We start from the raw sequence: 55962 nt of genomic DNA, 5'->3' as shown, positions 1-55962 counted from the left end.
GGCGGCGTTGGCTTACCGTTCGGGGCAGTACCCGATGGCGGCGAGCCTGCTGAAAAACGCCGGCGACAGCGGCCTGGCGTGGTGGCTGCGCGCGAAAATGGCGCTGCGCGACGGCGACGTGAAAGCCGCCACTGCCGCCTACGCCAAGGCGGCAAGCGCGTTCCCCGCCGACGAAAGCTGGGGTGAACAACGCAACGCCGACTTCGTCGCAGAAACCATCGTGCCCGAGTGCCGGGTGGCCGGCGAACAGGCCATCCTGGCGCTGAACCGCGGCGACTATCTGCAGGCGATGGACCTGCTGTATCGCGGCAAAGCGCTCTACTGGGCCGACGTGGCCGACGTGGCGGAGCGGGTGCTGACCGTCGATGAGTTGAAAGGCTTTGTCGATAAGCACGCCCCGGCGCCGACGACGCCGCTCAAGCCGGTTAATCCGGACGACTACGGCGGCCAGCAGATCACGCCGGAAGTGCAGCTGCGCGAACTGCTGGCGCGGCGGCTGATGCGCGTCGGACGAGCGCCGGAAGCGCTGGCCTATTTCGATATCCCCAACTACCGGCAAGCGGCGCAGCAGTTCGCCGACGAACTGAAGGCCGCCAAGGACAAATCCGCCGCGCCGCTGACGCGCGCGCAGGCTTACTATCGCGCCGCCAACCTGCTGCGCGCCCAGGGGCTGGAGTTTACCGGGTATGAGATGACGCCGGATTACGCCATCTATGGCGCCGGCTATTCCTATCTGGGGGATGCGTTCGATACTCGCGAGCTGAAGCATAAAAGCTGGATCGACAGCGCAGAAGCGGCGCGCGCCAAGGCGGCGCTACCGGAGGAAGACAACCGTTTCCTGCACTATCGCTGGCAGGCGGTGGGGCTGGCGCAACAGGCGGCCGATCTGCTGCCGCCGAAGAGCCAGGCCTATGCCGCCGTGTTGTGTAACGCTGCCAGCTGGGTTATCAAGCGTGATGCCAAAACCGGCCGTGCGCTTTATCAGCGCTATATCAACACCGGCACCCGTTATCCGTGGGCGGCTAAATTCGGCTACGACTGCCCGGCGCCGGACTTCACCGCCGTGGCGCCATAACGCCGAATTTCAGGCACTAAAAAGCCCGGCAAGCCGGGCTTTTTTTATCGAATCTCGCATCGACTCAGGCTTCGATCGCCATTTTGAGTTTCTTCATGGCGTTCTTTTCCAGCTGACGCACGCGTTCGGCGGAAACGCCGTACTGATCGGCCAGCTCCTGCAGCGTCGATTTGTTGTCATCATCCAGCCAACGGGCGCGGATGATATGCTGGCTGCGCTCGTCCAGACCTTCCAGCGCATAGGCCAGTTTGTCTGCGGCGTTGCTTTCCCAGTTATCTTCCTCGATGCCTTCGGCGAAGTCCGAGCTTTTGTCCTGCAGGTACAGCACCGGCGCCATCGACTGGCCATCGCGGGCCTCGTCGTCCGGAGTCGGATCGAACGTCATGTCCTGCGCCGCCATGCGAGATTCCATCTCGCGCACGTCTTTGCTGGTTACGCCCAGCTCGCGGGCCACCAGTTCCACTTCGTCCTGGTTGAACCAGCCCAAACGCTGTTTGGTTTTGCGCAGGTTAAAGAACAGCTTGCGCTGCGCTTTGGTGGTCGCCACTTTCACGATGCGCCAGTTGCGCAATACGTACTCGTGGATTTCCGCCTTAATCCAATGCACCGCAAAGGAAACCAGACGCACGCCGACTTCAGGGTTGAAGCGGCGAACGGCTTTCATCAGGCCGATATTGCCTTCCTGAATCAGATCCGCCTGCGGCAGACCATAGCCTGAATAGTTGCGGGCAATATGAGCGACAAAGCGCAGGTGAGACAGGATGAGCTGCTTAGCGGCATCCAGATCGCCCTGATAATGCAGCCGTTCAGCCAGCTCCCGCTCTTCCTCTGCCGTCAGCATCGGATAGGCGTTGGCTGCCCGGATATAGGCTTCCAAGCTACCTTGGGGTACTAAGGCTAAAGTTTGCATTTCTTTGGTCATTCAAACCCTCTCTATGAGAATACAAAATCATGCAGGTGATTATTACAGCGGGGAAATGATTGATTCTACGGCAGTTGCTGAAGCAAAAGCGGTTCCACACGCCGGGCACCTTAACATTTGCTGCAATTTTTGACCGTACTCCGCCCTAAAAGTTCACCCTTTTTTGCAAGCATTGTCGCTGACAATACGTGACGAGGATGAAGGCCGATAGGGAATTTGTGCGCTAAGAAGAGAGGGATGGTGCTGACTTCGCTTGAGGTCACTCTTCTCCCGCAACGCGATCAAAAGCAGCAGGAGAAGAGTATACCAAAAAAATCTTACTGTGGTGTAAATCGGCGTAAATGTTGCACCGTCGCCAGCCAGGCGGCGATCCAGCCGATCATCGCGGAGATGATCAGCAGCAGCAGCGCCTCATCCCAGCCCAGCCCGTGCAGGGTGAAGGTGGTGCCGAATACCTTGGCGACCCCGACGACCACCGACTCCAGCTGCCACACCAGCGCGCCGGAGAGCACCAGCGACAGCAGCGCGCCGGCAAAGCCCAGCATCGCCCCGCCGTTGAGGAACGGCCGCAGAATAAAGCCGTCGGTGGCGCCGATCAGCTTCATCACGTTGATGGTGTCGCGACGGCTGAAGATGCTCAGACGCACGCTGTTGCCGATCACCAGGAACACCGCCACGATCATCAGCACGCCGATGATCGCCGCGATCTGGCCCGCCAGCCCGGTCAGCGCCGCCAGGCGGGCAAACCAGCTGTCATCCATGCGCACTTCTTCCACGCCCTGCACCGCCGCTACGCGATCGCGCAGGGTGTTGAGGGTGTCCGAACTCTGGAAGCTCATCTTCGGCGTGACGATCGCCACCGCCGGCAACGGGTTCTCTTCCAGCATGTCCAGCGCGCCGCCAAAGCCCGACCAGTTACGGAACTCGCCGCGCGCTTCTTCACGCGACAGGTAGTTCACCTTCTCCACGCCGGCTTCCGCCTTGATGGCGTCGAGCACTTTCAGCGCCGCGTCGTCATCGAGCGATTTATCCAGGTAGACCGTCAGTTGCGGCGTCGGGTACCACTGGCTGGCCGCGGTGCTGACGTTTTTCCACACGATGTAGCACACGCTCGGCAGCGTCAGGGAAATGGCGATCACCATCACCGTCAGCAGCGTCGCCAACGGCTGGCGCAGCATGTCTTTGATGGCGTTCATCCAGGCATAACGCCACTGTTCGCGCCAGCCGCCGCGCAGCGCCTTGCTCTTGGCGGTTTTTGCGTTATTGGCCATGGTGAGCGCCCCCTTGCATGCGGCCCTGGCTCAGCGTCAGGATGCGGTAATTGCGACGGGCGATAAGCCCGGTGTCGTGCGTCGCCATCAGTACGGTCACGCCGACGCGGTTGAATTCTTCAAACAGGCGCAGAATGCCTTCCGACAGCGCATCATCCAGGTTACCGGTCGGTTCATCCGCCAGCAGCACCGCCGGCTTGTTCACCACCGCGCGGGCGATGCCCACGCGCTGCTGCTCACCGCCGGACAGCTGAATCGGGAAGTTTTTCGCTTTATCCAGCAAACCGACTTTGTCCAACGCGGCGGAAACGCGGCGGCGGATATCTTCGGTGCTGGCGCCGGCGATGATCAGCGGCATCGCCACGTTGTCATACACCGTGCGATCCAGCAGCAGGTGGTGATCCTGGAAGATCATGCCGATCTGTCGACGCAGGAACGGCACCTCGCGGTTTTTCAAACGGCTGATGTCGTGCCCGCCAAACCAGATGTGGCCGGCGCTGGGCCGTTCGATACCGCAAATCAGTTTCAGCAGGGTACTTTTCCCCGCGCCGGAATGGCCGGTCAGAAACGCCATTTCCGCCGGGCGCAGATGGAAATCAACCCCCTGCAGCGCTTGCCGTCCGCCCAGATAAGCTTTACTGACCTGTTCAAAGCGAATCATCCGTATTAATCCTCTCGGGCAAAAAGTGCCTCAATAAAATCGTCAGCCTTAAACGGCCGCAAATCTTCGATGCCTTCCCCGACGCCGATATAGCGGATCGGGATACCGAACTGATCGGCGATGGCGAAGATCACCCCGCCCTTGGCGGTACCGTCCAGTTTAGTCAGCGTGATGCCGGTTAAGCCCACGGCCTCATTAAATAATTTCGCCTGACTGACCGCATTCTGGCCGGTGCTGGCATCGAGCGTCAGCATAACCTCATGGGGGGCCTGGTCGTCCAGTTTTTTCATGACGCGGACGATCTTCTTCAGCTCTTCCATCAGGTGCGATTTATTCTGCAGACGGCCGGCGGTATCGGCGATCAACACATCGATGCCGCGCGCCTTGGCGGCCTGCACCGCATCGAAGATCACCGAAGCGGAATCCGCGCCGGTATGCTGCGCCACCACCGGAATGCGGTTGCGTTCGCCCCACACCTGCAGCTGCTCCACCGCGGCGGCGCGGAAGGTATCCCCCGCCGCCAGCATCACCGACTTGCCTTCCGCCTGGAACTGACGCGCCAGCTTGCCGATGGTGGTGGTTTTACCCACGCCGTTCACGCCGACCATCAGGATGACATACGGGGTTTTACCGCTGACATCCAGCGGCTGATCGACCTTGGCCAGAATTTCGGACATTTCCTCCTTCAGCTTGCCGTACAGCGCTTCAGCGTCTTTCAGCTGCTTGCGGCTGGCGTGCTGAGTCAGGGAGGTGATGATCTTGCGCGTGGTCTCCACGCCGACGTCGGCGATCAGTAGCTGTTCTTCCAGCTCGTCGAACAGGTCGTCGTCGATCTTTTTACCGCGGAACAGCCCCATAAAGCCGGAACCGAGGTTTTGCTTGGTCTTCAGCAGGCTGCGTTTCAGGCGAGCGAAGAAGCCTTCTTTGGTCGGGCGTTCCTGCTCTTGCGCAGCGGCCGGCACCACAGGTTCAAGCGGCGCTTCTTCCGGCTCCGGTTCAGGTTCGACGATTGGCTCGGGTTCAACGACCGGCTCAGGTTCGACGATTGGCTCGGGTTCAACCACCGGCTCGGGTTCAACGACCGGCTCAGGTTCGACCACCGGCTCGGGTTCAACCACCGGCTCAGGCTCGACCACCGGCTCAGGTTCGACGACCGGCTCGGACTCAACCACCGGCTCAGGCTCAACCACCGGCTCAGGTTCGACGACCGGCTCAGGCTCGACGACCGGCTCAGGTTCGACGACCGGCTCAGGTTCAACCACCGGTTGCTGCTGCGCCACCACTTGCTCGGTGACGCTGACGATCTCTTCAGCCAACGCTTGCGGCGCCGCCGGATGTTCAGCCGCCGCCGGCAGGTTTTCCGCGATTTGCTCGCCGGCCTGACCGTTATCCCACTCCCCCGGGGTGTCGACGGAGGCGGCAGGTTCAGATTCCTGGGCGGGGAGCTTGTCATCCAGCTTGGCGGCGGCCGGTTCAGCCGGCGTCTCCGCGGCCTGAGGTTCCGCCTGCTCTACCGGCTGCTCAGGTTGCTGTTGCTCTTCTTCCTTTTCCTTCTGGCCAAAGCCCAGCCAGGAGAAAAACCCACGTTTCTTATCTTTTGCCATGTTATGACTCTACTCCGTACCGAAGGCTCGCTTACCCTACATACCTGAAGGATATATGCTGACAATAATCCGCCGAGTCTATCACTTTCCCTCGCGCAGCAACACGCATCCGGCATGCTTTCCGGTGTGAAATCAGACAACAACGTTTTACCGTTCCCCCCGACGCCCGTCACCGGTAGAATAGGGACAACTTTTCGTTAACCTCTGCGGCCCCGCGCCGCAAAAGAAATCAAACAACGCTTATGACAAGACTCTCGCCACGGGCCGCGGCCAAAAAGCCGCCCCAGGCCGCAGCCGGACAGATCCGCATCATCGGCGGCCAATGGCGCGGCCGCAAACTCCCGGTGCCAAACAGCCCGGGGCTGCGCCCCACCACCGATCGGGTGCGTGAAACCCTGTTCAACTGGCTGGCGCCGGTGATTCAGGGCGCGCGCTGCCTGGACTGCTTCGCCGGCAGTGGCGCACTAGGGCTGGAAGCGCTATCGCGCTATGCCGGCAGCGCCACGCTGCTGGAATTCGAACGGCCGGTGGCTCAGCAACTGGAAAAAAATCTGGCGCTGCTGCAGGGCAAAGGGGTGGTTATCAACACCAACGCGCTGAGCTGGCTGGCGGGCGACGGTCAACCGTTTGACGTGGTGTTCCTCGATCCGCCGTTTCGCAAAGGCCTGCTGGCGGAGACCGTCTTGTTGCTGGAGCAGCGTGGCTGGCTGGCCGACGAGGCATGGATCTATGTAGAAGCCGAGGCGGAAAGCGCCGCGGCGGACGTGCCTGCCAGCTGGCAGTTGCACCGGGAGAAGGTCGCCGGTCAGGTGGCTTATCGCCTTTATCTTCGTTCGAAAGAGAAAACCGACCATGCTGATTAATCTGGGCCGCCTGCTGATGCTGTGCGTATGGGGCTTCCTGCTCTCTAACCTGTTCCATCCGTTTCCCAAGCCGCTGAAGTATTTCATCGACGTGGCGCTGTTTTTTATGGTGGTGATGCACGGCCTGCAGCTGGTGCTGTTGAAATCCACCCAGCCGAAGGATCAGCCGATCAGCTACTGGCAAGAGGCCAAGATCTTTATCTTTGGCGTGTTTGAGCTGCTGGCCTGGCAAAAGAAACAGCCGCCCATCAAGAAAAAGTGACCGCTACGGCTGAACGGTGAACGAGACGAAGCGCGTGCCCTGCATGTTTAACGTGCCGTGCGCGCCTTTTTCTATCGGGTTGTACTGCCATTGCTTCAGCCGCAGCGTAATGTCTTCACCGCCCTGGTTCGGGCTGAACACCACCTCGTAATACATCGGCTCGTTGACCAACGGCTCGCGCTGCGGCGCACGGGTCTTGGCGACCGGGAAGCTCCGCTTGTCGCTCACCGTCACCTGCAGACTGCGCATCGGCGCACGATCGTTTTCCGCCTCCTGCTGGCGCTGTTTGAAGTAGCGTTGCGTGGCCAGCACGGCGATCAACGCAATGACGGCGACAAAAAATAACGGTGGCTTACTCATCGGTTTCCCATTTCCTTCACGGCCAAATCGGCGTAAACATAGCATTCTCAAGAAAGCATTGTCGATCGTCGGCAGGCTACCTACACTGAAATAAGAAGTGACATGGGTGACATGTTTGGAGCCGGTGGTTGCGGCTCCCTCCTACATAAGGATGACATCAATGAGTTGGCCGTTCCTTGCCGTATTCTTTTCCGGTTGGCTGTTCGTCGACGCCTCTTACCGCGGGCCGCGCTGGCAGCGTTGGGTGTTCAAACCCGTCACGCTGTTGCTGCTGTTGCTGCTTGCCTGGCAGGCGCCGGTGCTCAGCGCGGCGGGTTATCTGATCGTACTCGGCCTGCTGGCGACGCTGATCGGCGATGCGCTGCTCCTGCTGCCGCGCGAGCGAGTGCTGTACGCCATCGGCGCCTTTTTCCTGTCCCACTTGCTGTACACCCTGAGTTTCGCCAGCCAGATGACGTTCAGTCTGTTCTGGCCGCTGCCGCTGGCGCTGCTGGCGATCGGTGCATTGCTGCTAGCCACCCTTTGGACCCGGCTGGAAGAGATGCGCTGGCCGATCGTCACCTACGTGGCGATGACGCTGCTGATGGTCTGGCTGGCAGGCGAGCAATATTTCCTGCGCAGCACCGATTTCGGCTTCTCGCTGCTGGCCGGCACCTCGCTGCTGCTGCTGGCCAACGTGGTTTGGCTGCTCAACCGTTACCGCTTCACCTTCCGCGCGGCGGACGCCATCGTGGCTTTCTGTTACTTTTCCGGCCACTTCCTGATCGTGCGTTCGCTCTACCTGTAGAGACCTGCCGCGGGTTCGGCGCGCCGAACCCGTTTCTTCATCAAGCCAGCGCTTTCAACGTCAGGGCATCACCCGCACCCAGCTGATTGCGGTACAGATCGCCGTCGCGCGAGAAGAACGCCAGCGTGCTGCCATCCGCCTGCAGCAGGGCGATGCCGTCCGGCGCCGGGCGCCAGCCCACCACCTCGGCCGCAAATACGCTTTGCAGACAACGCTGCCGATCCACCAGCTGGTAGCCGTTGGTCTCGCTTTGCTCATTGGCCAGAAACTCGATTTGGCATTGCCTTTCGCTGTCGGCTACCTGCCATTGCCCCGCCAGCGACTGCGCGGTCGGCAGCGCCAGACTGCCGGCCATCACCGCACTCGTCACCATCATGCCTCCCGCCGCCAGGGCGGCGCGCGTTAAAGTACCTTTCATACCGGCTCCCACATCACGCCCGGCCGAGACTGCGCCGGGCGCTCCGTTGCTGCGTTACACGATAAAGTCAGTGGCGACGTCTACCTGACCGACGATTTTCACCAGGAAGTCCGGCGCCTGATGCCCCCCGATGTTCACCGACAAATCGGTCACGTTGTTGGACGCGTTGTAGCTCAGCAGCGCTTCACCGGCCGCGCCGCTGAAGTGATCGACGAAGTGAATGAAGTCGCTGCTCTGCGCCTCTTTGTTGAAGAACGACAGATCAATCTTGTCGAGCCCTTTCTGGAAGTCGCGGATCCAGTCTGAAGCGCCCGGGGCGGAATCGCTGGCGGCAGAGAACACGAAGATGTCTTTACCGGCACCGCCCCACAGCTCATCCGCCCCGCCGCCGCCGAACAGCACGTCGTTACCCGCGCCGCCTTTCAGCACGTTATTGGCCGCGTTGCCGACGATCACGTCGTTGCCGGAACCGCCAATGGCGTTCTCAATGGTCACACCGGCGGCGATCGACACGTTGCCCTTCAGGCCGCCCACGTCGGAGAACGACTTCTCGTTCAGGTTGATGCGTTGGTTAGCGGTGTAACCGGAGAAATCGAAGGTATCGTTGCCGCCCGCATCCCAGGCCGCAAAGATCACTTTTTGCGAGTTGCTGGTGGTGCTGAGGAAGTCACGACCGGTGTTGGAGTTAAAGCCGTACACGGTGTCGCCGGTGCGGGTCGACAGGTTGGCGCCATACAGGTGCTGAATGGCGGCAATGTCATCCAGCAGCGGAGCCGCGGCGTAATGACCGCCGTTGTCGCCACCGGTATTGGTTTCACTCCAGTAGCTCATCAGGCTGAACTGACGAGTATCTTCCGCGTAAGTGACGTCGCGGTAGGTCGGGTTGCCTTCACCGGCGTTGTAATCGCCCGGGTGGCTCAGGCCCAGTGCATGGCCAATTTCATGGGTGAACGTCTGGCGGCCGTAGTCTTCGGTCGCCGGATGCTTGACGTTGGACTGATTGACGTTGTACCAGGTCTGGCCCCCCAGATCCTGGCCCTGCCAAATGGTGTTCGGCAGGAAGGCGTAGGCCTGGGTGCCGTAATCATAGTGGCCGGGGCGATCCTGGCTGTAGTTGCCGAAGGTGATATTGGCCTTTTGTCCGGCCGCCACTTCGGTGAAGGTGATATTGGCGACGTCGGCCCAGGACTGCAGCGACAGCTTAGCCTGCTGCTGCTGTTCCGCGCTGAACTTGCTCAGCCCGGTGTCGCCGGCGACGTTAGTGGAAGAGAACTTATAATCCGGGAAGGAGAAGGTTAATTTGATCGGCTGGCCAAATACCTTGTAACCGTTCCAGGTTTGGTTCTCGCGGGTAATAAACAGCCCAGCTTGCTCGTTAGAAAATGAATCCTTGCCATTAATCTGAATCCCGTTACCCCGCTCATGATAATGCAGCAGGTCGTCTACAGCATCGTAACCGGTTGTGGCGGCCGCGAGGCTGGATTCAGTAATTTCAATTGCCTTTTTAGTAGATTGCATTGGTTCGATTCCACTCATTACCTGATTGATATCAATCAGACAGATAGACATAACCTCCCCGTAAGCCACGGTTAATGAACCTCAAGCTTGCTGGAAGGGGCTTATGCGCCGTTACCGGCAGTGTGTTAGGTAGAATTAATGCATATATATCAGCAAATAAGATCACCATTAAAAATGGTAATCGATTCCAATTATAGGCAGGACCGTAAAACTGCACATAAAATAATCAACCATTTATTATCACAACGAAAGTTTGTTATGCTGCTTTTTAGGCTTCTTTACAAAGCAAACGAAACTTGATGAGGATAAGTTGGCACCAAACTTCAATAGCAACGCGGCCTGCAGACTCAAGCGAATCATGCTGGCTTTACTCAGGGGAAAAGGTAAATTTTGCTAAAGCGTTATAGATTAATAACTCTTTATTATTAGGTCGGGCGATTTTTTAGTTTCTATAGGAATATTATTTTCTTATTTAAACTAACGGCAGCGAGCCTTTTCGCCCAAATAGGGGATAAGAAAAGCCGATATATTTAAATTCGCATTATTCATTATTGAATGAATCCCCCTTTTCTACGCCCGAACGCCGTTAGCAATAATTCTCATCCGGCGCTTGACTCTGGAGTGGACTCCAGGGTGTAGAGTCAGCTGAGCAAACCCGTTTAACAGCCCGAAGGGGGACGTTATGCACAATCAGCAAAACCATAATCATCAGGAACATCACCACGCCGAAGGCGGGTGCGGCTGCAACCACAGCCACAGCAAAACGCAGCATGGCTGCAGCAGCGAGCCGAAAAGCGCAGCCGTACAGGCCGAACACGCCCACCATCATCACGATCATGGCGATAGCGGCTGCTGCACCGCCGCCCCCGACGATCCGGACGAGGAAAGCGACAGGCTGGCCGCCGCTCCCCCTTCCGGCAGCCAACGTTTCAGCTGGAAAGTCACCGGTATGGACTGCCCCAGCTGCGCCAAGAAAATCGAAAATGCCGTCACCGCGCTCCCCGGCGTTGACAGCGCACGCGTATTGTTCGCCACTGAAAAACTGGTGGTCGACGCACAGTCCGATCTCAGCCTGCGGATCCAGGACGCGGTCGCCCAGGCCGGTTTTACCCTGCTCGGCACTCAGACCGCCAAAGATGCCGCGCCAAAAGCCTCGCGCTTCGGCGAATTTGCGCCGCTGCTGTTGTTAACTACCCTGATGGTGGTCAGCTGGGTGCTGGATCGGATTAACCCGGAGCTGGGTCGCATCGCCTTTATCGCCACCACGCTGGTCGGGTTGGCGCCGGTCGCCGCCAAGGCGCTACGTCTGATTCGCTCCGGCACGCCGTTCGCCATCGAAACGTTGATGAGCGTGGCGGCCATCGGCGCGCTGTTTATTGGCGCCACCGCCGAGGCGGCGATGGTGCTGCTGCTGTTTATGGTCGGCGAGCTGCTGGAATCCTACGCCGCCAACCGTGCGCGTCGCGGGGTGAAGGCGCTGATGGAGCTGGTGCCGGAAGATGCGCTGCTGCTGCAAGGCACGGAACGCAAACGCGTGCCGGTCGCCAGCCTGCGCCCTGGCGATGTGATTGAAATCGCGCCCGGCGGGCGCCTGCCGGCCGACGCCGAGCTGCTCAATCCGTTCGCCAGCTTTGACGAAAGCGCCCTGACCGGCGAATCGGTGCCGGTCGAGCGTCAACAAGGGGAAAAAGTGGCCGCCGGCAGCCTGTCCGTCGATCAGGCGGCACAGATGAAGGTGATTTCCGAGCCCGGCAAAAATGCCATCGACCGCATTTTGCAGCTGATTGAAGAGGCCGAAGAACGCCGCGCGCCGATCGAACGCTTCCTCGATCGCTTCAGCCGCTATTACACCCCAGCCATCATGCTTCTGGCCGTCGCGGTGATCCTGGTACCGCCACTGCTGTTCTCGCAGCCGTGGGAGACCTGGATCTATCGCGGCCTGACGCTGCTGCTGATCGGCTGTCCATGCGCGCTGGTGATCTCGACGCCGGCGGCCATCACATCCGGGCTGGCGGCCGCCACGCGGCGCGGCGCGCTGATTAAAGGCGGCGCGGCGCTGGAGCAACTGGGCCAGATTCAAACCATCGCCTTCGATAAAACCGGCACCCTGACCGAAGGCAAGCCGACGGTCACCGACGTGCTGCCCATCGGCGCGCTGACCGAACAACGGCTGTTGCAGCTTGCCGCCGCGGTAGAGGCCGGTTCACATCACCCGCTGGCGCAAGCGATCATCAACCGCGCCGCCGCAAGCGGGGCTGAGCTGCCGCTGGCGCAGGCGCGCCGCGCGCTGGCCGGCGTCGGTGTGGAAGGGATCGTGGACGGCAAGACCGTGCTGATCAGTGCGCCGGGCAAGCTGGCGCCGGGCCTGCTCGCCACACAATGGCAGAGCCAGGTAGACAAGCTGGAAAACGCCGGTAAAACGGCGGTGGTGGTGCTGGAAGACGGCGCGCCCATCGGCTTGCTGGCGCTGCGTGATACGCTACGCAGCGACGCCAAACAGGCGATAGCCGAACTGAACGCGTTGGGTATTCGCGGCGTGATGCTGACCGGGGATAACCCGCGCGCCGCCGCGGCGATCGCCGGCGAGCTGGGCCTCGACTATCGTGCCGGTCTGTTGCCGGAAGATAAGGTCAGCGCGGTCACCGAACTGAGCGAACTGCGCCCGACGGCGATGATCGGCGACGGCATCAACGACGCCCCGGCGATGAAGGCCTCCAACATCGGCATTGCCATGGGCAGCGGCACCGACGTGGCGCTGGAGACCGCCGACGCCGCCCTGACCCACAACCGACTGGTGGGCGTCGCGGAAATGATCCGCATCTCGCGCGCCACCCACGCCAATATCCGGCAAAACATCACCATCGCGTTGGGGTTGAAAGGGGTCTTTCTGATCACCAGCCTGCTGGGGTTAACCGGGCTGTGGCTGGCGGTGCTGGCCGACTCCGGCGCCACCGCGCTGGTCACCGCCAACGCGCTGCGGCTGTTGAGAAAGCGCAGCTAAGCTCTGAAACAAACACGGGCGCGGCATACCGCGCCCGTTGTCATTTGGGGGAAGGAACTTTTAACTCGGCCGCGCCGCCGTTATACGCCTTTACGCAGCAGATAACGGTATGGCGCCTGCTCGGTCTCCTGCGCCACCAGCGTATGCTCCATAAAGCGGCAGAACCCCGGGATATCGCGGGTGGTAGCCGGATCGTCGGCAATAATCAGCAGCGTTTCGCCGTTGTCCATATGGCGCACGGTTTTACGCACCATCATCACCGGTTCTGGGCAACGCAACCCCAGCGCGTCGAGCGTCTGGTCTGCCTGGGCAAATAAGTCAGTCATGCAATTTTTCTCGTTCAAAACGATCGGCGAACGCTCGCCGCATCTCATTAGCGCCTAGTTTACGCCGGTAGTTTTTCTGCGCAAGATGCGTTAACGTTTGCGTTAAATTTAACCATTGCATTGGTTGCGCAAACGCGTATCATGCCGCCGCGCAGCGTTTTTTGCTGTTTTGACAAGACACACTGGGTTCCCTCACCCCACTGCTAAAAAGGCTACAACATGTATTCGTTTACCGCACAGCAGCGCTTCACGGCGTTGGTCTGGCTTTCGCTGTTTCATATCGCCATCATTACCTCCAGCAACTACCTGGTGCAGCTGCCGATCACCGTTTTCGGCTTCCATACCACCTGGGGCGCCTTTACCTTCCCGTTTATCTTCCTGGCGACCGATCTGACCGTGCGCATCTTCGGCGCGCCGCTGGCGCGACGTATTATCCTGGCGGTGATGGTGCCGGCGCTGTTCATCTCTTATGTGATCTCCACCGTCACCTATCAGGGAGAATGGCAGGGCTTCGCGGCGCTGAGCAGTTTTAACCTGTTCGTGGCGCGCATCGCCGTGGCCAGCTTTATGGCCTATGTGCTCGGCCAGATCCTCGACGTACACGTGTTTAACCGTCTGCGCCAACGCAGCGCCTGGTGGGTGGCGCCGGCGGCGGCGATGTTCCTCGGCAACATCAGCGATACGCTGGCGTTCTTCTTCATCGCCTTCTACAAGAGCAGCGATCCGTTCATGGCCAACAACTGGGTGGAGATTGCGCTGGTGGATTACAGCTTCAAGGTGATGATCTGCCTGCTGTTCTTCTTGCCGATGTACGGCGTGTTGCTGAACATGCTGCTCAAACGCATCGCGGCGCGCAGCGGCAGCCTGCAGCCGAGCTGAGCCATGCTATTCTGGGCGGCCCTATTCTTTGGAGGCCGCTCATGATCCCCATCGTCCGCACCGCCACGCTCGAAGAAATCCACCGCCTTTACCAACGCATCCCCGAATTCGGCGGCCTGCATAGCCTGGCCGATCTGCAGCGGCGTATCGGCACCGCCCCCGCCAGCCTGTTGATCGCCGAGATAGACGGGCAGCCGGCCGGTTTCAAACTCGGTTATCAACGGCAGGAAACGGTGTTTTACAGCTGGCTGGGTGGCGTGCTGCCGGCATTCCGTCGCCACGGCGTGGCGCAGGCCTTGTTGGCCGAACAGGAACGCTGGGCTCGGGCGCAGGGCTATCGCCAACTGACGGTCAAAACCCGTAACCGGTTCCGCGCCATGCTGACGATGCTGCTCACCCACCACTATCAGATTGTTCAACTGGAAAAGAAAGGCGAAGTGGCTGATTATCGGCTATTACTGGAAAAAAACTTGTGACAACATCTGCCTTGCATTTCAACCTGGAATAGGTTGCGATACGACAGTAAATCCCTACCGGAAAGGAAGAAGGAAGCCTGATGCGTAAAGTAGCGAAATTGATGGGTATCAGCCTGCTGGCGCTTGGCCTCGCGGCCTGCGACGGCAACACCAAAGACACCAAGGCAGCGCCAGACGGCGCGGCAGCCAGCGCGCCGGCCGGGCAGCAGGTGAGCCTGCTGGACGGTAAACTGGCGTTCACCCTGCCGGTCGGCATGGCGGATCAGAGCGGCAAGCTGGGCAACCAGGCCAACAACATGCATGTTTACGCAGACAGCACCGGCCAGCGCGCGGTGATCGTCATCTTGGGCGACAAGACCGCCGACAGCCTGGAGACCCTGGCCAAGCGCCTGGAGAATACCCAGCGCGCGCGTGACGCCAACCTGCAGGTGATCACCAACAAGGCGCTCGACGTCAACGGCGTGCCGCTGCGTCAGTTGGACAGTATCATCACCAGCGGCGGTGAAAAGGCTTATTCTTCCGTCCTGATCGGCTCGCTGAACAACAACATGCTGACCATTCAGGTGACGCTGCCGGCGGACAATCAGCAGCAGGCGCAGACCGAAGCCGAAGGCATCATCTCCACCCTGAAGCTGAAGCAGTAATCCCACAGAGGGCCGGTTTGCCGGCCCTTTCGTTTTTATACCAGCGCCTGCGCCAGCAGGGTGATCGGATGTTCGCAGCGCTTGCTGGTGGACATTTCTATCTGCCATTTGCAGGTTTCGCAGTCGGTCACCACCAGATCCACCCCGCTCTCTTCTATCTGCCGGAACAGCGGCGCGCCGATGCCTTGCGACGTGGCGTAGTTCTCCGATTTGAACCCGTAGGTGCCGGCGATGCCGCAGCACTGCGAATCCAGCACCACCAGCTCCAGCCCCGGTATCTGCCGCAGCAGCTCCAGGGTGTAGGCGGTCCAGCCCATCTTCTCCATATGGCAAGGCGTGTGATAAGCCACCCGCAGCGGCGTGCGCTTGAGCGGCAGGCTGCGCCCCTGATTGATCAGGCGATAGAGATAGCGCGTCGCCAGCTCCACCCGATCGCGCACCGCAGTGGTGTCTACGTCCAGCAGATGAGGGTATTCGTCACGCAGGGTGAAGGTGCAGCTCGATGAGGTCGCCACCACCGGAATGCCGCGCTCCAGCACCGTTTCCTGCAGCGATTCGGCATTGACCCTGGCCTGCTTTTTAGCCTGCTCGATAAACCCGTTGGCGATCAGCGGCACGCCGCAGCATTTCTCGCGTTTCAGCAGCTGCACGCCGATATCCAGCGCGTTGAACACCCGGATCAAATCCTTGCCCAGCTGCGGATGGTTATAGTTGACGAAGCAGCCGTGGAAAAACGCCACCTGCTCGGCGTAACGCTGCTGAGCCTGCGCCTGTTGCCGGTACCAGCGGCGGAAAGTGCCGAACGAGTATTTCGGCAGTTCACGGCGGTGATCGATCTTCAGCGCCTTGTCCAACAGCTTGCGCACCGGTTTCAGCCCGGTAGCGGCGTTGACGATCGGCGCAAACGGCGTCGACAGCGAGCCCATGATATCGGTGTGGCTGAGGATGGCGTCGCGCAGCGTCGGCTTGCTCTGGGCGAAGTCGGCGCGGGCGCGCTGAATGATGTCGCCGATTTTGACGTCGGACGGGCAGGCCACTTCACAACGCTTGCAGTTGGTGCAGTATTTCAGCGCTTCGTCGTACAGCGCCGGGTCTTTCAACCGCAGCCGCTCGCCGTCCGGCCCCGCCTGTTTCGGCCCCGGATAGAGCGGGTTCACTTTGGCGACCGGGCAGTAGGTGGTACAGACGGTACATTTGATGCAGCTTTCAAAGCTGTGGTCCTGATGCAGGCTCATACGCACTCCTCCGCGGCGATCTGCTGCGCGACGTGCAGCGCACCGATCAATGACACGCCGGCGCCGCAGCCCTGCTGCAGCGGATCGTAGCCGCCGGCGACCGCGCCGATGGCATACAGATTGTCGAACGGCATTCCCTGTTTCATCGCCCGCAGCCTGCCGTCGGTGCGCACGCCAAACTGCAGATAAGGCTGCGGTGCAAACAGCTCGCGCTGGCTCCAGTCGGCGCGATCGGCGCGGCTGTGCACGTCCAGCCCGAAGATCGGCTCGCGTACCCCGTCGAAATCCGCCACCAGCCCATTGCTGAAGAAGCTGCCGCTGGCCAGCACCACCTGCTGCGCTCGCAGCGGAATATCGCCGTGGTTGCGGGTGTACAAACCGGTGATGCGGCCAGCCTCGCTCTCGGCGCGCAGCACGCTGTCGCCGGGCATGAAAATGCCGCCCAGCTGCTGAAAACGCCGCCGCAGCGCCTGATGCAAGCGCATGCCGGGCACCGAAGGCGGCAACGTCGGCAGCAGTCGGATCGGTTTGCCGACCGCATCCTGCAACACCGCCAGCGACGCATCGTCCTCCAGGCCCAGACAGGCCGGCAGGAAGAGCGCCTCGGCCTCGCCCGCCAGCCGCCGCAGCTCTTCGGCCATCGGCGGCAGGCTTTCCATCAAATCCAGTACCCGGGCGATGTTCACCGCGCGGAACTCACTGGGGTTATTGCGCAATCTGTCCAGCGCCGGCATGTGCAGATAGGCCACGTCCGTCTGCACGCCGAGCTCGCGGCTCAGGGAATCGGCGGCCATCTGCGGCTGGAAGTCGAGGAACCCTTCGATGCCGATCACCGCGATGCGCCGCCACGGCAGTTGGCCGGTCAGCGGCAGCGTCGGGATCGCCTGCGGGCTGAGCCAGGTGGCGCGGCGCGTGCCCAGCGGCGTAATGCGCAGATGGTTATTGGTTCCCTCCCCCTGCAGGTTCAACCCGCAGCGCTCCAGCAGCCGCTGTGCGGCAGCGGACAGCGCCGCCACCCGGCCGGGCCCGATCAGGGCATACGGATGCTGCGGCGCCTGCTGCGCCAGCTGCGGCAACGCCGCCAGCGGCATCTCGACCGGCGTGCCGTCCGGCAATCTCGCCAACAGGTCGAGCGAGCCGGAGGAGAAGTAGAGCGCGCTCTGGCCAGAACTGACCACCGCGCAGCGCTTGCCCTGTTCGGCCACGGCAATGGCGCAGCTCAGGCCCGCCAGACCGCCGCCAATCACCACGACGTCAAATCGCATCATCTGCCTCCTGCTCCTGGTCGGCCTGGGCTTCAAGCCCGCATAACCCCTGGTAAACCCAACTGGTAAATTCGCTCTCGCGCAGCGCATCGCCCCAGGCGATCGGCCGTACGCCTTTCCAGCGTTCGTTGAGGAACTGCGACAGCTGCGCGATGGATTGCTGCGGCGTGCTGACGTTAAAGCGCGTCAGCAGCCCGGCGGCGCGGCAGGCGCAGAGTTCGCCCTGGCAGGTGCCCATGCCGACGCGGGTGCGGCGGCGCAGATCCACCAGGTTATTGACGGTCAGCGAATTGACCGCATAACGCACTTCCCCGGCGGTCACCGCCTCGCATTCGCACACCAGGCTGGTGTCGAGCCGATCGGCCGCCGGCACCTGGCTGGCGCGATCGCCGTGGCGGTAAATCGCCGAGCCACGGATGCTGGCGGGCAGTGAAACCACGCTGCGCACCGTTTCCTCCGCCGACTGGCGGGATCCGGGCAACGCGTCCTGCGCGGTGGTGCACGGACGGTTTACGCCAAGCTTTTCGCACACCTTGTCGGTGGCCCACTCCGCCATCAGGCGGTAGGTCATCAGCTTGCCGCCGGTGATGGTGATAAACCCTTCCAGCCCGTCGCGGGCGGCGTGATCGAGCAGCACGATGCCGCGGCTGACGTTGCGCCCGCTGGGATCGTCGTCGCTGGCGACCAGCGGCCGCACCCCGGCATAGGCGCGCAGAATGCGGGTCTGCGCCAGGGTGGGCGCCAACAGTGCCCCCTCGCGGATCAGAATGTCCACCTCCTGCGGGGTCACCAGCATGTTGTCAATTTGGTCGTAGTCGATATGGGTCGAGGTGGTGCCGATCAGCGAGATGGTGTCGCCCGGCACCAGGATGTCGGCGTCCGCCGGTTTGCGGCAGCGGTTGATCACCATGTTGTTGATGCGATGGCCGAGGATCAGCAGCGCTCCCTTGGCCGGGAACATGCGAATGCGTAAATCGGCATATTCGGCAATCTGCTGGCCCCAGATACCGGCGGCGTTGACCACCACAGACGCGTGCAGTTCATAGCGCCGCTGATTCTGATGGTCGTAAACGCGCACGCCCGTTACCCGATCGCCGCTGCGCAACAATCCCACCACCTGGTGGTAGGTCAGGATCTGCGCACCGTGCTCGCGCGCGTCCAACATGTTGGCGGCGGTCAGCCGGAAGGGATCGACGGTGCCGTCCGGTACGCGCACCGCGCCGATCAGCGCCGGGTTAGCCGCCGGCTCCAACCGCAGCGCCAGCTGCGGGTCGATCGCTTCGGCGTCGATGTCGGCCTGGCGACAGGCCGCGATAAACTGCTGCTGATAGTCCAGCGAGTCTTGCGGCAAGGTGATGAACAGCCCGTCGGTGCGCTCGATACAGTGATGCGCGATGCGTTTCAGGATGCGGTTTTCTTCGATGCACTCGCGCGCCGACTCGCCGTCGGTCACCGCATAGCGCGCGCCGCTGTGCAATAAACCGTGGTTGCGGCCGGTGGCGCCGGTAGCGATGTCGTGGCGCTCCAGCAAAATGCATCGCAGGCCGCGCCGCGCACAGTCGCGGGCAATGCCTGCGCCGGTGGCGCCGCCGCCGATGATGATCACATCCGTTTCGCCGCCGTCAAAATAGCTGCTCATGTCGCTCCCTCAGGATCGGTAGTTATGAGCCTATTGAGCCACGGTTATTGGGGTCTTTGTTTGATAAGGAACAATAACGAACATAAAACGAAATAAAAATGACCACAAAAAACCATCAATGTGATCATAATCACGATTTTTGGACGTTTTTCTATTTCATAACGTTAACGAATCGCTCAAAATCCGCCGTGGTTTCATGAAAGTGTAACAATTGCGCCATTCGTCACAGCGACACCAGGCGTATTTGATGACAATGGCGCTCGTTATGGAACACAAAAACACCACATTCGATATCCGCTCAATCATCAAATGAACGTAAAAGGTCATATTGATGTGATAACAGATAAAGCCATCGGAGGCGCTCATGTTGAGTATTTTTAAGCCAGCCGCACACATCGCCCGTGTGCCGAGCGATAAGGTAGATCCGCTCTACCGTAAGCTGCGTTGGCAAATTTTCCTGGGGATCTTCTTCGGTTACGCCGCCTACTATCTGGTGCGTAAGAACTTCACCCTGGCCATGCCTTACCTGATCGAACAAGGCTTCAGCCGCGGCGACCTCGGCTTCGCGCTGTCGGGCATCTCTATCGCCTACGGCTTCTCCAAATTCATCATGGGTTCGGTCTCTGACCGTTCCAACCCGCGAGTATTCCTGCCTGCCGGCCTGATCCTGGCGGCGGCGGTGATGTTGTTCATGGGCTTCGTACCGTGGGCAACTTCCAGCATCGCGGTGATGTTCGTTCTGCTGTTCCTGTGCGGCTGGTTCCAGGGCATGGGTTGGCCGCCGTGCGGCCGCACCATGGTGCACTGGTGGTCGCAGAAAGAACGCGGCGGCATCGTCTCCATCTGGAACTGCGCCCACAACGTGGGTGGCGGCCTGCCGCCGCTGCTGTTCCTGCTGGGCATGGCCTGGTTCAACGACTGGCACGCGGCGCTGTACATGCCGGCCTTCGGCGCCATCCTGGTGGCCCTGATCGCCTTCGCCCTGATGCGCGATACCCCGCAATCCTGCGGCCTGCCGCCGATTGAAGAGTACAAAAACGACTACCCGGACGACTACAGCGAAAAAGACGAAGAAGAGCTGACCGCCAAGCAGATCTTCATGCAGTACATCCTGCCGAACAAGCTGTTGTGGTACATCGCGGTCGCCAACGTGTTCGTCTACCTGCTGCGTTACGGCATTCTGGACTGGTCACCGACCTACCTGAAAGAAGTGAAGCACTTCGCGCTGGACAAGTCTTCCTGGGCCTACTTCCTGTATGAATACGCCGGTATCCCGGGCACCCTGCTGTGCGGCTGGATGTCGGACAAAGTGTTCAAAGGCAACCGCGGCGCCACCGGCGTGTTCTTCATGACGCTGGTGACCATCGCCACCGTGGTGTTCTGGATGAACCCGGCCGGTAACCCGACCGTGGACATGATCTGTATGCTGGTCATCGGCTTCCTGATCTACGGCCCGGTGATGCTGATCGGCCTGCACGCGCTGGAGCTGGCGCCGAAGAAAGCCGCCGGCACCGCCGCGGGCTTCACCGGCCTGTTCGGCTACCTGGGCGGCTCGGTTGCGGCCAGCGCCATCGTCGGTTACACCGTAGACTTCTTCGGTTGGGACGGCGGCTTCATGGTGATGATCGGCGGCGGCGTGCTGGCGGTTATCCTGCTGCTGCTGACCATGCTGAACGAGAAGAAACACCACGCGGAAATCGCTGCCGGCAAGCGCGGCTAACCGTCACACGACTTTTGCATGATTTAAAGGCCGCCCTGCGGCCTTTTTACTACCCTGCCCCCAACAACACGGAGAAAACGGAATGCGGACTCAAGTCAAAGCCCTGCTGACAGGGATCATTCTCGCCACCTCAATGGTCAGCGCCGCCCAGGCGGCGGACAAAGTGGTGATCGCCCACCGCGGCGCCAGCGGCTACCTGCCGGAACACACTCTGCCGGCGAAGGCAATGGCCTACGCGCAGGGCGCCGATTACCTCGAACAAGATCTGGTGATGACCAAAGACAACGAGCTGGTGGTGCTGCACGACCATTACCTCGATCGCGTCACCGACGTCGCCGAACGTTTCCCGAACCGCGCACGCAAAGACGGCCGTTATTACGCCATCGACTTTACGCTGGCGGAGATCAAATCGCTGAAGTTCACCGAAGGCTTTGACATCGAAAACGGCAAGAAGGTACAGGGCTACCCTGGCCGCTTCCCGATGGGCAAATCCGACTTCCGCGTCCACACCTTCCAGGAAGAGATCGAGTTCGTACAGGGTCTGAACCATTCGACCGGCAAAAACATCGGCATCTATCCTGAAATCAAAGCGCCTTGGTTCCACAAGCAGGAAGGCAAAGACATCTCCAGCAAAGTGCTGGCGGTGCTCAAGCAGTACGGTTACACCGGCAAGAACGACAACGTCTACCTGCAGTGCTTCGACGCCAACGAACTCAAACGCATCAAGAACGAGCTGGAGCCGAAGCTGGGCATGGATCTGAAGCTGGTTCAGCTGATCGCCTACAACGACTGGCAGGAAACCTACGAGCAGAAAGCCGACGGCAAGTGGGTGGAATACGACTATGACTGGATGTTCAAACCGGGCGCGATGAAGAAAATCGCTCAGTATGCCGACGGTATCGGGCCGGACTACCACATGCTGGTGGTGGCGGATCAATCCAAGCCGGGCCACATCGTGCTGACCGACATGGTGAAAGAAGCGCACGCCAGCAAGCTGGCGGTGCATCCGTTCACCATCCGCGCCGATGCGCTGCCGAAGTACGTGACCGACGTGAACCAACTGTATGACGTGATTTACAACCAGGCCGGCGTCGACGGCGTGTTCACCGACTTCCCGGACAAGGGCGTGCAGTTCCTGCAGAAGCAGGGCCAGCACAAGTAATGCCAAGGGCGCCGCAAGGCGCCCTTGTTATTTCAGAGAAACGGCCTGGTTATCTCAGAGGAACATCTTGCGCAGGTAGTGCGGCACCGCGTTATCGACATTGGAGCCGATCACTTCCAGCTCCGGCAGCATATCCTTCAGGCGCTGATGCGCGTCGCGCATGATGCAGCCCTTGCCGGCCATCGACAGCATCTCCAGATCGTTCATACCGTCGCCGAAGGCGATGCACTCTTGCAGCGTATAGCCGATGATCTTGGCCACTTCTTCCAGCGCATGCCCTTTCGACACGCCGCCCGCCATCACTTCCAGACAGGTCGGGAACGAGAAGCTGACGTTGACCCGATCGCCCCAGCGCGCGTTGATGGCGTCTTCCACCTGCAGCAACCGCTCATGATCTTCACAGGTAAAGTAAACCTTGCAGACGCCGTCGGTTTCCAGCAGGCCCGGCTCAAACAGCTGATATTTGAATACCGACTCCTGGAAGAACTCTTCCTGCTCCGGGCTTTCGCGGTTGATGAACCAGTCATCGTTACGGTAGACGTTGGTGGTTATCTCCGGATCGTCGTGCAGCATGCCGTACAGATCGCGGGCGATATCCTCGTCCAGGTTGTGGCTGAAGATCAGCTCGCCGGCCGTGTTGTGCACCCGCGCGCCGTTGGAGGTGATCATAAAGGCACTGATCTCCAGACTGTCGCGGATCTGCGCCACGTCGATGTGGTGGCGGCCGGTGGCGAACACGAAATGCACGCCGCGCTGGGTCAGCAACTTCAGCGTTTCTTTGGCGTACGGCGACAGGGTATGGTCGGGAGACAGCAGCGTGCCATCTAAATCGGAAGCGACGACGTGATACATAGCGTTATGTTCTAACCTCTGATGGAGTTGTCGGCGGCAGCGCGCCACCTAAGTGTTGAGCAAAGAAGCGCAGGATTGCGTTCAGTGCTTCGGCGCGCATCGCGTCCCGCTCGAACAGGATCTCATGGCGTGCGCCGTTGATAACCCACGGAAGCCCCCCTTCGCAAGGGCGCCCCGCGTCTGACAGAGCCTGACAAAAAGCCTGGTGCGAACGGTTGTCAACCACCCGTTCCTCACCGGCTTGCAAAAGCAACAGCGGCGTTGTTATCTCCCCGGCCTGCGCGATAATCTGCCGGCCGGCGCGGATGCTCTCCCGCACCCAATGGTAGGTCGGTCCGCCCACCTGCAGCTCGGGGTAATCGGCGTAATAGCGCAGGCTACGCCGGTAGCGTTCGCGGCTGTGGGTCAACACGTTGACCACATAAGGCAGCGGCCGCCACTGGCCGGTGCCCACCGCGTAGTAGTCGCGGATCGCCGGACGGGTCTCCGCCCAGTCGAGGATGCGGTCGGCCAGCCAGCCCGGCATCGGCAACTGGATGCCGAACATCGGCGCGCAAAACGCCGCCGCATCGAACGCCTGCGGCCGGCGTTGCAGGAACTGCGCCAGGATCGCGCCGCCCATCGAATGCGCCAGCGCGAAGCGCTGCCGGTAACCGCGCGACTCGACTTCGCGCTGCCAAAGCTGCTCGAAATCGTCCACGTAGTCGGCGAAGTTTACCACATGACCGCGGTGCGTATCCGCCAGTAAACGCCCGGAACGCCCTTGGCCGCGATGATCGACGATCACCACGTCGTAACCGCAGTGGAACAGATCGTAGGCCACCTCGGGGTATTTCACGTAGCTTTCGATGCGGCCGGGGCTGACCACCACCACGCGCTGATGCCGCGCGGAACTGAAACGCACAAAGCGGATCGGCACGCCGTCCACGCCGCTGAACTCGCCTTCTTCGCGCTGCCGCCAGAAATCCAGCAGCGGCCCGGTGGCGAAGGCAGCGAACTGCGTTTCACGCGTTAACCAGTCATCGGAGCTGAGAGTGAACGAGGTCATCGAGAGCGTTTTCCCTGTGGGGCCGGCGGAAAAATGTGACCGCTGGCACAAGAAATCATACTAGCGTATTGTGATTCAATTCTGACAAAAAACGGCGCCGCCTCGGCGCATTGTGGCACAAAACGACACTTTCAGGGAGCCGAGAACCATGACCTTGGACTGGTGGTTAACCTACCTGCTGACCACGCTTATCCTTAGCCTGTCCCCTGGATCCGGCGCCATCAACACCATGAGCACCGGCATCAGCCACGGCTATCGCGGCGCCGCCGCGTCAATCGCCGGCCTGCAGGTCGGGTTGAGCGCGCACATCGTGCTGGTGGGCATCGGTCTCGGCGCGCTGATATCGCAATCGCTGCTGGCGTTCGAGCTGCTGAAATGGTTGGGCGCCGCCTACCTGGTGTGGCTCGGCATCCAGCAATGGCGCGCCGCCGGCGCGCTGGATCTGCATGCGCTGGCGGGCAGCATGCCGCGCCGCCGTCTGTTCCGCCGCGCGGTGCTGGTCAACCTGACCAACCCGAAAAGCATCGTGTTCCTCGCCGCGCTGTTCCCGCAGTTCATCTTGCCCAATCAACCGCAGGCCGAGCAGTACCTGGTGCTCGGCGTCACCACCGTGGTGGTGGATATTCTGGTGATGATCGGTTACGCCACCCTGGCGACGCGCATCGCCGGCTGGCTGAAAACGCCGCGCCAGATGCAGCTGCTTAACCGGGTGTTCGGTTCACTGTTCATTTTGGTGGCGGGGCTGCTGGCGACCGCCCGCAAAGCCTGACAAAAAAGGCCGGGCATCGCTGCTCGGCCTTGGGCATCTCACCGCCGGTCAGCGGGTAAAGATCAGGTGTAACCCGAAGCCGGTGAACAGCACGCCCGCCACCCCGTCGATCCACTTGGCCAACCGCTGATAGCCGCGGCGCATCGCCGGCAGCGCGAACACCACCGCCACCAGGCTGAACCAGACGAAGGTCTCGGCAACGATCAGCAAGAACAGCCCCCAGCGCGCGCCGGCGCCGACGCTGTCACCGACGAACAGCGAGAACACGCTGCCGAAATAGATCACCGCTTTCGGGTTGGACAGGTTGGTCAGGAAGCCGCGAATAAAGCTGCGCCCGGCCTTCGGCAACGCCACCTGGGCCTCCGCCGCCGGAGCAGCTTGCTGCGCCCGCGCGGAACGCAGCAGTTGCCACCCCATCCAGCACAGGTAAATGCCGCCGCCGACCATGATGACCTGATGCAGCCAGGCCATCTTCTGCAGGATCAGATGCAGCCCCATCAACGCCACGCCGGCCCAAACCACGATGCCGAGCGAAATGCCGACCACGCCCATCATCGCCTCACGGCGCGAACGGCTGGCGGCGGTTTGCGACACGAAAAAGAAGTCCGGCCCCGGGCTCATCAGCGCAATCAGATGCACCAGCGCCACGGTGAGAAACAGCATCAGCATGATTTATCGCCCTCAGTCTTCATCATTGTCGAGATGGTCGCGGATCATCGCCATAAAGGGCGCGCCGAAACGCTCCAGTTTGCGCTGGCCGACGCCGTTGACGCTCAGCAGATCGCCGGCCTTGATCGGCATCTGTTCGGCCATTTCCAGCAGCGTGGCGTCGTTGAACACCACGTAAGGCGGGATGTTTTCTTCGTCGGCGATCGATTTGCGCAGTTTGCGCAGCTTGGCGAACAGCTTGCGATCGTAATTGCCGCCGTAGGATTTCTGGTTGGCGCTGCTGCGCGACTTCAGGCTCTGAATACGCGGCACCGCCAGCTGCAGCGCCACCTCGCCGCGCAACACCGGACGCGCCGCCTCGGTCAATTGTAGCGCCGAGTGCATGGCGATGTTTTGGGTGATAAAGCCCAGATGGATCAGCTGACGCAGCACGCTGGTCCAGTGCTCCGTGGTTTGATCGCGGCCGATGCCGTACACCGGCAGCTTGTCGTGACCGTATTCACGAATGCGTTGGTTGTTGGAGCCGCGCAGCACTTCCACGATGTACCCGAGGCCAAAGCGCTGGCCGACGCGGTACACGCAGGACAGCGCCTTGCGCGCGTCCTCCAGCCCGTCGTAGCGCTTGGGCGGATCGAGGCAGATGTCGCAGTTGCCGCAGTTCTCGTGCTTGCCTTCGCCGAAGTAGTTGAGCAACACCAGGCGGCGGCAGGTTTGCGCCTCGGCGAACGCGCCCATGGCGTTCAGCTTGTGGCGTTCGATGTCCAGCTGCTGCCCGGCGGGTTTCTCCTCCAGGCAGCGGCGCAGCCAGGCCATGTCGGCCGGATCGTACAGCAGGATGGCTTCGGCCGGCAGGCCGTCACGCCCGGCTCGGCCGGTCTCCTGATAATAGGATTCGATATTGCGCGGGATGTCGAAATGCACCACGAAGCGCACGTTGGGTTTGTTGATGCCCATGCCGAAGGCGACGGTGGCCACCACCACCTGCAGATCGTCGCGCTGGAACGCTTCCTGCACCTGGGCGCGACGATCGTTGTCCAGCCCGGCGTGGTAGGCACCGACGCTCAGCCCGCGGCTTTGCAAGCGCGCAGCGGTGTCTTCCACCTTGGCGCGGCTGTTGCAATAGATAATGCCGCTCTTACCGCGCTGATCCTGCACGAAGCGCCACAGCTGATCGAGCGGTTTGAATTTTTCCACCAGCGTGTAGCGGATGTTCGGCCGGTCGAAGCTACTGACCTGCACCAGCGGATCCTGCAGCGACAGCAGACGCACGATATCGCCGCGGGTGGACTCGTCGGCGGTGGCAGTCAACGCGATCACCGGCATCGACGGGAAGCGCTGTTTCAGTTGGCCCAGCGCGCGATATTCCGGCCGGAAGTCATGGCCCCACTGCGAGATGCAGTGCGCCTCATCCACCGCCAGCATTGCCGGCGGGCAGTGGTCGAGCAGGTTGAGGAAGCTTTCCATCATCAGCCGTTCCGGCGCGATGTACAGCATCTTGATGTTACCGTTGCGGCAGCCGGCCATGACGTCCAGCTGCTCCTCGCGGGTTTGCGTCGAGTTATAGCAGGCGGCGGAAACGCCGTAGGCCAACAGTTGGTCGACCTGGTCCTTCATCAGCGAGATCAGAGGGGAAACGACCAGCGTCAGGCCGTCCATCACCAGCGCCGGGATTTGGTAGCACAACGACTTGCCGCCGCCGGTCGGCATCACCACCAGGCAATCCTGCCCGCCGATCGCGGCGTTGATAATCGTTTGCTGCCCCGGACGGAATTGCTGATAGCCAAAGGTATCGCGCAATACCTGCTCGGCCAGCAACTCTCTGTTAATCACTGCTGCGGTTGACACACACTTCCCCATTTTTTCATCGGTACACACCCAGCGGGTATGATTACATAATATCGTTCAGCATGACACCAACGCCCACCCGTGTCTGCCGGAAGTTATAGTCGATCAGCGATTCGCCGTAGCCGCTGAATACCTGGGTATAGAAACGCACGTTGCGGGTGATCGGATAGCTCCAGCCCAGCTCCGCGCCGCCGTAGCCGCTGTTCCAGTTATAGTGGCTGTCGACGCTGAACACGCTGTCGCCCCAGGCGTAACCGACCTTCAACCGGTAGTATCCCATGTATTTGGTGATGTCCGGGTTGTCGTCGTTGCTCGAGCTCTCCGAGAAGCGGAACCAGGGCTTGAGATCCACCTGCCAGTTGCCGTTTTGCGCCATCAGCCGCGCATAGCCGCGATTCCAGCTGCGCGACGTCGGATCCGAGCGGCCGTTAGACTGATGGTTAACGCCGATTTCAACATCGCGCAGCGTCCAACCGGCAAAACGGTAATCGGTCGCCCACCCCACGAACAGCTGCGGCTCGTAGTTGGTTTCGCGGAACGGCGAAGACTCGCCGCGGTTGGACAATTGCCACCAGGAGCGCTGAGTATAAGACGCGCCGAGCACCGAGTTGTCGCCGGCAATGCCCCGCCACAGCGGAAACGCCAGGCTAAGTTGGTATTTCACCTCGTCCTTGCGCGCCTTGTCGCCCCAATTGTACGTCTTGATGGCTTCTTTGTTGATATCGCTGGTGTCGGTGTACAGCAGATAATTGGGATCGTAAGGATACAGCGTGAACGGATTCTCGTGCTCCTGCAGCAGGTTGGCGATAATGCTGCCGCGCACCGCCGGCTTATCGTGAATCTGCTGCTCTTTGGCTTCCTCAGCCAATGCCAGCGCCGGCATCAGCAGCGTGGCGGAAACGATCCCTGACAAAATGCGCATAACCGCTCCTCACTCCAACGAAAAAGGGCAAGCCCGGAAAAAATCAGGCCATTTTACACACAAAGGGCGTTTTACCGCAGCGCAGGCCGGTTTTATTGGAATAGTCTGGAAAGCAACAAAGGTTAAGCATAAAATCAACATCTCATTAACCTGGACTGACCAGTTAGCTCCCTTAAAACGCAAAAGAAAAATGGAAACCCGCTATGTCGACCACACCACTGACCCTGGAAGCCGCCCGCCGCAAGATCGGCGAAATCTTTGTCTACCACATGCCGTTCAACCGCGAGCTTGGCCTGGAGCTGCGCCGCTTCGACGATGACTACGTCGAGCTGAGCTTCACCAACCAGCGCAAGCTGGTCGGCAACGCCGCGCAGGAAATTCTGCATGGCGGCGTGATCGCCGCCGTGCTTGACGTCGCCGCCGGGCTGGCCTGCGCCGGCGGCGTGCTGACGCGCCTGGAGCCGCTGATCGAAGAAGAGATCGCCGCCAAACTGTCGCGCATGGGCACCATCGATCTGCGCGTCGACTATCTGCGCCCCGGCCGCGGTGAACACTTCGTCGCCTCCGCCAGCGTGCTGCGCAGCGGCAACAAGGTCGCCGTGGCGCGCGTAGAACTGCATAACCACGACGGCCTGCATATCGCGACCGCCACCGCCACCTATCTGGTCGGCTGATGATTGTGTGCGGTGAGCGTCTTCAGTACACTCACCGCATCTTAAGTTCCCCACCAGAGTGACGTCATGGACGCAAAGCAAACGCGTCAGGGCATTTTCTTCGCCCTGGCCGCCTATTTTATGTGGGGCATTGCCCCGGCCTATTTCAAACTGATCCAGCAAGTGTCCGCGGACGAGATCCTCACCCACCGGATCATCTGGTCGTTTTTCTTCATGCTGGCGCTGATCACGCTGGGCCGCAACTGGCCTAAAGTGCGCGCCGCCTGCCAAAACCGCAAACGACTGCTGCTGCTGGCGGTCACCGCGCTGTTGATCGGCGGCAACTGGCTGCTGTTCATCTGGGCGGTGAACAATCACCATATGCTGGAAGCCAGCCTGGGCTACTTCATCAACCCGCTGGTTAACGTGCTGCTGGGGATGCTGTTTCTCGGCGAGCGCTTTCGTCGCATGCAGTGGGTGGCGGTGGCGCTGGCGTTCACCGGGGTGCTGGTGCAGCTCTGGCAGTTCGGCTCGTTGCCGATCATCGGTCTGGGGCTGGCGTTCAGCTTCGCTTTCTACGGCCTGCTGCGCAAGAAAATCGCCATCGACGCCCAGACCGGCATGCTGATTGAGACGCTATGGCTGCTGCCGGTGGCGGCCGCCTATCTGTTCCTGTTCGCCGACAGCCCCACCAGCCACCTGAGCGCCAACCCGTGGTCGCTGAACCTGCTGCTGGTCGCCGCCGGCATCGTCACCACCGTACCGCTGCTGTGCTTCACCGCGGCGGCTACCCGGCTGCGCCTGTCGACGCTCGGTTTCTTCCAGTATCTCGGCCCGACGCTGATGTTCCTGCTGGCGGTCACCTTCTACGGTGAGACCATCGGCCAGGACAAGCTGGTGACCTTCGGCTTTATCTGGGCGGCGCTGATCCTGTTCACCCTCGACGCGCTCTACACCCAACGCAAGCTGCGCTAAGCCCGGCGCCGCCGGGTTACAGCCAGTTTTTGCGCTTGAAGTACAGGTAAGGGGCCAGGCCGGCCAGGATCATCAGCGTGATGGCGCCCGGGTAGCCGAACGACCATTTCAGTTCCGGCATGAATTCGAAGTTCATGCCGTAGCTGGAGGCCACCAGCGTAGGCGGCAGGAATACCACCGACACCACCGAGAAGATCTTGATGATGCGGTTCTGTTCGATATTGATGAAGCCCATCGCCGCCTGCATCAGGAAGTTCACCTTCTGGAACAGCGATTCGTTGTGCGGCAGCAGGGATTCGATGTCGCGCAGCACTTCACGCGCCTGCTCCAGCTGGCCGGTCGGCAAACGCGCCTTGCGCACCAGGAAGTTGAGCGCGCGCTGGGTATCCATCAGACACAAACGCACCTTCCAGCCGATATCTTCCAGCTCCGCCAGCGTCGACAGCGCGGCGTCGTATTCGTCGCCCTGATGCCCTTCCATGATCACCCGGCTGAGCTGTTCCAGATCGCTGTAGATGTTCTCTATCTCGTCCGCCAGCTGTTCAATCTTGGTTTCGAACAAATCTAGCAGCAGTTCGTAGGCGTTGCCTTCGAGCATGGTCTGGTTGCGGGCGCGCATGCGGTACAGGCGGAACGCCGGCAGTTCACGCTCGCGCAGGGTATACAGGCGGCCGTCGCGAATGGTGAACGCCACCGTGGAGTTGCCGGCGTGATCTTCCGCATCTTCGAAGTAGAAGAAGGAGTGGATATGCAGACCGTCCTCGTCTTCGAAGAAACGGGCGGAGGCTTCGATATCGTCCAGTTCGGGACGCGTCGCCAGGCTTTGTCCCAGCTCATTCTGCACGCGCTCACGCTCGCCCTCTTCCGGCTCGACCAGATCAACCCACAGCGATGACGTGAGATCATCCGAGTCGTCCAGTTCCAGACGGGACAAGCGGCGGTTATCTAATTTAAAAGCGCTCAGCATGTGCCAAAACTCCGTGAAGGTAACGGGTGCGGACAACGCGTTGAAGCACAGAAACAGAGGGGATGCGTATCACCGATTGTTTCAGACCATGAAGAGATCTGACTCATAGCGACACTTTGCGGGGTCGCCGACAACCACGAAGGCTATCAGCAAAAACGGAGAGCCTTAGAAGTTATACCTGCGGCGCAGGTCAGTGAGCCAGTATCTACTGGGTGTGTCCAAGGCGTCTGTCCTCAATGATAATAGTGCGCGCATGTTACGCCGAGAAGAAAAAGCCTGTCAACACGTTAGGCGGGATAATTGCGCAACAAATCATCACGATGATCAATGGCAGAAATGACGCTTAAACCGTACTGAAAAAGTCGCGACGATCGCTTACCGCCATCAAGAATGTTGCTAAGATGACATCACCCTAATGGTACGACAAGCATGCGGATTTAAACGATGAAACAGATTACCGCCCATGAACTGACCGCGATGAGCGAACAGGCCGCCAGCGTGCCCCGCCTGCGCGCGCACCGCACCTTACACGAAGAGCTGAGCGACCCGGTGCAACGCCTGGCGATCGCCATGGAGCCCGGCACCTATATCCGCCCGCATCGCCACCCGCAAACCTGGGAGCTGCTGACGCCGCTGCGCGGTCGTTTTGTCGTGTTGCAGTTCAACGATGACGGCGTCGTCACGCAGCGCACCCTGCTCGGCGAAGAAACCAAAGTGCTGGAGATGCCGGCATTTACCTGGCATGCGGTGCTGTCGGTCGATGCCGGCGGCGTGGTGTTCGAAGTGAAGCAGGGCCCGTATCAGGCGCTGACCGAAGAGGACTGCATGCCGTGGGCGCCGCAGGAAGGCGGCGAAGGCACCGAAGCGGTGATGCGCTGGTATGCCACCGCGCAGGTCGGCGATCGCTACCCTCACTGATGATGAACGATTGCAGGGGCCTGCCCCTGCAACTCTCCCCGCTCTTTATACCGTTTCCAGGCGAGCGTAGGCCGCCACCAGCCACTTGATGCCCTCGCCCGGGAAAGCGATCTGCAACCGGCTGTGCTCGCCGCTGCCTTCCAGATTGACGATGGTGCCTTCGCCAAACTTGGGATGGCGCACGCGCTGGCCCAGCTTGTAGCCGGTATCGTTCTCGCTGATCGGCGTGCCCATGCGGCGGTGATTGACCGGGCGCGATACGCTGGCGCGCAGGCGCACTTCTTCCACGCACTCTTCCGGCAGCTCGCCGATAAAGCGCGACGGCCGATGGTAAACCTCTTTGCCGTACAGACGGCGCGTTTCGGCGTAGGTCAGCGTCAGCTTCTGCATGGCGCGCGTTACGCCCACATAGGCCAGACGGCGCTCCTCCTCCAGACGGCCGCCTTCATCCAGCGACATCTGGCTCGGGAACATGCCTTCTTCCATGCCGACGATAAACACCAGCGGGAACTCCAGGCCCTTGGCCGAGTGCAGGGTCATCAGCTGCACCGCATCCTGGTAAGCGTCGGCCTGGCCTTCGCCCGCTTCCAGTGCCGCATGAGACAGGAATGCCTGCAGCGGCATCAGATCCTGATCTTCTTCCTGATAACTGAACTGGCGCGTCGCCGTCACCAGCTCCTCAAGGTTTTCGATACGCGCCTGCCCCTTCTCGCCCTTTTCCTGCTCATACATGATGAACAGTCCAGAATCGCGGATCACGCGGTCGGTCTGCACGTGCAGCGGCATGTCGGCGGTTTCATGCGCCAGCGACTCCACCAGTTCGATGAAGCGCTGCAGCGCCGACGCGGCGCGGCCGGCCAACACTTTGTCCTGCATCAGCTCGCGCGTCGCCTGCCACAGCGTCAGCTGGCGATCGCGCGCCGCCTGGCGCACCACGTCGAGGGTGCGATCGCCGATGCCGCGCGTCGGGGTGTTGACCACGCGCTCGAAGGCCGCATCGTCGTTGCGGTTGGAGATAAGGCGCAGGTAAGCCAGCGCATCCTTGATTTCCTGGCGTTCGAAGAAGCGCTGGCCACCGTAGATGCGGTACGGCATCGCCGTCTGCAACAGCGCCTCTTCCAGCACGCGCGACTGGGCGTTGCTGCGGTACAGGATAGCGCAGTCGTTCAGCGCGCCGCCGTTGTCTTGCCAGGTCTTGATGCGGTTAACCACGAAGCGCGCTTCGTCGAGTTCGTTGAAGGCGCAGTAGAGGGAAATCGGTTCACCTTCGCCGCCTTCGGTCCACAGGTTTTTGCCCATGCGCCCGTCGTTGTTGGCGATCAGGGTGTTGGCCGCTTTCAGGATGTTGCTGGTGGAACGGTAGTTCTGCTCCAGGCGGATGGTTTCCGCGCCGGGGAAGTCCTTCAGGAAGCGCTGGATGTTTTCCACCTGCGCGCCGCGCCAGCCGTATATAGACTGATCGTCATCGCCGACGATCATCACGTTGCTGTTGCCGCCCGCCAGCAGGCGGATCCAGGCGTACTGAATGCTGTTGGTATCCTGGAATTCGTCCACCAGCACGTTGGTGAAACGTTCGCGGTAGTGGTTGAGGATATGCGGCTTGTTCAGCCACAGTTCGTGCGCGCGCAGCAGCAGCTCGGCGAAATCCACCAGCCCGGCGCGATCGCAGGCTTCCTGATAGGCCTGATAGATGCGCAGCCAGGTGGCCTCCACCGGGTTGTTATAGGTCTCGACGTGCTGCGGGCGCAGGCCCTCGTCTTTCTTGCCGTTGATGTACCACATCGCCTGACGTGGCGGCCACTGCTTCTCATCGACGTTCAGCGCCTTGATGATGCGCTTGAGCAGCCGCAGCTGGTCGTCGCTGTCGAGGATCTGGAAATCCTGCGGCAAGTTGGCCTCCAGGTGGTGGGCGCGCAACAGGCGGTGCGCCAGGCCGTGGAAGGTGCCGATCCACATGCCACCCTGGCTGGTACCGATCAGATGTTCGATACGGTGGCGCATTTCCGCCGCCGCCTTGTTGGTGAAGGTCACCGCCATGATCGAATACGGTGAGCAGTTCTCCACCGACAGCAGCCAGGCGATGCGGTGCACCAGCACCCGCGTCTTGCCGCTGCCCGCTCCGGCCAGAACCAACAGGTTGCTGCGCGGCGCCGCCACGGCTTCACGTTGTTTTTCATTCAGGCTGTCGAGCAGATCGGAGACGTCCATAGGCACCACTAATGGTTAAGGGAAAACCCGCCGGTGACGGGTTTTTCACTGGAAATTTATACAGAGTTCTGGCAGGGATTATAACAATGCTGTCAGCGATGCCAACTGCGAAATCTCAATATGCGGCAGCAAGCGGCTGTCGGCGGCCTGCATCAGGCAGCGTTGCCGATCGTTGATCCAACAGGCCTGCAGCCCCGCGCGCAGCGCGCCGGCCACGTCGGTGGTCAGATCGTCGCCCACGTGCAGGATCTGCTCGGGCGCCACGCCCAGCCGCTCAACGGCCAGGTGGTACATGTCCTGATACGGCTTGGCGCGCCCGTCCGGCCCGGAGCGCAACACGAACTGGAAATAACCGTCCAGGCCGCACAGAGACGGATCGACGTTGCCGTTGGTGATCGCCACCAGCGGGTAGCGCGCGGCCAACGCCTTCAGCGTGGCGTGGGTCGCTTCCGGCACCTCGATGCGGCTGCGCCACAGCGCGAAGTTCTGCATCGCCGCATCGGCCCCGATCGCCGCTTCGGCGTCGCGCAGCCCCTGCCGGCTCAGCGCCAGATGAATGGCGCGCCAGCGCCACTGGGTGACGTCGTGGTAGATCTCCGGTTCCTGCTCGCGCAGCTCCTGACGCAGGCGATGAAAATCCGCCGACTGAAAGCTGCTCAGGCCGGGGTGGTAACTCTGCAGGAAGGCCACCGATTGTTGTTCGGTTTGCCGGATCACCGGACGGTTATCATACAGCGTGTCGTCCAGATCGAAAGTCAGCGCCGCCAGCGGGCGCAGCGGGCGATAAAAATGCATCAGGATTTCCCCCGTTTGGCACGCGGATGCGCGGCATCGTACACGTTCGCCAGATGTTGAAAGTCGAGGTGGGTATAAATTTGCGTGGTGGTCAGGTTGGCGTGGCCGAGCAGCTCCTGCACCGCGCGCAGATCGCCGCTGGACTCCAGCATGTGGGTGGCGAAGGAGTGGCGCAGCTTGTGCGGGTGAATATGGCTGTTAACGCCCTGTTTCACGCCCCACTCGGCGAAGCGTTTTTGCACGTTGCGCGTCGAGATGCGCCGCCCCTGATTGGACAGGAACATGGCATCGTCCTGCGGCCCAAACAGATCGCGCATTGCCAGCCAGTGTTCCAGCCAGGTGACGGCGGTGCGCCCGATCGGCAATTTACGCTCTTTGCTGCCTTTCCCCATCACCCACACCTCGCCGGCGGCCATATCGACATGACGGCAATCCAGCCCCACCAGCTCGGAGAGACGCAGGCCGGCGCCGTACATCACCTCCAGCATGGCGCGATCGCGCACCGCCAGCGGATCGTTGAGATCGATCTCCAGCAGTTGGTTCATTTCATCGACGTCGATATTTTTAGGCAGATGGCGGCCGCTGCGCGGCGTGCGGATGCCCTTGGCGGGGTTGGCGTGCAGCACGCCCTGGCTGACCAGCCAATCGAGGAAGCTACGCAACGAAGAGAGCCGCAGCGCCAGGCTGGCGGACTGCAGACCGGCGCGTTTGCTGCGTGCCGCCAGCATGCGCACCCGGGCGGCGTCCAGCGCTGCCCAGTCGGTGACGCCGATCTCCTGCGCCAGGCGCATCAGCGCCGCCAGCTGGCGTGAATAGCTGAGCTGCGTCAGCGGGCTGAGTTGCCGTTCTACCTTGAGATAGCGCAGAAACGCGTCCACCGGCTGCTGCAGGCTGGGCGCAATCGGCGTCATGCTCGTTCGATCCAGCGTTCCAGCAGCGCCGGCAGCATGCGCGCCAGTTGATTGAGCATCACCGTGCCCATGCCCTGCTGATAGTGTTGTGTATCGCGGCTGCTGAAGATCACCATGCCCAGTTCGCCGTCGTCGCCCAGCATCGACAGCGCCACCGAGCCAATCTGGCCAATCTGTTTGGCCTGCGGCAACAGCAGCAGCAGTTCGGGGCCGTTCAGGCCACCGAGGTAGTGTTGTTCGCTGCCCAGCCGCTGAATGCGGAACGGCTCGAACGCCGAACGCGTCAGCGCCAGGTGGGTGAAGTCGGAAGGTGCGCCGATCTTCCAGCGTTCGGCGAACAGGCGCACCGTGGCGCCGGCTAAACCGAAGCCGCGCGCCCAGCGCTGCAGCCGATTGAGCATGTCCTGCAGGCTGTCGGCGGTGGCCAAATCGGCCTGCAAGTGCAGCAACCGGGCGAACAGCCCTTCGTTGGCGCTGGCCTGCTCCATCAACAGCGTGATCTCCTCTTCCAACCGTTCGATGTGATTGCGCTGGCGGGCCAGGTGCCATTCCACCAGCGAAACGGTGCCGCGCACCGGGTGCGGCACGCGCATCTGCTCAACCTGGCGCGCGTTGCGAATAAAGAAATCCGGGTTCTGCAGCAGGTACTGCATCACGGTGTCGTCATCCAGCGCCAGGCCGGCGACGCTCTGTTCTTCTACGCTTTTCATAGATGAATAAATCCGTCATAGACATGGGTTGCCGGACCGGTCATAAACAGCGGGTTGCCCGGCCCTTTCCAGCGAATATGCAGGCTGCCGCCCGGCAGTTCTACATGCACCTCTTCTGACAGCAATTCCTGTTGGATCCCTACCGCCACCGCCGCACAGGCGCCGCTGCCGCAGGCCTGCGTTTCACCAGCGCCGCGTTCATAAACGCGCAGCTTGATGTGATCGCGGCTCACCACCTGCATAAAGCCGATGTTGGCCCGTTCCGGGAAGCGTTCATGCCCTTCCAGCACCGGCCCAAGCAGCTCCACCTTGGCAGTTGTTACATCGTCCACCTGCAAAACACAATGCGGGTTACCCATCGACACCACGCCGCACAGCACGGTATGTTCCGCCGCGCGCATGATGTAGGTCTTTTCAGCCTTAGTGGCGCGGAACGGCACCGCCTGCGGGTCGAAATTCGGTTCGCCCATGTTGACGCACACCAGATCGTCGTCGGTGACGCTGAGCACCATGCGCCCGGTTTGGGTGCTGACACGGATGTCGCGTTTGTTGGTCAGCCCTTTCAGCCGCACGAAACGCGCGAAGCAACGCGCGCCGTTGCCGCACTGCGCCACTTCGCTGCCGTCGGCGTTAAAAATTCGGTAGTGAAAATCCAGTTCGGGATCGTAAGGCGGTTCTACCACCAGCATCTGGTCAAAGCCGACGCCCAGGTGCCGATCGGCCAACCGGCGGATCAGCTCAGGTGAAAAATAGACATTCTGTGTAACGGCATCGACCACCATAAAGTCGTTGCCCAGACCGTGCATTTTGGAGAACTGCATATCATACTCCGCTATCTGGACGCGCTATCCGTCTTGATGTTGCGGTGGCGCTCGCTACCGCAAACCGGGGTTTACTGGTCAACCATCGACGGTTTTTGCTGAGAGCCAGACTGCTCCTGCTGGTTCTTTTGCACCTGATCGCCCGTTTGCACCGGCGGCTTGGCCGGTTTCTGGCTGGCGGGATCGGCAGGCGGGAAGTAAAGCGGGCCTTTCAGACCGCAGCCGGCGAGGCCGGTAACCAGAACTGCCATCAGCGCATAGCGTAGTTGTTTTTTCATTTGCATTAATGCCTGTAATTCATGCGTCCAAGGTCTCTATAATCGCAGGTGGATCATGAAAAGCAATAGGAATTGAATATGAACGACAGTGAGTTTCACCAGTTGGCCGACCAGCTGATGCTGAATATTGAAGAGACACTGGACGATTTTGACGGCGATGCGGATATCGATTACGAAACCAATGGCGGCGTAATGACGCTGAGCTTCGAAAACGGCACCAAAATCGTCATCAACCGCCAGGAGCCGCTGCACCAGGTGTGGCTCGCCACCAAGGCCGGCGGTTATCACTTCAACTACCGCGACGGCGTTTGGCTATGCGATCGCAGCGGGCAGCCGTTTTATCAGCTGCTCAGCGAAGCGGCCAGCACGCAGGCCGGCGAGGAACTGCATTTTTCCTGAGGCTAAGCAGGGCTCGGCAACCGAGCCCTTGCGGCGTCAATGCAGCTGGAACTGCTGTTTCAGCGGCTGAGCGGCGCCGTCGGCCACCGTCACGCACAGGCTGGACAGCACGTTGCTGCGGAACGGGATCACCTGCGTGCGCCCGTCGAGTTGCACGATCTGATAGAACTGCGGCAGATTGAAGTTGATGAAGCTGGAGCCGTAGGTGAAGCGATCGTGCGACGAGGAGTAGAAGCGGCTGACGTCGCGCACCAGCTCCTCTTTACTGCCCTCGCAGTGGTGATACACCTCCACCCGATTCGACTCATCCAGAATATAGATGTTGAAGCCCTTGTCGTCTGAGGTGTCTTCGAAGAAGAACTGGATGATCCCCTCGCTGGCGAAGCCGTCCACCACCGGCGGCAGATGCACCTGATCGGTTTCCACCTTGATAGACAGGCCGTGCAGCTTGTTGTTGGAGATGGCGCCGTAAAACTCCACCGCATTCTCCAGCTTTTGCACCGACACGCTCAGGCGCTCGAAGAACAGCCCCCAAGTCTGCCCGGCAACGCGCACCGCCTTGAAGCGGCCGGGTTCCAGCCGGGTACTGGACAGGCGCAGCTCGATGCACTCCGACACCAGCTGCTGGATACGGGTGCGGATCAGGCCGCGCAGGTGCTGGCTGTAGCAGAACACTTCCACCGACTCCGGCGGCGCGGCGTCCTGGTGCATTTTGCCGAGAATGGTCTTCAGCGCTTCCAGCACCGACTGCTCGCCGCTGAAATGCAGGGTACGCACTTCGTTCCAGGAGTTGCGATACAGCAGATCGATACTGCCCACCAAACACTGCTGCTGCTGGCCGAAGCTGAACACGTCCAGTTTGCGGAAATCGAAGTGCACCACCTGATTGCGGAAGGCGGCGGTCGGATCGTTTTCCAGATTGACGATGATGGCCAGATGGCGAATTTCGCACGGGCTGTACAGCGCTTTCGGCGTCGGCGCCGGCAGGCGCAGCGGGAAGTGATGAGAAACGTCGGCCACCAGCTCCTGCAGCTTGGCGGTGTCGCACAGGTTGCCGCTCTTGATGTGCAGGCGGGTCTGCGGCGTTAGCAGGCCGTTGAAATAGGCCCAGGCCACCAGCTTGTTCAGGTAGCGGTTATATTCCAGCGGCTGATGGCTGACGATCGAATCCATAGCCGGTGCCTGATTATACAGGTACCAGCCGGTGCGGTTGGCGCGGCCAACCGGCACGTGAATAAAGGTTAAATCGTTTTCCGACAGGTCCGGTGAAATCTGCGGGTTCACCAGCGTCACCTTGCCGGGCAGCGCTTCGAACGCCGCATACAGTTTGCGGGTCAGCACGCCGATATCCTGCGGGCTGGCGCTGACGCTGAGGTTGTTGCGGCGAGCGAAACGGATCAGATTGCGGTAGCTTTGCATCATCGCGTCGAGCAGTTCGTTATGCGCTTCGCGCACCCGCTCGATTTTCCAGTTGGCGCGATTATCCAGCATCGCCAGACGCTCTTCGCTCCAGCCCCACTCGCTGACCAATTGGCTGAGGATCTCGCGTCGCCAGCCGACGCAGGCCTTGGCCAGCGACAGCTTTTCACATACTTTCAGGTAAAAACAGCGGCGGGCCAGATCGAGGCGGGTGGTGTCGTTGATGTCGGTCAGGTAGCGGGTCACGCGCTCAAGCATCATGCAGTAGGCATCAAGCCCGAAGCTGACGATCTCACCCTGATGCAGCCGGTGTTTGATGTCCGTCGCCAGCAGTTGGGTATTGGGGTATTCCCAGGAATAGGCTTCCAGCAGCAGGGTCTTCAGCACCGCCTTGTAAGGCGAATCGATGCTCTTGTACAGCTGCCACAGGCTGGCGCCGAAGTACTCTTCCGCCGACAGCGAACTCAGGCCACCGAGATCCAGCCACTCGTTCGGCGTCAGCGCACCCTGCGCGTACAGCGACAGCACGTATTCATCGTAGTGCGCTTCTTCTTCGCCCGGTACCATGTTCCACAGGATGCGTTTGCCAGCCAGGCGCACAGCGGTGCGATAGAATTCATCGAGCAACAGGATGTGCTGCGTCGAGCCGCAGTCTTCGCCACCCAGGCTGCCGCTTTCATTATGGCGGAAGCGGTTTTCGTCGATCAGGAAGAAGCTGACTTCCACCCCCATCGAGGCGGCCCACTTCTCAAGCAGGCTGCATTTTTGCTGCAAACGGGTGCGTTCTTCGTTGTCCAGCCAGGACTGGTGGCAGACCCAGATGTCGAGATCCGAGCTGCAGCTTTGGCCGATAGACGAGGTGCTGCCCATCGAGTAGACGCCGGTGATCGGCAGCTCGCCGCTGGCCGGCTTGTCAAACGGGCTGCCCCATTTGTCTTCTAAATCGTTCAGGTAATCTTGTTGAGTTTCATCAGGCGTGTAGAGGCAAATGCCATGGGGAACGTTACCGTTCAGGTAACCCGGCATCAGCGGGTGGTGGTGGTGCAGTAAGGTGGGCAGCAGACTGTATACCCGTTGAAACGCGGGCTTCATAGCCGCTAGGGCGCGATCGACGCGTAGCTGATTGATCGCATCCAGTCTCTGCTTCAATGTCTCGATGTAGAGGTACAAGACGTCTCGCCTGATTATCCCGGTGTTTAGAAAAAAACCCGTATTCCATAAGCGCCGTTAGTGTAAGAAGAATATTTGGCGACTTATTGCTGGAAACGTGATCAATTTAACACCTTGCTGATTGACCGTAAAGGAGGTAACGCTTCACAATTATTGTAGCGCTTCCCTAAACGATTTACCCGCAGTGTTAACTGCCCCAAAGCACATCACACGTCCCTTTGATTCCGTTGTCCTTTTTCCGCCTCCGGCTTCTTGCACTGACAGTATTGGCTCTCAGTGGTAGGATGGATGGCGAAATATAAAAACGGTAACAAGCATGTTAGACAAAATTATTCGAATTGCCACCCGACAAAGCCCGCTTGCACTCTGGCAAGCACATTATGTGCAGCAACGTCTGATGGCCAGCCATCCCGGCCTGCAGGTCGAGTTGGTGCCGATGGTGACGCGCGGCGACGTTATTCTGGATACGCCGCTGGCGAAAGTCGGCGGTAAAGGCCTGTTTGTTAAAGAACTCGAGCTCGCGCTGCTGGAAGGCCGCGCCGACATCGCCGTGCACTCGATGAAAGACGTGCCGGTCGATTTCCCTGCCGGCCTCGGTTTGACCACCATTTGCGAACGCGAAGATCCGCGCGACGCTTTTGTTTCCAATCGTTTCGCCTCGCTCGATCAGCTGCCGCAGGGCAGCGTGGTCGGCACCTCCAGCCTGCGCCGCCAGTGCCAACTGCGCGAACGCCGCCCGGACCTGATCGTACGCGACCTGCGCGGCAACGTCGGCACTCGCCTGGCCAAGCTGGACAACGGCGACTACGACGCGATTATTCTGGCGGTGGCCGGCCTGAAGCGCCTGGGGCTGGAGCAACGCATCCGCAGCCCGCTGAGCGCCGAAGAGTGCCTGCCGGCGGTCGGCCAGGGTGCAGTCGGCATTGAATGCCGTCTCGACGACAGCGTCACCCGCGCGCTGCTGGCGCCGCTGAACCATGCGGCTACCGAAACCCGCGTGCGCGCCGAACGGGCGATGAACACCCGTCTGGAAGGCGGCTGCCAGGTGCCGATCGGCAGCTATGCCGAACTGGATGGCGACAGCCTATGGCTGCGCGCCCTGGTCGGCGCGCCGGACGGCAGCCAGATGGTGCGCGGCGAACGCCGCGGCCCGGCCGCCGAGGCTGAACGGATGGGCGTTGAGCTGGCGGAAGAGTTGCTGGCGCGCGGCGCGCGCGAGATCCTGCGCGAGGTTTATCAGGGAAATCCGCCGGCATGACGATCCTGGTAACCCGCCCATCGCCTTCGGGAGAGCGGTTAGTGAGCCGGCTGCGCGCACTCGGCCGGGTTGCCTATCATGCACCGCTGATCGACTTCGCCCCCGGCAGCGATCTGCCGCAGCTGCCGCAGGCGTTGCAGCAGTTGAACGCCGGCGATCTGGTATTCGTGCTGTCGCAGCATTCGGTGAACTATGCCGATTCGGTCATCGGCCGCGCCGGACTGAGCTGGCCCGCTCACCTGGCCTATTACGCCATTGGCCGTACCACCGGGCTGGCGCTGCACCGCATCAGCAGTTTGCCGGTGGAATACCCGCGCGAGCGCGAGATCAGCGAAACGCTGCTGCTGCTGCCGGCGCTGCAGAAACTGGCGGGCAAACGCGCGCTGATTTTACGCGGCAACGGCGGCCGCGAGTTGCTGGGCACAACGCTGAGCGAGCGCGGCGCCGACGTCAGCTATTATGAATGCTATCAACGCAGCCCGGTGCACTACGACGGCAGCGAGCAAAGCGCCCACTGGCAGCGTGCCGGTGTGGATACGCTGGTGGTGACCAGCGGTGAAATGTTACAACAGCTCTATACTTTAGTTCCTGATTACTATCGTTCTTCATGGCTGCTGCGTTGCCGCCTGGTAGTAGTGAGCGAACGCCTGGCTACCCTCGCCCGGGATTTGGGCTGGCGTACGATTCGGGTAGCTGACAACGCCGATAATGACGCGCTGATCCGCGCGCTACAATAATCTGACTATGGGATGTGCCACTATGACGGAACAAAATACCCCAGCCGCCCCGGTTGAAGAGCCAACCACCGCGGTTGAGAGCTCCCAGCAGCCAGCCGCTGCCAGCCGCAAAGGCAAGAACACCGGCCCGGTGCTCGGCGCGATCGCTATCGTGCTGGTCATCGCCCTCGGCGCGGGCGGCTATTACCACACGCACAAGCAGGCGCAACAGCTGATCGCCGCCAATCAGGCGCTGCAGCAGCAGCTTGAAGGCGTGAAGCAGAGCCAACAGCAGGAAAGAAATGCGCTGGAAGGCCTGCTGCAGCAGCAGGGTAAAACCCTGGACGCCGCCGATCGCGAGCAGGCGAATCTGGCGCGTCAACTGAGCGAGCTGCAGGAAAAAGTGGCGACCATCTCCGGCAGCGACGCAAAAACCTGGCTGCTGGCGCAGGCCGATTTCCTGGTGAAAATGGCCGGCCGCAAGCTGTGGAGCGATCAAGACGTGACCAGCGCCGCCGCGTTGCTGAAAAGCGCTGACGCCAGCCTGGCGGACATGAACGATCCTAGCCTGCTCGACGTGCGCCGCGCCATTACCGAAGACATCAGCACGCTTTCTACGCTGACCCAGGTCGATTACGACGGCATCATCCTCAAGGTCAATCAGCTGTCCAACCAGGTGGATAACCTGCGCCTGGCCGATAACGACACCGACGAAGCGCCGATGGATCAAAACAGCAGCGAGCTCTCCGGCTCGATCGGCGAATGGCGGCAGAACCTGGCCAAGAGCTGGCGCAATTTCATGGCCGACTTCATCACCATCCGCCGTCGCGATACCAGCGCCGAACCGCTGCTGGCGCCGAACCAGGACATCTACCTCCGCGAAAATATCCGTTCGCGCCTGCTGGTGGCCGCACAGGCCATCCCACGCCACCAGAACGAGACCTACAAGCAATCGCTGGAAACCGTCTCCACCTGGGTGCGCGCCTATTTCGACACCACCGATCCGGCGACCAAGGCTTTCCTGGAAGAGCTGGATAACCTGAGCCAACAGTCGATCTCGATGGACGTGCCGGATCAGCTGAAAAGCCAGCCGCTGCTCGAAAAAGTGATGCAGACCCGGGTGCGCAACCTGATGACCCAGTCCCCTGCCGCTCACCAGGAGGGTTAAGCCATGTTACGCGTGCTATTTCTGTTCCTGGTGGTGATCGCCAGCGTGGTGCTCGGGCCGATGTTGGCCGGGCATCAGGGCTACGTGCTGATCCAGACCGATAACTACAATATCGAAACCAGCGTCACCGGCCTAGTGATCATGTTGGTGCTGCTGTTCGTGGTGCTGCTGGCGATCGAGTGGATCCTGCGCCGCATCTTCCGTACCGGCGCCCGCACGCGTGGTTGGTTTATCGGCCGCAAGCGCACCCGCGCGCGCCAGCAAACCAAAGCCGCGCTGATCAAACTGGCGGAAGGCGACTATAAGCAGGTTGAGAAGCTGATGACGCGCAACGCCGATCACGCTGAACAGCCGGTGGTGAACTACCTGCTGGCCGCCGAGGCCGCGCAGCAACGCGGCGATGACTTCCGTACCAATCAATATCTGGAACGCGCCGCCGAAGCCGCCGACACCGATCAGCTGCCGGTGGATATCACCCGGGTTCGCATCCAGCTGGCGCAGGGCGAGAACCACGCCGCGCGCCACGGCGTCGATCGCCTGCTGAACCAGGCGCCGCGCCATCCGGAAGTGCTGCGCCTGGCGGAACAAGCCTATCTGCGCACCGGCGCCTACGCGTCGCTGCTGGAAGTGCTGCCGTCGATGCGTAAAATCGAACTGCACAGCGAAGAGCAGCTGCAGGCGTTGCAGCAGCAGGCTTACATCGGTCTGATGAATCAGGCGATGGCGGACGAAGGCAGTGAAGGCCTGAAGCGCTGGTGGAAAGATCAGAGCCGCAAGACGCGTCACGAGGTGCCGCTGCAAATCGCGATGGTGGAACACCTGATCGAATGCAACGACCACGAACTGGCGCAGGAGATTGTGCTCGACAGCCTGAAGCGCCAATACGACGAGCGCCTGGTGCTGTTGCTGCCGCGGCTGAAGTCCGGCAACCCCGAGCAGCTTGAGAAAGCGCTGCGTCAGCAGATGAAACAACACGGCGCGACGCCGCTGTTAAACAGCACGCTGGGGCAACTGCTGATGAAGCACGGCGAGTGGCAGCAAGCGGCCGACGCCTTCCGCGAAGCGCTGAAACAGCGTCCGGACGCCTACGATTACGCCTGGCTGGCCGATACGCTGGAGAAACTGCATCGTTCGGATGAAGCGGCGCAGATGCGGCGTGAGGGGCTGATGTTGACGCTGAAACAGAACGGCGGCGAATAACGCCCTGCCCGAGAGAGAAGAGCGCGGCCCCGATGCCGCGCTTTTTTTTTGCTCAGGGTTTTTCTGTGGCGCAAAAAAAAACACTTGCCGTATGGCAAGTGTATAAAGAAGCAATCAGGTCTAGGACAACAGGGGCGGTGCCTCACTCAACGTTCTGCCCTGAGCGTGATGACGGGTTAGTCATCGTTCTCGTGGGCGATAGGCACCCTAAATCGGCTCTGCGTCATTCCCAGGGTTTATGAAGCCTAAGGCGAACATAAGAGGTGGAATGAGCATCTACGCTATAGATGTAGCATTTGGCGTGCCAACTTTTATATTGAGTCCATCCCCATAAGAAAATAGAATTCAAGATATTGAAAATATTGATTTTTATTTAATTCCATCCTTTGCGTTGCAAACCACTTCCTGGCATTCCTTGCCAGCGGCCGTTATCAGGATGTCGCCTCAAAACGACGACTTAAGCCAAAGCCAACTTTATCTTTTTAAATCAATGAATTATTTGTCTCAACCTGACGACAGCGCTGGATGGCGTTGTCGCTGAAAACCAACACGCTTGCCAGCAGAGACAAAATGCCCATCCTTCGATACGCAAAAAACCCGCGCATTGCTGCACGGGCTTGTCGGTATTAGCTTCGTCATGCTGAGAAAACTTGCTCTCATAAACGGCAGATGTAAAAAAACCGACTTGCGTCGGTTTCTTTGAAAGTGGTCGGCGAGAGAGGATTACGCGCATCGTTGATGCGCGCCCTACGGGCCGTTGCTAAAGCAACGTTGTCTCGCTTCGCGAGGCTCGAACCTCCTGCGGAGGTACTCATCCTCATAAACTGCAGGCGTAAAAAAACCGACTTGCGTCGGTTTCTTTGAAAGTGGTCGGCGAGAGAGGATTCGAACCTCCGACCCACTGGTCCCAAACCAGTTGCGCTACCAAGCTGCGCTACTCGCCGATTTGTGTTGCTCATACTACCCGATTTATCAGACCGTTGTCCATATAAATCTTATATTTATCAGATATTTTGCGTGGTGCGAAGAGAGGGACTTGAACCCTCACGTCCGTAAGAACACTAACACCTGAAGCTAGCGCGTCTACCAATTCCGCCACCTTCGCACTGTCACAAAATACTGCTAAATCTTCACTTCGTTAGGAAGTGGGGTGGCTAATGGGACTCGAACCCACGACAACTGGAATCACAATCCAGGGCTCTACCAACTGAGCTATAGCCACCATTACTACTTCTTCTTACTCACGCGGTAATATTACCACCGCAGCTCCTGCGCACAAACTTAATGGCGCGCCCGACAGGATTCGAACCTGAGACCTCTGCCTCCGGAGGGCAGCGCTCTATCCAGCTGAGCTACGGGCGCGTAGCGCCGTTGCGGGAGGGGATACTACGGATTTACGCCAATCCTGTCTAGTGCTTTTTCGCAGAAATGTTGCGTTTGATTACGCTTTGCTCACTCCTGCGCAGGAAAGCGCACTCCGTAGCCCCTTTTCACCGTTTATTGCCGCGTTTCTACCCGATTTTCAGCCGGATGATGTTTCTTATGCATACCGAAAGCGAAGTAGCACAGGCTGACGCCGGCTAAGAAAATCGCCCCGACCAGCAGGGAAATTCGCGTATCTGGGTTGATTCCCATGCCGACCAGCACGCAAACCAGAAAAGCGATGGTCAGATAGTTCACATACGGGAACATGATCGACTTAAAGCTGTGGGTTTTGATCGCTTCCTTATGGGCACGGCGGAAATAGAGCTGGCTTATCAGCACCACGAACCACGGCACCATGCCCGGCAGCACGCTGGCGCTGTAGACATACACGAACACCTGCTCCGGATTCGGGATGATGTAGTTCAGCGCGGACCCCACCAACAGACAGGCGATGGTGACGGCGATGCAGTTCACCGGCACACCGCTGGCGGAAAGCTTGGTCAACGCCGCCGGCAGTTGGCGGTTCTTGGCCAGGGCGTACAGCATGCGGCCGCCGCTGTACATGCCGCTGTTGCAACCGGAGAGCGCGGCGGTCAGCACCACAAAGTTGATAATGCCGGCGGCGGCGACGATGCCGATCTTGGCGAAGGTCAGCACAAACGGGCTGCCGGTGGTGCCGATGCCGTTCCACGGGAAGATGGTCACGATGACGAAGATTGCGCCGACATAGAAGATCAGGATGCGCCACAGGATATTGTTGATCGCGCGTTTCAGCGTCACCTGCGGGTTCTTGGCTTCCCCGGCGGTGATGCCTACCAGCTCAACCCCCTGATAGGACGCCACCACGATGCACAGCGCAAACAGGAAGCCTTTCCAGCCACCGGCAAAGAAACCGCCGTGCGCCGTCAGATTGGCGAAACCGATAGGCTCACCGCCGTTGCCGAAACCGAAGAAGATCACCCCCAGCCCCACCAGAATCATCACGATGATGGTGGTGACCTTGATCATGGCGAACCAGAACTCCAGCTCACCGTACAGGCGCACCGCCGCCAGGTTGGCCAGCGCCACCATCGCCACGGCGATCAGTGCAGGCACCCACTGCGGTATTTCCGGGAACCAGAACTGCACATACACCCCGATGGCGGTGATCTCAGAAATACCAACGGCGATCCACATAAACCAGTAACCCCAGGCGGTCAGGTAACCGAAGTAGGGATTCATGTACTTATGCGCGTAAACGGCAAACGACCCGGCGACCGGCTCGAGGAAAAGCATCTCCCCCATCGAACGCATAATGAAAAACACGAACAGCCCGGCGATGATGTAAGCCAGCAGCACCGACGGCCCCGCCCATTTCAGCGTACTGGCCGACCCCATAAACAGGCCGACACCGATGGTGCCCCCCAGAGCGATAAGCTCGATGTGCCGGGCCTCAAGGCCCCGGTGTAGCCCTTGCGGTTTCTCTTTGTGTGCCATAAATCCTCAATAATTTTTCTCGGGTTGTGTTTGCCTGCCGGCCGCTGCCGGTCGTTATTGTCATTATTAAAAGAATAAATCATCCCCTGCCGTTCGGGTTGGCATCAACGGGTAGTCGGAGCGAAGTTACCGTGAGAAGAACATCGTTCAGCGCTGTCGCATCAGGCTTCAGCGGCCGGGGATAATTTCCGGGCGGTATCGTTTCGCATTTCGCCGCTATAAGCAAACCGCAATTTAAAACTTTATGGAATAAATGCGGCTGCGTTTAGGGCTGGGGGTTATAGATATGCGGGAGAAACGTGCAAAAGCAGATTATTGGTACAGCAGACCGGAGCGGAACAGCACTTTCCGCCCCGGATGTAGAGGTTACATCTTGCCGCTGTAGTAGTAGCCGACAAACTTCAACAGCTTCAACTGCCGGCCGATGCGGCTGGGCTGGCTGAGCAGGCGGTAGAGCCACTCCAGACCGAGGTTCTGCCACACCTTGGGCGCACGCTTCACGTGGCCGGTAAAGACGTCGTAGGTGCCGCCCACGCCCATGTACAGCGCCTGCGGATGCACCTTGCGGCAGTCGCGCATCAGGATCTCCTGCTTCGGCGATCCCATCGCCACCGTCACGATAGCGGCACCGCTGGCGCGAATACGCTCGAACAGCGCCTCACGTTGCTCCGGTTTGAAATAGCCATCCTGGCTACCCACCAGGTTGACATTCCACTGGCTGCGCAGCTTTTGCTCGGTTTCCGCCAGCACCTCCGGCTTGCCGCCGACCAGGAAGACCGGCGTGCCTTCACGGCCGGCGCGCTGCATCAAGGCTTCCCACAGATCGGCGCCCGCGACGCGCGAAACGTCCGCCGCCGGGTATTTGCGGCGAATCGAGCGCACCATGCTGATGCCGTCGGCGTACTTGTACTCCGCCTCATCCAGCAACGCATGCAGCGCCGGGTCCTCTTCCGCCTTCAGGATCTTTTCCGCGTTCATGGCCACCAGCGTGCCCTGTTTGACCCGGCCGCCGTCGAACAGAAAGTCCATGCAGTGCGCCATATCGCGAAAGCCCCACAGGCTGAAACCGCGCAGCCCATACTGCGGCACCGAAATCTTTGTTTCCATCGTTCTCATTACCCTTACAAAAGACCGTCCGCCCGTGGGGGAGAGGCCAGCGCGCGGGCGCGCGTCACTCTGGCCTTGATGAGCCCGGCGGTATCGAACAGCCAATACAGCAACTTCGCCAGCACCAGACAGGCGCCGAAAATAATGCAGAAGAACACCACGCGCGACACGAATGAGTCCACCCCTTCGCGCGCCAATACGATTATGTTGAACACCGCACCGAAGCAGAAGCCTTGCAGAATGGCCGCCTTATAGCGGTTCGGTTCGGTTTTGCCCAACTCATACAGCCAGTCGAACCACTTGATGATCATGCCCACCAGAATCGCGCCGAGCGGGATAAACAGCGCGCCGCCCATCACCACCAGCGAACCGATCAGCGTCGGGGAAATCGCCAGCCCGGAGTGGTTGTTCAGCACTTCCCAGGTGAAATAGTTGGCCGAGTTCAGCACCACGTCCGGCCGGCCCGGCCATAGCCAGGTTGGGATAAAGACGTAGAAATCACGCAGGATCGGCGCCAGGCCCTGGAAATCGATCTTGTCGTAATTTTGCAGCAGCAGCGCCAGATTTTCCCACGGCGAGAAAGTATCGCGGGTCAGATAAAGGAAGGTATAAAACGCTTCCGCGCCGCTGACGTCCAGGCTGTAGCGCTTCAACGCCAGCCAGAACATGCCGACCACACCGAATATGCCCGCCGCCGCCAACATCCACAGCGTGATCCAGCCGCGCACGATGCCGATAAACAGGAACAGCGCGAAGGCGATGATGATATTGGCGCGGGTGCCGCCGACGATGACGTAGGTCAGAATGCCGAACGCCACCGTCGCCACCAGGAACAAGAACCAGGCGCGCAGATCCTGCCGCAGGAGATAGACCACCAGCATCGCCGGAATGAAGAAGTAGAAGAACCGTTTGAGCGCCACGCCGGACACGTCGCTGGAGAAGATCTGGCTGTAGGAATTGAGCTTGAACAGCAGGAAGCCGTTCTGCATGAAGAAGATACCCACGGTCCCGATCGCCACCAGGGCCAGAAGCACCCAGGTCATATGGGTTTCCACCCGGTTCATGGTGAACAGCGCCGCACGCGGCTGAGAGCGGCGCTTGCGCAGCCGGGTCTTGTAGGTGACGTAATAGATGGCGTAAAACGCCGTCGCCGACAGCAAGGCGTACAGCAGAAACTCCACCGGCACCACCTCGACGTCAAACTGAAACACCAGCAGACAGGTCAGCGGGAAGCCGAAATAAAACGTCAGCAAATACAGCAGCGAGAAGAAGACGTTGAAGTTAAAGCGCACGCGCCGAAACTCCTGGTAGGTCAGCGTCAGAATAAACGTCAGGCTGACCAGGTAGACGACGAACAGGCCGCCGAATTGCGCCAACGTCATGAGTGCTCTCCCGCCGCCAGCGCCAGAGCTTGCTGCCAGCCGTCGACATAGTTCGGATTGAAGAAGGCGATCGCCTGTTTATCTACCGCCGCCAGCTGACGCTGCGCTTCGCGCACTACCGCCTCGTCGAGAGAATCGCCGTAGAACAATACTGGCAGGTGCTGTTCCGCCAAGTCCTGCCAGAACGGGTTTTGCCGGCTGAGCACGAAAGGTACGCCAAACTGAATCAGCAGGCACAGGGTGCCTATCCCCTGCTGGCGATTGAAAATGAAATAGCCGAGATCGCAGGCGCGCAGGATGTTGAGATAGTCTTCAAACGCCACCTGCTGCGTGAGCAGCTGCAGATTTTTCTCGCCGAACAGCGGCAATCCGGCGGCACGCACCTGCTCGATGTAAGCGTCGTTATTGGCCGGATAGCCCATCGGCAGGATCACGCGCACGTCGGCGCCGAACTGCTGATGGATCGCCTGCAGTGCTTCGATATGCCGATTGCTGCGATCGCCGGAGTTGCCCACCAGAATCGTCATCGGCCCGGCCAGATTTTTCTCGACGTGAACGTCGGTCAGCGCCGGATCCATGCGGGTCGGGAAGTACAGCAGCGAGGCAGGTACCCGCGCATGGCGCTGCTGGTAGTGAATCACGTCGCCGCGGGTAGCAAATACATTCCCCACCCGCCCCTGGGCAATGCGGCGCAGCAGATAGAACAGCCGGAATTTCCAGCTGGTGGCGTCTTCGTACAGATCGGCGCCCCAAATATGCCAACTGACCTGACGTGCCTTGATCTTGCCGCTCAGCAGCGCCAGCCACAGCCCCGGATTAAACTGGCCGTGTAGGAAGAAGCGCGCAGCGCGATCGGCCTGGGCGCGGGCGATCACCGCCGCCGCCAGGCTTTTCTTATCGGCGTAAGGCTCAATATTCAGGGCGGGGAAATCCCCCAGTGCCGCCACATCCTTGGCCGCCACCATAAAATGCCGCGTCTGCTCAGCCGGCAAACGCGGCACCAGCACGTCGTTGAAGAAGCGCAGCACCGTCTGGTTATGATGCGGGATATCGGATCCCAGAACGTGAATCAGTGTGGTCATACTCGTCTACGATAAATAAGAAACACGCAGCTACAGAGCGCGAAATACACGATGTAGGTTGCCATATAGGCCTGAGCCGCACCCAGCGCGCCGTGCTGCGGGATCAGCCAGTGCGAGAACAGCGTCAGCAGCAGAAACTGGCTGACTTCCGTCAGGATATAAAAGCGCAGCGACGCTTTAGCGATCACCAGATAGCCGAATACATAAGCCCCGACTTTCAGCACGTCGCCCACCAGTTGCCAGGCAAACAGATCGCGCATGGCGACGAATTTATCCGAGAACAGCAGCCAGATAGCGAAATCGCGCAGCACCCAGACCGTAAAGCTCGCTGCCGCTACCGCCGGCAGCACGAATTTCAGCGAGCGCACGATCTCCCGCGAGATGGCGCCCTTGTCCGTCAGCCGCGACAGCGTCGGCAGCAGATAGACGGTAAACGAGGCGGTGATAAACTGCAGATAGGCATCGGAAATGCTGCTGACGCCTTGCCAGATCCCCACCTCATCCCAACCGTAATGCGCGGCCAGCAGGTTTCGCATCATGACGTAGGCCACCGGCAGCGTCACCGAGGTGATCAACGCCATGACAGTGAATTTGCCGAGGTTACCGGCCACCCGTTTGTCCCAACGCAGCGCCAAATAGCGCAGCGGCAGCGTTTTGCGCCGCCACAGCATCAGCCCGGCCGGCAGCACCACCAACGCCGGCACCAGCGCCAGCCCCGCCAGCGCGCCTTCATAGCCACCCAGCTTGAAGCACAGGTAATATGCCACCACGCCGATCAGGCTGCCGCCGATCATCGCCAGCGCATTGCCCATCGCGTCGCGATAGCCTTTCAGCACCGCCATGAACAGGTTGGCGTAGGCGATGCCCATCTGAATGAAAGCGACGGCGCGCATCACGCCGACGTAATCGGCATGCCCGAACAGCCCGATGCTGATCGGTTCGGCGGCGAACAGAAACACCAGCGCCAGCAAGGTCGAAAAGCCCAGCACGATGCTCGACGCGGTACCGACCGCCAGGCGCAAACGCTGCGGATCCTGATGGTACTCCGCAACGTATTTGGTTATACCGTTAAAAATACCCGCGCCGGACAGCACGCCCAGCACGGTGATCAACTGGCGAAAGTTACCCGCCTGCCCCACGCCGCTGGGGCCAAACGCTACCGCCAGCAGTTTCACCACCAAGAGCCCCACGCCAATTTTGATTAGCGTGGAGCCGGCGGTCCATATCGATGCTTTTGCCAACGACATATCAGGCAAAGAAGCTCAGGATGGTATTGATTACCGTACGCTGATTGACATCAGACATATTGTAGAACAGCGGCAAGCGCACCAGACGCGCACTTTCCTGCGTGGTGTAACGATCTTCGCCGGCAAAGCGGCCAAACTGTTCGCCGGCCGGGCAGTCATGCAGCGGGATATAGTGGAACACGGCCATGATTTCGGCTTCCTTCAGGTAGTCGATAAAGGCCGTGCGCTCTTCGATATCACGCAGCTTGATATAGAACATGTGCGCGTTATGCACGCAGTCGGCTGGGATGCTCGGCAGTTCGATGCGGCCGGCCTTTGCCAACGACAGGAAGCTGTCGTAGTACTTCTGCCACAGTGCCAAACGGCGCTGGTTGATGCGTTCCGCCACTTCCAGCTGGCCCCACAGGTAAGCGGCCTGCAGGTCAGACATCAAATAGCTGGAACCGATGTCGCGCCAGGTATATTTATCGACCTGGCCACGGAAGAACTGGCTGCGGTTGGTGCCTTTCTCGCGGATGACTTCCGCCCGATCGATCAGGGCCGGATCGTTCACCAGCGTCGCGCCGCCTTCGCCGCCGGCGGTGTAGTTTTTGGTTTCATGGAAGCTGAAGCAGCCGATATGGCCAATGGTGCCCAATGCCTTGCCTTTGTAGGTCGACATCACACCCTGCGCGGCGTCTTCCACCACGAACAGGTTATATTTCTTCGCCAGCGCCATGATGGTATCCATCTCGCAGGCAACGCCGGCATAGTGCACTGGCACAATCGCGCGGGTTTTATCGGTGATCGCCGCTTCGATTTTGGTTTCGTCGATGTTCATGGTGTCCGGACGCAGGTCGACGAACACCACTTTGGCACCGCGCAGCACAAAGGCGTTGGCGGTTGAAACGAAGGTAAAGCTCGGCATGATCACTTCGTCACCCGGCTGAATATCCAGCAGGATGGCGGCCATTTCCAACGACGCGGTGCAGGAAGGCGTCAACAACACTTTCGCGCTGCCGAAACGCTGTTCCATCCACTGCTGGCAGCGACGGGTAAAGCCGCCGTCGCCGCACAATTTGCCGCTGCCCATGGCAGCCTGCATATATTCCAGTTCAGTGCCAACAACCGGTGGAGCGTTAAATGGAATCATGTCTACCTCTGTATAACCAGTACGCGGTGCTTTCAATCACGGCACCCTGTCGTTGATAGAGTCGTAATGCGGCGATATTGCCTGTCTGGGTCGCGACCCGCAGGCGCTGCATTCCTTGCCGCCGACATTCGGCCAGCGCCGCAGTCATCAGCCGAGTGCCAATGCCCCGGCCTGATACGCCGGGGAAAGCCGCCAGCAGGCCGATACGCATTTCCTGGCCGCCAATGTCACGCAGGCTGACAAATCCCTCTGGCCGCCCCTGTTCGTCCAGCGCCAACAGGCACTGATGATCGAAGGTGCCCAGAACGGCCTTTTCGATCCACAAAGCATAAAACCGGCCGCTGTCATCAGGTTGATACCAGGGGGTACGAAAGCGGCTGACGGTGAACGCCTGAGCCGCCGCGGTGCGCAATGCCGGGATATCGGCTTCTGCCGCCAGGCGGGACGTCTGGGCGACGAAACCCGGTTCAACCACGTGATCATGCTCAAGAGCCAGAACCAGATCGACCTCGCCCTCAACCAGGCGAAATCCCAAATCAGCCAGACCGTCCGCCAACGCAAGGTGCTGAGCGGGGACTTTGGCCTGCACCAAGGCATAAGCCGCCAGATCGGCTTCGGCAAGCGCCGGAGCCGAGGAGGAGAAGCTGAGTTTCGCGCTGTCTAGCGCGAAAAACTCGCTTTCCCACGCCAAAGGCTCAATAGTGGCGTGGACGCACATGCAGCAGATCCAACAGGTACTTACCGTAACCGGTTTTCGACAAGGCGTTGGCGGCACGTTTGAGTCCCTTGTCATCCAGCCAACCGTTGCGCCAGGCAATTTCCTCTAGACAGGCGATTTTAAAGCCCTGGCGTTTTTCTACCGTCTGCACGAAGCTGCTGGCTTCCAGCAGACTGTCGTGAGTCCCGGTGTCCAACCAGGCGAAACCGCGTCCCAACAGCTCGACGGTCAGTTCACCGCGCTCCAGATACATCTGGTTGATGCTGGTGATTTCCAGCTCGCCGCGCTCAGAAGGCTTCACCTGCTTGGCAAACTCCACCACTTGGCTATCGTAGAAGTACAGACCGGTCACCGCCCAATCGGATTTCGGTTTCTTCGGTTTCTCTTCGATCGACAGCGCACGGAAGTTGCCGTCAAACTCCACGACGCCAAAGCGTTCAGGATCCATGACCTGATAACCGAACACGGTGGCCCCTTCGGTGCGGGCCGCGACGGTTTTTAATTTCGGGCTGAAAGATTGGCCGAAGAAGATGTTATCGCCCAACACCAGGCAGCAAGAATCGCCGTTGATAAACTCCTCGCCGATCAGAAACGCCTGCGCCAGACCTTCAGGCTTAGGCTGCGCAGCGTAGCTGAGATTGACGCCGAACTGTTCGCCGTTACCCAACAAACGTTCGAAGGACGGCAGATCTTCCGGGGTCGAGATGATCAAAATGTCGCGGATCCCCGCCAGCATCAGTACCGACATCGGGTAATAGATCATCGGCTTGTCATAAATCGGCAGCAGTTGCTTGGACACGCCACGAGTGATCGGATGCAGACGCGTACCGGAACCGCCAGCCAGAATAATACCTTTCATACTTACTCCAAAAACCGCCGCGCCGCCGCAGAGCGACGCGGCGTTAAATTAATCTGACAACCCTAAACGCTCGCCGGCATAAGAGCCGTCTTGCACCCGGCGCCACCAGGTTTCGTTAGCCAGGTACCAGGCTACCGTCTTGCGAATGCCGCTTTCGAAGGTTTCCTGCGGCCGCCAGCCCAACTCACGATCGATTTTGCCAGCGTCGATGGCATAACGCATGTCGTGGCCCGGGCGATCCTTCACGTAAATGATGAGATCGCGGTAGTTCGCCACGCCTTCTGGTTTGTTTGGCGCCAGTTCCTCCAGCAGATCGCAAATGGTCTGTACCACTTCGATATTCTTGCGCTCGTTGTGGCCACCAATATTGTAAGTTTCGCCCACCACGCCTTCGGTCACGACCTGATAGAGCGCACGCGCGTGATCCTCGACATACAACCAGTCACGCACCTGCGCGCCGTTGCCGTATACCGGCAGCGGTTTGCCGGCTACCGCATTCAGGATCACCAACGGAATTAACTTCTCCGGGAAGTGATAAGGACCGTAGTTATTCGAACAGTTAGTCACGAGGGTCGGCAAACCGTAGGTGCGTAACCAGGCACGCACCAGATGATCGCTCGACGCCTTGGAGGCGGAATACGGACTGCTCGGCGCATAGGGCGTGGTTTCGGTGAACAGATCGTCGGTGCCGTGCAGGTCGCCGTACACTTCGTCGGTGGAGATATGATGGAAACGGAAAGCCAGCTTCTTCTCCGCCGCCAACGGCTGCCAGTAA

The 55962-nt window shown here is 60.2% G+C and carries 52 protein-coding genes, 4 tRNA genes and 1 other RNA gene (2 of these 57 cut by a window edge); 19 read left to right on the top strand and 38 right to left on the bottom strand.

Features of this window, described 5'->3' with window-relative positions; translation table 11 throughout:
* Positions 1-1075 carry the 3' portion of a hypothetical protein gene (locus tag ACJ8J4_RS18250; protein WP_425531525.1) on the top strand. The gene continues 944 nt to the left of window position 1, outside the view, so only the last 1075 of its 2019 coding nucleotides appear in the window; its start codon lies beyond the left edge, outside the window; it ends in the stop codon at positions 1073-1075.
* A gap of 64 nt (positions 1076-1139) precedes the next feature.
* Here the strand turns inward: ACJ8J4_RS18250 and rpoH are convergent, their stop codons facing one another.
* From rpoH to ftsY, 4 genes are all read right to left on the bottom strand, one after another.
* Positions 1140-1997: an RNA polymerase sigma factor RpoH gene (gene rpoH, locus ACJ8J4_RS18245; protein ID WP_004934345.1), complete on the bottom strand. Its 858-nt coding sequence runs from the start codon at positions 1995-1997 to the stop codon at positions 1140-1142.
* Positions 1998-2314: 317 nt separating this feature from the next.
* Positions 2315-3268: a permease-like cell division protein FtsX gene (gene ftsX, locus ACJ8J4_RS18240; RefSeq protein WP_025304898.1), complete on the bottom strand. Its 954-nt coding sequence runs from the start codon at positions 3266-3268 to the stop codon at positions 2315-2317.
* A complete protein-coding gene (gene ftsE / locus ACJ8J4_RS18235) occupies positions 3258-3929 on the bottom strand; it encodes a cell division ATP-binding protein FtsE (RefSeq protein WP_004934337.1) in 672 nt (223 codons plus the stop codon). Before ftsE ends, ftsX begins: the two co-directional genes overlap by 11 nt.
* 5 nt (positions 3930-3934) lie before the next feature.
* Entirely contained in the window at positions 3935-5533 is a 1599-nt protein-coding gene (ftsY, locus tag ACJ8J4_RS18230; protein ID WP_197836276.1) for a signal recognition particle-docking protein FtsY, read from the bottom strand.
* Between the two features lie 242 nt (positions 5534-5775).
* Here ftsY and rsmD point away from each other — a divergent pair, with 242 nt between their 5' ends.
* Together rsmD and ACJ8J4_RS18220 are read left to right on the top strand one after the other, a co-directional pair.
* Positions 5776-6396, top strand: a complete 621-nt coding sequence (gene rsmD / locus ACJ8J4_RS18225; protein ID WP_025304896.1) for a 16S rRNA (guanine(966)-N(2))-methyltransferase — start codon at positions 5776-5778, stop codon at positions 6394-6396.
* Positions 6386-6658, top strand: a complete 273-nt coding sequence (locus ACJ8J4_RS18220; protein WP_004934327.1) for a DUF1145 family protein — start codon at positions 6386-6388, stop codon at positions 6656-6658. Before rsmD ends, ACJ8J4_RS18220 begins: the two co-directional genes overlap by 11 nt.
* Positions 6659-6661: 3 nt before the next feature.
* Here ACJ8J4_RS18220 and ACJ8J4_RS18215 read toward each other — a convergent pair whose 3' ends face one another.
* Positions 6662-7018, bottom strand: coding sequence for a DUF2500 domain-containing protein (locus ACJ8J4_RS18215; protein ID WP_025304895.1), 357 nt, complete (start codon positions 7016-7018; stop codon positions 6662-6664).
* Positions 7019-7178: 160 nt separating this feature from the next.
* Here ACJ8J4_RS18215 and ACJ8J4_RS18210 point away from each other — a divergent pair, with 160 nt between their 5' ends.
* A complete protein-coding gene (locus ACJ8J4_RS18210) occupies positions 7179-7805 on the top strand; it encodes a lysoplasmalogenase (RefSeq protein ID WP_025304894.1) in 627 nt (208 codons plus the stop codon).
* Between the two features lie 40 nt (positions 7806-7845).
* Here ACJ8J4_RS18210 and ACJ8J4_RS18205 read toward each other — a convergent pair whose 3' ends face one another.
* A complete protein-coding gene (locus ACJ8J4_RS18205; RefSeq protein WP_025304893.1) occupies positions 7846-8223 on the bottom strand; it encodes an AprI/Inh family metalloprotease inhibitor in 378 nt (125 codons plus the stop codon).
* 54 nt (positions 8224-8277) lie between these two features.
* Entirely contained in the window at positions 8278-9741 is a 1464-nt protein-coding gene (locus tag ACJ8J4_RS18200; protein ID WP_442516096.1) for a serralysin family metalloprotease, read from the bottom strand.
* A gap of 682 nt (positions 9742-10423) precedes the next feature.
* On the opposite strand from ACJ8J4_RS18200, the gene ACJ8J4_RS18195 reads away from it, so the two are divergent.
* A complete protein-coding gene (locus ACJ8J4_RS18195) occupies positions 10424-12742 on the top strand; it encodes a zinc/cadmium/mercury/lead-transporting ATPase (RefSeq protein WP_060448389.1) in 2319 nt (772 codons plus the stop codon).
* An 80-nt stretch (positions 12743-12822) separates the two neighbouring features.
* On the opposite strand, the gene tusA is transcribed toward ACJ8J4_RS18195, so the two are convergent.
* Entirely contained in the window at positions 12823-13068 is a 246-nt protein-coding gene (gene tusA / locus ACJ8J4_RS18190) for a sulfurtransferase TusA (protein ID WP_025304890.1), read from the bottom strand.
* Positions 13069-13287: 219 nt separating this feature from the next.
* Between tusA and ACJ8J4_RS18185 the strand changes: the two genes are divergently transcribed.
* The 3 genes from ACJ8J4_RS18185 to ACJ8J4_RS18175 all read left to right on the top strand — a co-directional run bounded on the left by ACJ8J4_RS18185 (position 13288) and on the right by ACJ8J4_RS18175 (position 15067).
* Positions 13288-13947 carry a 7-cyano-7-deazaguanine/7-aminomethyl-7-deazaguanine transporter gene (locus ACJ8J4_RS18185; protein WP_025304889.1) on the top strand — a complete coding sequence of 220 codons (660 nt, stop codon included), beginning with the start codon at positions 13288-13290 and terminating at the stop codon, positions 13945-13947.
* A gap of 41 nt (positions 13948-13988) precedes the next feature.
* On the top strand, positions 13989-14423 hold the full coding sequence (locus tag ACJ8J4_RS18180) for a GNAT family N-acetyltransferase (RefSeq protein WP_164100214.1): 435 nt from the start codon (positions 13989-13991) through the stop codon (positions 14421-14423).
* Between the two features lie 80 nt (positions 14424-14503).
* Positions 14504-15067 carry a DcrB family lipoprotein gene (locus ACJ8J4_RS18175; RefSeq protein ID WP_025304887.1) on the top strand — a complete coding sequence of 188 codons (564 nt, stop codon included), beginning with the start codon at positions 14504-14506 and terminating at the stop codon, positions 15065-15067.
* Positions 15068-15102: 35 nt separating this feature from the next.
* Here ACJ8J4_RS18175 and glpC read toward each other — a convergent pair whose 3' ends face one another.
* The 3 genes from glpC to glpA are packed head-to-tail and all read right to left on the bottom strand — an operon-like array spanning position 15103 to position 19206.
* The gene (glpC, locus tag ACJ8J4_RS18170) at positions 15103-16302 is read right to left on the bottom strand and encodes an anaerobic glycerol-3-phosphate dehydrogenase subunit GlpC (RefSeq protein ID WP_089181529.1); all 1200 of its coding nucleotides are present in this window, start codon (positions 16300-16302) and stop codon (positions 15103-15105) included.
* A complete protein-coding gene (glpB, locus tag ACJ8J4_RS18165; RefSeq protein WP_025304885.1) occupies positions 16299-17567 on the bottom strand; it encodes a glycerol-3-phosphate dehydrogenase subunit GlpB in 1269 nt (422 codons plus the stop codon). Before glpB ends, glpC begins: the two co-directional genes overlap by 4 nt.
* Complete coding sequence (gene glpA / locus ACJ8J4_RS18160) at positions 17557-19206, bottom strand: anaerobic glycerol-3-phosphate dehydrogenase subunit A (RefSeq protein ID WP_025304884.1); 1650 nt, start codon at positions 19204-19206, stop codon at positions 17557-17559. Before glpA ends, glpB begins: the two co-directional genes overlap by 11 nt.
* A gap of 364 nt (positions 19207-19570) precedes the next feature.
* On the opposite strand from glpA, the gene glpT reads away from it, so the two are divergent.
* Together glpT and glpQ are read left to right on the top strand one after the other, a co-directional pair.
* On the top strand, positions 19571-20926 hold the full coding sequence (gene glpT / locus ACJ8J4_RS18155; protein ID WP_025304883.1) for a glycerol-3-phosphate transporter: 1356 nt from the start codon (positions 19571-19573) through the stop codon (positions 20924-20926).
* 82 nt (positions 20927-21008) lie between these two features.
* Positions 21009-22088 (top strand): glycerophosphodiester phosphodiesterase, encoded by a 1080-nt coding sequence (glpQ, locus tag ACJ8J4_RS18150; protein WP_025304882.1) that lies wholly within the window; start codon positions 21009-21011, stop codon positions 22086-22088.
* A 54-nt stretch (positions 22089-22142) separates the two neighbouring features.
* On the opposite strand, the gene yigL is transcribed toward glpQ, so the two are convergent.
* Entirely contained in the window at positions 22143-22940 is a 798-nt protein-coding gene (gene yigL / locus ACJ8J4_RS18145) for a sugar/pyridoxal phosphate phosphatase YigL (RefSeq protein WP_025304881.1), read from the bottom strand.
* Positions 22941-22944: 4 nt separating this feature from the next.
* A complete protein-coding gene (gene pldB / locus ACJ8J4_RS18140; RefSeq protein ID WP_043142212.1) occupies positions 22945-23988 on the bottom strand; it encodes a lysophospholipase L2 in 1044 nt (347 codons plus the stop codon).
* A 148-nt stretch (positions 23989-24136) separates the two neighbouring features.
* Between pldB and rhtB the strand changes: the two genes are divergently transcribed.
* Positions 24137-24757 carry a homoserine/homoserine lactone efflux protein gene (gene rhtB, locus ACJ8J4_RS18135; RefSeq protein ID WP_060434791.1) on the top strand — a complete coding sequence of 207 codons (621 nt, stop codon included), beginning with the start codon at positions 24137-24139 and terminating at the stop codon, positions 24755-24757.
* A 48-nt stretch (positions 24758-24805) separates the two neighbouring features.
* Here rhtB and rhtC read toward each other — a convergent pair whose 3' ends face one another.
* Genes rhtC through pldA form a run of 3 tightly spaced genes read right to left on the bottom strand, consistent with a single transcriptional unit; the run spans position 24806 to position 28193 of the window.
* Positions 24806-25426: a threonine export protein RhtC gene (rhtC, locus tag ACJ8J4_RS18130; RefSeq protein ID WP_049203601.1), complete on the bottom strand. Its 621-nt coding sequence runs from the start codon at positions 25424-25426 to the stop codon at positions 24806-24808.
* A 12-nt stretch (positions 25427-25438) separates the two neighbouring features.
* Positions 25439-27271 carry an ATP-dependent DNA helicase RecQ gene (recQ, locus tag ACJ8J4_RS18125; protein WP_025304878.1) on the bottom strand — a complete coding sequence of 611 codons (1833 nt, stop codon included), beginning with the start codon at positions 27269-27271 and terminating at the stop codon, positions 25439-25441.
* A gap of 43 nt (positions 27272-27314) precedes the next feature.
* Positions 27315-28193: a phospholipase A gene (gene pldA / locus ACJ8J4_RS18120; protein ID WP_025304877.1), complete on the bottom strand. Its 879-nt coding sequence runs from the start codon at positions 28191-28193 to the stop codon at positions 27315-27317.
* 203 nt (positions 28194-28396) lie between these two features.
* Here pldA and ACJ8J4_RS18115 point away from each other — a divergent pair, with 203 nt between their 5' ends.
* Both ACJ8J4_RS18115 and rarD read left to right on the top strand, forming a co-directional pair.
* Complete coding sequence (locus tag ACJ8J4_RS18115) at positions 28397-28867, top strand: thioesterase family protein (RefSeq protein ID WP_016929489.1); 471 nt, start codon at positions 28397-28399, stop codon at positions 28865-28867.
* 66 nt (positions 28868-28933) lie between these two features.
* Complete coding sequence (gene rarD / locus ACJ8J4_RS18110) at positions 28934-29821, top strand: EamA family transporter RarD (RefSeq protein ID WP_025304876.1); 888 nt, start codon at positions 28934-28936, stop codon at positions 29819-29821.
* Between the two features lie 16 nt (positions 29822-29837).
* On the opposite strand, the gene corA is transcribed toward rarD, so the two are convergent.
* Positions 29838-30788 (bottom strand): magnesium/cobalt transporter CorA, encoded by a 951-nt coding sequence (gene corA, locus ACJ8J4_RS18105; RefSeq protein WP_004934262.1) that lies wholly within the window; start codon positions 30786-30788, stop codon positions 29838-29840.
* A gap of 444 nt (positions 30789-31232) precedes the next feature.
* On the opposite strand from corA, the gene ACJ8J4_RS18100 reads away from it, so the two are divergent.
* Entirely contained in the window at positions 31233-31706 is a 474-nt protein-coding gene (locus ACJ8J4_RS18100) for a WbuC family cupin fold metalloprotein (protein ID WP_033636654.1), read from the top strand.
* A gap of 45 nt (positions 31707-31751) precedes the next feature.
* Here the strand turns inward: ACJ8J4_RS18100 and uvrD are convergent, their stop codons facing one another.
* The 6 genes from uvrD to lptM form a co-directional block, all read right to left on the bottom strand.
* Positions 31752-33914, bottom strand: a complete 2163-nt coding sequence (gene uvrD, locus ACJ8J4_RS18095; RefSeq protein ID WP_025304874.1) for a DNA helicase II — start codon at positions 33912-33914, stop codon at positions 31752-31754.
* A gap of 78 nt (positions 33915-33992) precedes the next feature.
* On the bottom strand, positions 33993-34709 hold the full coding sequence (yigB, locus tag ACJ8J4_RS18090) for a 5-amino-6-(5-phospho-D-ribitylamino)uracil phosphatase YigB (RefSeq protein ID WP_025304873.1): 717 nt from the start codon (positions 34707-34709) through the stop codon (positions 33993-33995).
* Positions 34709-35620: a tyrosine recombinase XerC gene (xerC, locus tag ACJ8J4_RS18085; RefSeq protein WP_021504817.1), complete on the bottom strand. Its 912-nt coding sequence runs from the start codon at positions 35618-35620 to the stop codon at positions 34709-34711. The genes yigB and xerC overlap by 1 nt, the downstream gene beginning before the upstream one ends.
* Positions 35617-36330: a DUF484 domain-containing protein gene (locus ACJ8J4_RS18080; protein WP_197836280.1), complete on the bottom strand. Its 714-nt coding sequence runs from the start codon at positions 36328-36330 to the stop codon at positions 35617-35619. Before ACJ8J4_RS18080 ends, xerC begins: the two co-directional genes overlap by 4 nt.
* Positions 36327-37151 carry a diaminopimelate epimerase gene (dapF, locus tag ACJ8J4_RS18075; protein ID WP_025304871.1) on the bottom strand — a complete coding sequence of 275 codons (825 nt, stop codon included), beginning with the start codon at positions 37149-37151 and terminating at the stop codon, positions 36327-36329. Before dapF ends, ACJ8J4_RS18080 begins: the two co-directional genes overlap by 4 nt.
* 71 nt (positions 37152-37222) lie before the next feature.
* Positions 37223-37429 carry an LPS translocon maturation chaperone LptM gene (gene lptM / locus ACJ8J4_RS18070; RefSeq protein WP_004934241.1) on the bottom strand — a complete coding sequence of 69 codons (207 nt, stop codon included), beginning with the start codon at positions 37427-37429 and terminating at the stop codon, positions 37223-37225.
* 78 nt (positions 37430-37507) lie between these two features.
* Between lptM and cyaY the strand changes: the two genes are divergently transcribed.
* The gene (gene cyaY / locus ACJ8J4_RS18065) at positions 37508-37828 is read left to right on the top strand and encodes an iron donor protein CyaY (protein WP_025304870.1); all 321 of its coding nucleotides are present in this window, start codon (positions 37508-37510) and stop codon (positions 37826-37828) included.
* 36 nt (positions 37829-37864) lie between these two features.
* On the opposite strand, the gene ACJ8J4_RS18060 is transcribed toward cyaY, so the two are convergent.
* On the bottom strand, positions 37865-40417 hold the full coding sequence (locus tag ACJ8J4_RS18060; protein WP_019452546.1) for a class I adenylate cyclase: 2553 nt from the start codon (positions 40415-40417) through the stop codon (positions 37865-37867).
* A 316-nt stretch (positions 40418-40733) separates the two neighbouring features.
* Here ACJ8J4_RS18060 and hemC point away from each other — a divergent pair, with 316 nt between their 5' ends.
* From hemC to hemY, 4 genes are read left to right on the top strand one after another with little or no spacing between them, the layout of a single operon-like run.
* Positions 40734-41675: a hydroxymethylbilane synthase gene (gene hemC, locus ACJ8J4_RS18055; RefSeq protein WP_041037210.1), complete on the top strand. Its 942-nt coding sequence runs from the start codon at positions 40734-40736 to the stop codon at positions 41673-41675.
* The gene (gene hemD, locus ACJ8J4_RS18050; RefSeq protein ID WP_025304868.1) at positions 41672-42412 is read left to right on the top strand and encodes a uroporphyrinogen-III synthase; all 741 of its coding nucleotides are present in this window, start codon (positions 41672-41674) and stop codon (positions 42410-42412) included. Before hemC ends, hemD begins: the two co-directional genes overlap by 4 nt.
* A gap of 22 nt (positions 42413-42434) precedes the next feature.
* Positions 42435-43559: a uroporphyrinogen-III C-methyltransferase gene (gene hemX, locus ACJ8J4_RS18045; RefSeq protein ID WP_016929498.1), complete on the top strand. Its 1125-nt coding sequence runs from the start codon at positions 42435-42437 to the stop codon at positions 43557-43559.
* A gap of 3 nt (positions 43560-43562) precedes the next feature.
* A complete protein-coding gene (gene hemY / locus ACJ8J4_RS18040; protein ID WP_004934228.1) occupies positions 43563-44759 on the top strand; it encodes a protoheme IX biogenesis protein HemY in 1197 nt (398 codons plus the stop codon).
* 706 nt (positions 44760-45465) lie between these two features.
* Here hemY and ACJ8J4_RS18035 read toward each other — a convergent pair.
* The 14 genes from ACJ8J4_RS18035 to rffG form a co-directional block, all read right to left on the bottom strand.
* A non-coding RNA gene (locus tag ACJ8J4_RS18035) (RtT sRNA) lies at positions 45466-45594 on the bottom strand.
* A gap of 32 nt (positions 45595-45626) precedes the next feature.
* Positions 45627-45703 (bottom strand) — tRNA-Pro (locus ACJ8J4_RS18030).
* Between the two features lie 74 nt (positions 45704-45777).
* Positions 45778-45864: transfer RNA gene (locus tag ACJ8J4_RS18025), tRNA-Leu, on the bottom strand.
* 41 nt (positions 45865-45905) lie between these two features.
* Positions 45906-45981: transfer RNA gene (locus ACJ8J4_RS18020), tRNA-His, on the bottom strand.
* Positions 45982-46044: 63 nt separating this feature from the next.
* Positions 46045-46121 (bottom strand) — tRNA-Arg (locus ACJ8J4_RS18015).
* A 135-nt stretch (positions 46122-46256) separates the two neighbouring features.
* Positions 46257-47660, bottom strand: a complete 1404-nt coding sequence (gene thrP / locus ACJ8J4_RS18010; RefSeq protein WP_025304867.1) for a bifunctional threonine/serine APC transporter ThrP — start codon at positions 47658-47660, stop codon at positions 46257-46259.
* Positions 47661-48026: 366 nt separating this feature from the next.
* Entirely contained in the window at positions 48027-48767 is a 741-nt protein-coding gene (wecG, locus tag ACJ8J4_RS18005; protein ID WP_164068260.1) for a lipopolysaccharide N-acetylmannosaminouronosyltransferase, read from the bottom strand.
* Positions 48768-48781: 14 nt separating this feature from the next.
* Complete coding sequence (gene wzyE, locus ACJ8J4_RS18000; protein ID WP_442516095.1) at positions 48782-50149, bottom strand: ECA oligosaccharide polymerase; 1368 nt, start codon at positions 50147-50149, stop codon at positions 48782-48784.
* Positions 50146-51231 (bottom strand): TDP-N-acetylfucosamine:lipid II N-acetylfucosaminyltransferase, encoded by a 1086-nt coding sequence (locus tag ACJ8J4_RS17995; protein ID WP_025304864.1) that lies wholly within the window; start codon positions 51229-51231, stop codon positions 50146-50148. Before ACJ8J4_RS17995 ends, wzyE begins: the two co-directional genes overlap by 4 nt.
* Positions 51228-52478, bottom strand: a complete 1251-nt coding sequence (wzxE, locus tag ACJ8J4_RS17990; RefSeq protein WP_197836284.1) for a lipid III flippase WzxE — start codon at positions 52476-52478, stop codon at positions 51228-51230. Before wzxE ends, ACJ8J4_RS17995 begins: the two co-directional genes overlap by 4 nt.
* 1 nt (position 52479) lies before the next feature.
* A complete protein-coding gene (gene rffA / locus ACJ8J4_RS17985; protein WP_049203642.1) occupies positions 52480-53610 on the bottom strand; it encodes a dTDP-4-amino-4,6-dideoxygalactose transaminase in 1131 nt (376 codons plus the stop codon).
* Positions 53597-54328, bottom strand: coding sequence for a dTDP-4-amino-4,6-dideoxy-D-galactose acyltransferase (rffC, locus tag ACJ8J4_RS17980; RefSeq protein ID WP_043142245.1), 732 nt, complete (start codon positions 54326-54328; stop codon positions 53597-53599). The genes rffA and rffC overlap by 14 nt, the downstream gene beginning before the upstream one ends.
* Positions 54306-55187, bottom strand: a complete 882-nt coding sequence (rfbA, locus tag ACJ8J4_RS17975; RefSeq protein WP_043142249.1) for a glucose-1-phosphate thymidylyltransferase RfbA — start codon at positions 55185-55187, stop codon at positions 54306-54308. Before rfbA ends, rffC begins: the two co-directional genes overlap by 23 nt.
* 48 nt (positions 55188-55235) lie before the next feature.
* On the bottom strand, positions 55236-55962 hold the 3' portion of the coding sequence (gene rffG / locus ACJ8J4_RS17970; RefSeq protein ID WP_187181939.1) for a dTDP-glucose 4,6-dehydratase. It continues 347 nt past the right edge of the window; only the last 727 of its 1074 coding nucleotides appear in the window; the start codon falls outside the window, past its right edge — the gene reads right to left on this strand; its stop codon occupies positions 55236-55238.

Source organism: Serratia sp. CY47280 (assembly GCF_052168655.1).
GTDB classification, from domain to species: domain Bacteria; phylum Pseudomonadota; class Gammaproteobacteria; order Enterobacterales; family Enterobacteriaceae; genus Serratia; species Serratia bockelmannii.
This window is presented reverse-complemented; position numbering and strand designations above follow the sequence as displayed.

Bases quoted from the DNA above. Each gene is read 5' to 3' on its own strand.
- corA (WP_004934262.1), bottom strand. From the start codon at position 30,788: ATGCTGAGCGCTTTTAAATTAGATAACCGCCGCTTGTCCCGTCTGGAA.
- rpoH (WP_004934345.1), bottom strand. From the start codon at position 1,997: ATGACCAAAGAAATGCAAACTTTAGCCTTAGTACCCCAAGGTAGCTTG.
- ftsE (WP_004934337.1), bottom strand. From the start codon at position 3,929: ATGATTCGCTTTGAACAGGTCAGTAAAGCTTATCTGGGCGGACGGCAA.
- wzyE (WP_442516095.1), bottom strand. From the start codon at position 50,149: ATGACGTTGGCGCAATTCGGCGGCCTGTTCGTCGTCTACCTGGTCAGC.
- glpT (WP_025304883.1), top strand. From the start codon at position 19,571: ATGTTGAGTATTTTTAAGCCAGCCGCACACATCGCCCGTGTGCCGAGC.
- ACJ8J4_RS18215 (WP_025304895.1), bottom strand. From the start codon at position 7,018: ATGAGTAAGCCACCGTTATTTTTTGTCGCCGTCATTGCGTTGATCGCC.
- hemY (WP_004934228.1), top strand. From the start codon at position 43,563: ATGTTACGCGTGCTATTTCTGTTCCTGGTGGTGATCGCCAGCGTGGTG.
- wzxE (WP_197836284.1), bottom strand. From the start codon at position 52,478: ATGTCGTTGGCAAAAGCATCGATATGGACCGCCGGCTCCACGCTAATC.
- ACJ8J4_RS18195 (WP_060448389.1), top strand. From the start codon at position 10,424: ATGCACAATCAGCAAAACCATAATCATCAGGAACATCACCACGCCGAA.
- ACJ8J4_RS18180 (WP_164100214.1), top strand. From the start codon at position 13,989: ATGATCCCCATCGTCCGCACCGCCACGCTCGAAGAAATCCACCGCCTT.
- rhtC (WP_049203601.1), bottom strand. From the start codon at position 25,426: ATGCTGATGCTGTTTCTCACCGTGGCGCTGGTGCATCTGATTGCGCTG.
- xerC (WP_021504817.1), bottom strand. From the start codon at position 35,620: ATGACGCCGATTGCGCCCAGCCTGCAGCAGCCGGTGGACGCGTTTCTG.
- ACJ8J4_RS18220 (WP_004934327.1), top strand. From the start codon at position 6,386: ATGCTGATTAATCTGGGCCGCCTGCTGATGCTGTGCGTATGGGGCTTC.
- ACJ8J4_RS18080 (WP_197836280.1), bottom strand. From the start codon at position 36,330: ATGAAAAGCGTAGAAGAACAGAGCGTCGCCGGCCTGGCGCTGGATGAC.
- ACJ8J4_RS18185 (WP_025304889.1), top strand. From the start codon at position 13,288: ATGTATTCGTTTACCGCACAGCAGCGCTTCACGGCGTTGGTCTGGCTT.
- ftsX (WP_025304898.1), bottom strand. From the start codon at position 3,268: ATGGCCAATAACGCAAAAACCGCCAAGAGCAAGGCGCTGCGCGGCGGC.
- cyaY (WP_025304870.1), top strand. From the start codon at position 37,508: ATGAACGACAGTGAGTTTCACCAGTTGGCCGACCAGCTGATGCTGAAT.
- thrP (WP_025304867.1), bottom strand. From the start codon at position 47,660: ATGGCACACAAAGAGAAACCGCAAGGGCTACACCGGGGCCTTGAGGCC.
- ACJ8J4_RS18115 (WP_016929489.1), top strand. From the start codon at position 28,397: ATGTCGACCACACCACTGACCCTGGAAGCCGCCCGCCGCAAGATCGGC.
- hemC (WP_041037210.1), top strand. From the start codon at position 40,734: ATGTTAGACAAAATTATTCGAATTGCCACCCGACAAAGCCCGCTTGCA.
- hemX (WP_016929498.1), top strand. From the start codon at position 42,435: ATGACGGAACAAAATACCCCAGCCGCCCCGGTTGAAGAGCCAACCACC.
- uvrD (WP_025304874.1), bottom strand. From the start codon at position 33,914: ATGGACGTCTCCGATCTGCTCGACAGCCTGAATGAAAAACAACGTGAA.
- glpQ (WP_025304882.1), top strand. From the start codon at position 21,009: ATGCGGACTCAAGTCAAAGCCCTGCTGACAGGGATCATTCTCGCCACC.
- ACJ8J4_RS18200 (WP_442516096.1), bottom strand. From the start codon at position 9,741: ATGCAATCTACTAAAAAGGCAATTGAAATTACTGAATCCAGCCTCGCG.
- rffC (WP_043142245.1), bottom strand. From the start codon at position 54,328: ATGTGCGTCCACGCCACTATTGAGCCTTTGGCGTGGGAAAGCGAGTTT.
- yigL (WP_025304881.1), bottom strand. From the start codon at position 22,940: ATGTATCACGTCGTCGCTTCCGATTTAGATGGCACGCTGCTGTCTCCC.
- yigB (WP_025304873.1), bottom strand. From the start codon at position 34,709: ATGCATTTTTATCGCCCGCTGCGCCCGCTGGCGGCGCTGACTTTCGAT.
- rsmD (WP_025304896.1), top strand. From the start codon at position 5,776: ATGACAAGACTCTCGCCACGGGCCGCGGCCAAAAAGCCGCCCCAGGCC.
- dapF (WP_025304871.1), bottom strand. From the start codon at position 37,151: ATGCAGTTCTCCAAAATGCACGGTCTGGGCAACGACTTTATGGTGGTC.
- tusA (WP_025304890.1), bottom strand. From the start codon at position 13,068: ATGACTGACTTATTTGCCCAGGCAGACCAGACGCTCGACGCGCTGGGG.
- ACJ8J4_RS18175 (WP_025304887.1), top strand. From the start codon at position 14,504: ATGCGTAAAGTAGCGAAATTGATGGGTATCAGCCTGCTGGCGCTTGGC.
- rffA (WP_049203642.1), bottom strand. From the start codon at position 53,610: ATGATTCCATTTAACGCTCCACCGGTTGTTGGCACTGAACTGGAATAT.
- rarD (WP_025304876.1), top strand. From the start codon at position 28,934: ATGGACGCAAAGCAAACGCGTCAGGGCATTTTCTTCGCCCTGGCCGCC.
- ACJ8J4_RS18100 (WP_033636654.1), top strand. From the start codon at position 31,233: ATGAAACAGATTACCGCCCATGAACTGACCGCGATGAGCGAACAGGCC.
- lptM (WP_004934241.1), bottom strand. From the start codon at position 37,429: ATGAAAAAACAACTACGCTATGCGCTGATGGCAGTTCTGGTTACCGGC.
- ACJ8J4_RS18205 (WP_025304893.1), bottom strand. From the start codon at position 8,223: ATGAAAGGTACTTTAACGCGCGCCGCCCTGGCGGCGGGAGGCATGATG.
- rhtB (WP_060434791.1), top strand. From the start codon at position 24,137: ATGACCTTGGACTGGTGGTTAACCTACCTGCTGACCACGCTTATCCTT.
- pldA (WP_025304877.1), bottom strand. From the start codon at position 28,193: ATGCGCATTTTGTCAGGGATCGTTTCCGCCACGCTGCTGATGCCGGCG.
- glpA (WP_025304884.1), bottom strand. From the start codon at position 19,206: ATGAGCAGCTATTTTGACGGCGGCGAAACGGATGTGATCATCATCGGC.
- wecG (WP_164068260.1), bottom strand. From the start codon at position 48,767: ATGGAAACAAAGATTTCGGTGCCGCAGTATGGGCTGCGCGGTTTCAGC.
- ACJ8J4_RS17995 (WP_025304864.1), bottom strand. From the start codon at position 51,231: ATGACCACACTGATTCACGTTCTGGGATCCGATATCCCGCATCATAAC.
- rfbA (WP_043142249.1), bottom strand. From the start codon at position 55,187: ATGAAAGGTATTATTCTGGCTGGCGGTTCCGGTACGCGTCTGCATCCG.
- glpC (WP_089181529.1), bottom strand. From the start codon at position 16,302: ATGAGCCTGCATCAGGACCACAGCTTTGAAAGCTGCATCAAATGTACC.
- ACJ8J4_RS18210 (WP_025304894.1), top strand. From the start codon at position 7,179: ATGAGTTGGCCGTTCCTTGCCGTATTCTTTTCCGGTTGGCTGTTCGTC.
- hemD (WP_025304868.1), top strand. From the start codon at position 41,672: ATGACGATCCTGGTAACCCGCCCATCGCCTTCGGGAGAGCGGTTAGTG.
- ftsY (WP_197836276.1), bottom strand. From the start codon at position 5,533: ATGGCAAAAGATAAGAAACGTGGGTTTTTCTCCTGGCTGGGCTTTGGC.
- pldB (WP_043142212.1), bottom strand. From the start codon at position 23,988: ATGACCTCGTTCACTCTCAGCTCCGATGACTGGTTAACGCGTGAAACG.
- glpB (WP_025304885.1), bottom strand. From the start codon at position 17,567: ATGCGATTTGACGTCGTGGTGATTGGCGGCGGTCTGGCGGGCCTGAGC.